Origin of the sequence: Acinetobacter sp. YZS-X1-1, from assembly GCF_000804305.1 — a bacterium.
Taxonomy (GTDB): Bacteria; Pseudomonadota; Gammaproteobacteria; order Pseudomonadales; family Moraxellaceae; genus Acinetobacter; species Acinetobacter variabilis.
In genome coordinates, this window is the sequence record NZ_JWHB01000021.1 from 1 (window position 1) to 55,765 (window position 55,765).

72 protein-coding genes and 1 pseudogene (1 of these 73 cut by a window edge) are annotated in these 55,765 nt (G+C 40.6%); 26 read left to right on the forward strand and 47 right to left on the reverse strand.

Annotated features, from left to right (window positions below; all coding sequences use genetic code 11):
- Window positions 1–212 precede the first annotated feature (212 nt).
- From RJ01_RS11245 to RJ01_RS11260, 3 genes are all read left to right on the forward strand, one after another.
- Window positions 213–617 (forward strand): hypothetical protein, encoded by a 405-nt coding sequence (locus RJ01_RS11245; RefSeq protein ID WP_034171134.1) that lies wholly within the window; start codon window positions 213–215, stop codon window positions 615–617.
- A gap of 574 nt (window positions 618–1,191) precedes the next feature.
- A complete protein-coding gene (locus RJ01_RS11255; protein WP_052209088.1) occupies window positions 1,192–1,845 on the forward strand; it encodes a hypothetical protein in 654 nt (217 codons plus the stop codon).
- Complete coding sequence (locus RJ01_RS11260; RefSeq protein WP_052209089.1) at window positions 1,814–2,299, forward strand: hypothetical protein; 486 nt, start codon at window positions 1,814–1,816, stop codon at window positions 2,297–2,299. The genes RJ01_RS11255 and RJ01_RS11260 overlap by 32 nt, the downstream gene beginning before the upstream one ends.
- 71 nt (window positions 2,300–2,370) lie before the next feature.
- Here the strand turns inward: RJ01_RS11260 and RJ01_RS11265 are convergent, their stop codons facing one another.
- The 13 genes from RJ01_RS11265 to RJ01_RS11320 form a co-directional block, all read right to left on the reverse strand.
- Window positions 2,371–3,117 (reverse strand): N-acetylmuramoyl-L-alanine amidase, encoded by a 747-nt coding sequence (locus RJ01_RS11265; RefSeq protein ID WP_034171136.1) that lies wholly within the window; start codon window positions 3,115–3,117, stop codon window positions 2,371–2,373.
- Window positions 3,118–3,128: 11 nt separating this feature from the next.
- Window positions 3,129–3,524 (reverse strand): hypothetical protein, encoded by a 396-nt coding sequence (locus RJ01_RS11270; protein WP_034171137.1) that lies wholly within the window; start codon window positions 3,522–3,524, stop codon window positions 3,129–3,131.
- A gap of 58 nt (window positions 3,525–3,582) precedes the next feature.
- A complete protein-coding gene (locus RJ01_RS16590; RefSeq protein WP_064095939.1) occupies window positions 3,583–3,816 on the reverse strand; it encodes a hypothetical protein in 234 nt (77 codons plus the stop codon).
- Window positions 3,809–5,896 carry a hypothetical protein gene (locus tag RJ01_RS11275; RefSeq protein ID WP_034171138.1) on the reverse strand — a complete coding sequence of 696 codons (2,088 nt, stop codon included), beginning with the start codon at window positions 5,894–5,896 and terminating at the stop codon, window positions 3,809–3,811. Before RJ01_RS11275 ends, RJ01_RS16590 begins: the two co-directional genes overlap by 8 nt.
- 17 nt (window positions 5,897–5,913) lie before the next feature.
- Window positions 5,914–6,300 carry a hypothetical protein gene (locus tag RJ01_RS11280; RefSeq protein WP_034171139.1) on the reverse strand — a complete coding sequence of 129 codons (387 nt, stop codon included), beginning with the start codon at window positions 6,298–6,300 and terminating at the stop codon, window positions 5,914–5,916.
- Window positions 6,297–6,578 (reverse strand): hypothetical protein, encoded by a 282-nt coding sequence (locus RJ01_RS11285; RefSeq protein WP_034171140.1) that lies wholly within the window; start codon window positions 6,576–6,578, stop codon window positions 6,297–6,299. Before RJ01_RS11285 ends, RJ01_RS11280 begins: the two co-directional genes overlap by 4 nt.
- Window positions 6,575–7,831, reverse strand: coding sequence for a hypothetical protein (locus tag RJ01_RS11290; RefSeq protein WP_034171141.1), 1,257 nt, complete (start codon window positions 7,829–7,831; stop codon window positions 6,575–6,577). The genes RJ01_RS11285 and RJ01_RS11290 overlap by 4 nt, the downstream gene beginning before the upstream one ends.
- A gap of 52 nt (window positions 7,832–7,883) precedes the next feature.
- Window positions 7,884–9,497, reverse strand: a complete 1,614-nt coding sequence (locus RJ01_RS11295) for a hypothetical protein (protein WP_034171142.1) — start codon at window positions 9,495–9,497, stop codon at window positions 7,884–7,886.
- 9 nt (window positions 9,498–9,506) lie between these two features.
- Window positions 9,507–11,468 carry a hypothetical protein gene (locus tag RJ01_RS11300; RefSeq protein WP_034171143.1) on the reverse strand — a complete coding sequence of 654 codons (1,962 nt, stop codon included), beginning with the start codon at window positions 11,466–11,468 and terminating at the stop codon, window positions 9,507–9,509.
- Entirely contained in the window at window positions 11,458–11,877 is a 420-nt protein-coding gene (locus RJ01_RS11305) for a hypothetical protein (RefSeq protein ID WP_034171144.1), read from the reverse strand. Before RJ01_RS11305 ends, RJ01_RS11300 begins: the two co-directional genes overlap by 11 nt.
- On the reverse strand, window positions 11,874–15,395 hold the full coding sequence (locus RJ01_RS11310; RefSeq protein WP_034171145.1) for a tape measure protein: 3,522 nt from the start codon (window positions 15,393–15,395) through the stop codon (window positions 11,874–11,876). The genes RJ01_RS11305 and RJ01_RS11310 overlap by 4 nt, the downstream gene beginning before the upstream one ends.
- 71 nt (window positions 15,396–15,466) lie before the next feature.
- Complete coding sequence (locus RJ01_RS11315; protein WP_034171146.1) at window positions 15,467–15,886, reverse strand: hypothetical protein; 420 nt, start codon at window positions 15,884–15,886, stop codon at window positions 15,467–15,469.
- Between the two features lie 55 nt (window positions 15,887–15,941).
- The gene (locus tag RJ01_RS11320) at window positions 15,942–16,502 is read right to left on the reverse strand and encodes a hypothetical protein (RefSeq protein ID WP_034171147.1); all 561 of its coding nucleotides are present in this window, start codon (window positions 16,500–16,502) and stop codon (window positions 15,942–15,944) included.
- 500 nt (window positions 16,503–17,002) lie between these two features.
- Between RJ01_RS11320 and RJ01_RS16400 the strand changes: the two genes are divergently transcribed.
- Entirely contained in the window at window positions 17,003–17,173 is a 171-nt protein-coding gene (locus RJ01_RS16400) for a hypothetical protein (protein WP_005262212.1), read from the forward strand.
- Between the two features lie 30 nt (window positions 17,174–17,203).
- Here RJ01_RS16400 and RJ01_RS11325 read toward each other — a convergent pair whose 3' ends face one another.
- The 29 genes from RJ01_RS11325 to RJ01_RS11455 all read right to left on the reverse strand — a co-directional run bounded on the left by RJ01_RS11325 (window position 17,204) and on the right by RJ01_RS11455 (window position 35,552).
- Complete coding sequence (locus RJ01_RS11325; protein WP_034171148.1) at window positions 17,204–17,542, reverse strand: hypothetical protein; 339 nt, start codon at window positions 17,540–17,542, stop codon at window positions 17,204–17,206.
- A 377-nt stretch (window positions 17,543–17,919) separates the two neighbouring features.
- The gene (locus RJ01_RS11330; protein ID WP_034171149.1) at window positions 17,920–18,471 is read right to left on the reverse strand and encodes a GNAT family N-acetyltransferase; all 552 of its coding nucleotides are present in this window, start codon (window positions 18,469–18,471) and stop codon (window positions 17,920–17,922) included.
- Window positions 18,472–18,482: 11 nt separating this feature from the next.
- A complete protein-coding gene (locus RJ01_RS16405; protein ID WP_162835336.1) occupies window positions 18,483–18,632 on the reverse strand; it encodes a hypothetical protein in 150 nt (49 codons plus the stop codon).
- A 374-nt stretch (window positions 18,633–19,006) separates the two neighbouring features.
- Complete coding sequence (locus RJ01_RS11335; RefSeq protein ID WP_034171150.1) at window positions 19,007–19,750, reverse strand: hypothetical protein; 744 nt, start codon at window positions 19,748–19,750, stop codon at window positions 19,007–19,009.
- Window positions 19,750–19,920, reverse strand: a complete 171-nt coding sequence (locus RJ01_RS16410; protein ID WP_162835337.1) for a hypothetical protein — start codon at window positions 19,918–19,920, stop codon at window positions 19,750–19,752. Before RJ01_RS16410 ends, RJ01_RS11335 begins: the two co-directional genes overlap by 1 nt.
- 9 nt (window positions 19,921–19,929) lie before the next feature.
- Window positions 19,930–20,352, reverse strand: a complete 423-nt coding sequence (locus tag RJ01_RS11340) for a hypothetical protein (RefSeq protein ID WP_034171151.1) — start codon at window positions 20,350–20,352, stop codon at window positions 19,930–19,932.
- Window positions 20,327–20,824: a phage virion morphogenesis protein gene (locus RJ01_RS11345; protein ID WP_034171152.1), complete on the reverse strand. Its 498-nt coding sequence runs from the start codon at window positions 20,822–20,824 to the stop codon at window positions 20,327–20,329. The genes RJ01_RS11340 and RJ01_RS11345 overlap by 26 nt, the downstream gene beginning before the upstream one ends.
- Window positions 20,825–20,831: 7 nt before the next feature.
- Entirely contained in the window at window positions 20,832–21,284 is a 453-nt protein-coding gene (locus RJ01_RS11350; RefSeq protein WP_034171153.1) for a gp436 family protein, read from the reverse strand.
- 7 nt (window positions 21,285–21,291) lie between these two features.
- Complete coding sequence (locus RJ01_RS11355; protein WP_034171154.1) at window positions 21,292–21,651, reverse strand: hypothetical protein; 360 nt, start codon at window positions 21,649–21,651, stop codon at window positions 21,292–21,294.
- A 10-nt stretch (window positions 21,652–21,661) separates the two neighbouring features.
- A complete protein-coding gene (locus RJ01_RS11360) occupies window positions 21,662–22,741 on the reverse strand; it encodes a major capsid protein (protein ID WP_010117674.1) in 1,080 nt (359 codons plus the stop codon).
- Between the two features lie 5 nt (window positions 22,742–22,746).
- Window positions 22,747–23,118 (reverse strand): hypothetical protein, encoded by a 372-nt coding sequence (locus tag RJ01_RS11365; RefSeq protein ID WP_034171155.1) that lies wholly within the window; start codon window positions 23,116–23,118, stop codon window positions 22,747–22,749.
- A gap of 3 nt (window positions 23,119–23,121) precedes the next feature.
- The gene (locus RJ01_RS11370) at window positions 23,122–24,093 is read right to left on the reverse strand and encodes a hypothetical protein (RefSeq protein WP_034171156.1); all 972 of its coding nucleotides are present in this window, start codon (window positions 24,091–24,093) and stop codon (window positions 23,122–23,124) included.
- A gap of 502 nt (window positions 24,094–24,595) precedes the next feature.
- Complete coding sequence (locus RJ01_RS11380) at window positions 24,596–25,801, reverse strand: phage minor head protein (RefSeq protein WP_034171158.1); 1,206 nt, start codon at window positions 25,799–25,801, stop codon at window positions 24,596–24,598.
- Window positions 25,802–25,804: 3 nt separating this feature from the next.
- On the reverse strand, window positions 25,805–27,262 hold the full coding sequence (locus RJ01_RS11385; protein ID WP_034171159.1) for a DUF935 family protein: 1,458 nt from the start codon (window positions 27,260–27,262) through the stop codon (window positions 25,805–25,807).
- Window positions 27,263–27,271: 9 nt separating this feature from the next.
- Window positions 27,272–28,678, reverse strand: a complete 1,407-nt coding sequence (gene terL / locus RJ01_RS11390; protein ID WP_034171160.1) for a phage terminase large subunit — start codon at window positions 28,676–28,678, stop codon at window positions 27,272–27,274.
- Window positions 28,668–29,132, reverse strand: a complete 465-nt coding sequence (locus tag RJ01_RS11395) for a DUF2280 domain-containing protein (RefSeq protein WP_034171161.1) — start codon at window positions 29,130–29,132, stop codon at window positions 28,668–28,670. Before RJ01_RS11395 ends, terL begins: the two co-directional genes overlap by 11 nt.
- A gap of 47 nt (window positions 29,133–29,179) precedes the next feature.
- Window positions 29,180–29,821, reverse strand: a complete 642-nt coding sequence (locus RJ01_RS11400; protein WP_034171162.1) for a putative metallopeptidase — start codon at window positions 29,819–29,821, stop codon at window positions 29,180–29,182.
- Complete coding sequence (locus RJ01_RS11405; protein WP_034171195.1) at window positions 29,781–30,221, reverse strand: hypothetical protein; 441 nt, start codon at window positions 30,219–30,221, stop codon at window positions 29,781–29,783. Before RJ01_RS11405 ends, RJ01_RS11400 begins: the two co-directional genes overlap by 41 nt.
- 37 nt (window positions 30,222–30,258) lie before the next feature.
- A complete protein-coding gene (locus tag RJ01_RS15635) occupies window positions 30,259–30,936 on the reverse strand; it encodes a hypothetical protein (RefSeq protein WP_052209090.1) in 678 nt (225 codons plus the stop codon).
- Between the two features lie 53 nt (window positions 30,937–30,989).
- A complete protein-coding gene (locus tag RJ01_RS16415; RefSeq protein WP_162835338.1) occupies window positions 30,990–31,163 on the reverse strand; it encodes a hypothetical protein in 174 nt (57 codons plus the stop codon).
- Window positions 31,164–31,725: 562 nt separating this feature from the next.
- Window positions 31,726–31,962: a hypothetical protein gene (locus RJ01_RS11415; RefSeq protein ID WP_005262234.1), complete on the reverse strand. Its 237-nt coding sequence runs from the start codon at window positions 31,960–31,962 to the stop codon at window positions 31,726–31,728.
- A gap of 165 nt (window positions 31,963–32,127) precedes the next feature.
- Window positions 32,128–32,568, reverse strand: a complete 441-nt coding sequence (locus RJ01_RS11420) for a hypothetical protein (protein WP_034171163.1) — start codon at window positions 32,566–32,568, stop codon at window positions 32,128–32,130.
- The gene (locus tag RJ01_RS11425) at window positions 32,565–32,975 is read right to left on the reverse strand and encodes a DUF559 domain-containing protein (protein WP_034171164.1); all 411 of its coding nucleotides are present in this window, start codon (window positions 32,973–32,975) and stop codon (window positions 32,565–32,567) included. The genes RJ01_RS11420 and RJ01_RS11425 overlap by 4 nt, the downstream gene beginning before the upstream one ends.
- Window positions 32,972–33,232, reverse strand: coding sequence for a hypothetical protein (locus RJ01_RS11430; protein ID WP_034171165.1), 261 nt, complete (start codon window positions 33,230–33,232; stop codon window positions 32,972–32,974). Before RJ01_RS11430 ends, RJ01_RS11425 begins: the two co-directional genes overlap by 4 nt.
- The gene (locus RJ01_RS11435; RefSeq protein WP_034171166.1) at window positions 33,229–34,176 is read right to left on the reverse strand and encodes a helix-turn-helix domain-containing protein; all 948 of its coding nucleotides are present in this window, start codon (window positions 34,174–34,176) and stop codon (window positions 33,229–33,231) included. Before RJ01_RS11435 ends, RJ01_RS11430 begins: the two co-directional genes overlap by 4 nt.
- A gap of 1 nt (window position 34,177) precedes the next feature.
- Window positions 34,178–34,492, reverse strand: a complete 315-nt coding sequence (locus RJ01_RS11440; RefSeq protein ID WP_034171167.1) for a hypothetical protein — start codon at window positions 34,490–34,492, stop codon at window positions 34,178–34,180.
- Window positions 34,485–34,697, reverse strand: a complete 213-nt coding sequence (locus RJ01_RS11445) for a hypothetical protein (RefSeq protein ID WP_052209091.1) — start codon at window positions 34,695–34,697, stop codon at window positions 34,485–34,487. Before RJ01_RS11445 ends, RJ01_RS11440 begins: the two co-directional genes overlap by 8 nt.
- 51 nt (window positions 34,698–34,748) lie before the next feature.
- A complete protein-coding gene (locus tag RJ01_RS11450; RefSeq protein ID WP_034171169.1) occupies window positions 34,749–35,240 on the reverse strand; it encodes a phage regulatory CII family protein in 492 nt (163 codons plus the stop codon).
- Between the two features lie 57 nt (window positions 35,241–35,297).
- Window positions 35,298–35,552 carry a YdaS family helix-turn-helix protein gene (locus RJ01_RS11455; protein WP_034171170.1) on the reverse strand — a complete coding sequence of 85 codons (255 nt, stop codon included), beginning with the start codon at window positions 35,550–35,552 and terminating at the stop codon, window positions 35,298–35,300.
- 116 nt (window positions 35,553–35,668) lie between these two features.
- Here RJ01_RS11455 and RJ01_RS11460 point away from each other — a divergent pair, with 116 nt between their 5' ends.
- From RJ01_RS11460 to RJ01_RS11515, 14 genes are all read left to right on the forward strand, one after another.
- Window positions 35,669–36,367, forward strand: coding sequence for a LexA family transcriptional regulator (locus RJ01_RS11460; RefSeq protein WP_034171171.1), 699 nt, complete (start codon window positions 35,669–35,671; stop codon window positions 36,365–36,367).
- Window positions 36,368–36,461: 94 nt separating this feature from the next.
- The gene (locus tag RJ01_RS11465) at window positions 36,462–38,168 is read left to right on the forward strand and encodes an AAA family ATPase (RefSeq protein ID WP_034171172.1); all 1,707 of its coding nucleotides are present in this window, start codon (window positions 36,462–36,464) and stop codon (window positions 38,166–38,168) included.
- A gap of 17 nt (window positions 38,169–38,185) precedes the next feature.
- Window positions 38,186–39,046, forward strand: coding sequence for a DNA adenine methylase (locus tag RJ01_RS11470; protein ID WP_034171173.1), 861 nt, complete (start codon window positions 38,186–38,188; stop codon window positions 39,044–39,046).
- 608 nt (window positions 39,047–39,654) lie between these two features.
- Entirely contained in the window at window positions 39,655–40,008 is a 354-nt protein-coding gene (locus tag RJ01_RS11475; protein WP_034171174.1) for an NADH-ubiquinone oxidoreductase subunit 6, read from the forward strand.
- 222 nt (window positions 40,009–40,230) lie between these two features.
- Entirely contained in the window at window positions 40,231–41,178 is a 948-nt protein-coding gene (locus RJ01_RS11480; protein ID WP_034171175.1) for a sensor domain-containing diguanylate cyclase, read from the forward strand.
- A gap of 46 nt (window positions 41,179–41,224) precedes the next feature.
- On the forward strand, window positions 41,225–41,464 hold the full coding sequence (locus tag RJ01_RS11485) for a hypothetical protein (RefSeq protein ID WP_034171176.1): 240 nt from the start codon (window positions 41,225–41,227) through the stop codon (window positions 41,462–41,464).
- 381 nt (window positions 41,465–41,845) lie between these two features.
- Complete coding sequence (locus RJ01_RS11490; protein ID WP_227504425.1) at window positions 41,846–42,244, forward strand: hypothetical protein; 399 nt, start codon at window positions 41,846–41,848, stop codon at window positions 42,242–42,244.
- Window positions 42,241–42,777, forward strand: a complete 537-nt coding sequence (locus RJ01_RS11495) for a hypothetical protein (RefSeq protein WP_034171178.1) — start codon at window positions 42,241–42,243, stop codon at window positions 42,775–42,777. The genes RJ01_RS11490 and RJ01_RS11495 overlap by 4 nt, the downstream gene beginning before the upstream one ends.
- Window positions 42,777–43,853, forward strand: coding sequence for an ATP-binding protein (locus tag RJ01_RS11500; RefSeq protein WP_034171179.1), 1,077 nt, complete (start codon window positions 42,777–42,779; stop codon window positions 43,851–43,853). The genes RJ01_RS11495 and RJ01_RS11500 overlap by 1 nt, the downstream gene beginning before the upstream one ends.
- Window positions 43,850–44,995 (forward strand): hypothetical protein, encoded by a 1,146-nt coding sequence (locus tag RJ01_RS11505; protein WP_034171180.1) that lies wholly within the window; start codon window positions 43,850–43,852, stop codon window positions 44,993–44,995. Before RJ01_RS11500 ends, RJ01_RS11505 begins: the two co-directional genes overlap by 4 nt.
- A gap of 76 nt (window positions 44,996–45,071) precedes the next feature.
- Window positions 45,072–45,356, forward strand: a complete 285-nt coding sequence (locus RJ01_RS11510) for a hypothetical protein (RefSeq protein ID WP_227504426.1) — start codon at window positions 45,072–45,074, stop codon at window positions 45,354–45,356.
- The gene (locus RJ01_RS16420; RefSeq protein WP_162835339.1) at window positions 45,356–45,520 is read left to right on the forward strand and encodes a hypothetical protein; all 165 of its coding nucleotides are present in this window, start codon (window positions 45,356–45,358) and stop codon (window positions 45,518–45,520) included. The genes RJ01_RS11510 and RJ01_RS16420 overlap by 1 nt, the downstream gene beginning before the upstream one ends.
- Window positions 45,513–45,665: a hypothetical protein gene (locus tag RJ01_RS16425; RefSeq protein ID WP_162835340.1), complete on the forward strand. Its 153-nt coding sequence runs from the start codon at window positions 45,513–45,515 to the stop codon at window positions 45,663–45,665. Before RJ01_RS16420 ends, RJ01_RS16425 begins: the two co-directional genes overlap by 8 nt.
- Window positions 45,665–45,943, forward strand: coding sequence for a hypothetical protein (locus tag RJ01_RS11515; protein WP_034171181.1), 279 nt, complete (start codon window positions 45,665–45,667; stop codon window positions 45,941–45,943). The genes RJ01_RS16425 and RJ01_RS11515 overlap by 1 nt, the downstream gene beginning before the upstream one ends.
- Here RJ01_RS11515 and RJ01_RS11520 read toward each other — a convergent pair.
- Window positions 45,940–46,959, reverse strand: a complete 1,020-nt coding sequence (locus RJ01_RS11520; RefSeq protein ID WP_034171182.1) for a site-specific integrase — start codon at window positions 46,957–46,959, stop codon at window positions 45,940–45,942. The two genes, RJ01_RS11515 and RJ01_RS11520, sit on opposite strands and share 4 nt — an antisense overlap.
- Before the next feature lie 280 nt (window positions 46,960–47,239).
- Here RJ01_RS11520 and tusD point away from each other — a divergent pair, with 280 nt between their 5' ends.
- The 4 genes from tusD to RJ01_RS11540 are packed head-to-tail and all read left to right on the forward strand — an operon-like array spanning window position 47,240 to window position 48,631.
- Entirely contained in the window at window positions 47,240–47,608 is a 369-nt protein-coding gene (gene tusD, locus RJ01_RS11525; protein ID WP_034171183.1) for a sulfurtransferase complex subunit TusD, read from the forward strand.
- 44 nt (window positions 47,609–47,652) lie between these two features.
- Complete coding sequence (locus RJ01_RS11530; RefSeq protein ID WP_034171184.1) at window positions 47,653–48,003, forward strand: hypothetical protein; 351 nt, start codon at window positions 47,653–47,655, stop codon at window positions 48,001–48,003.
- Between the two features lie 17 nt (window positions 48,004–48,020).
- Window positions 48,021–48,305, forward strand: a complete 285-nt coding sequence (locus RJ01_RS11535) for a sulfurtransferase TusB (RefSeq protein ID WP_034171185.1) — start codon at window positions 48,021–48,023, stop codon at window positions 48,303–48,305.
- 14 nt (window positions 48,306–48,319) lie between these two features.
- Entirely contained in the window at window positions 48,320–48,631 is a 312-nt protein-coding gene (locus RJ01_RS11540) for a TusE/DsrC/DsvC family sulfur relay protein (RefSeq protein WP_004785942.1), read from the forward strand.
- A gap of 109 nt (window positions 48,632–48,740) precedes the next feature.
- On the opposite strand, the gene RJ01_RS11545 is transcribed toward RJ01_RS11540, so the two are convergent.
- The 3 genes and pseudogenes from RJ01_RS11545 to ybaK form a co-directional block, all read right to left on the reverse strand.
- A complete protein-coding gene (locus RJ01_RS11545; RefSeq protein ID WP_034171186.1) occupies window positions 48,741–49,223 on the reverse strand; it encodes a hypothetical protein in 483 nt (160 codons plus the stop codon).
- A gap of 64 nt (window positions 49,224–49,287) precedes the next feature.
- Window positions 49,288–50,542 (reverse strand): annotated as a pseudogene (locus tag RJ01_RS11550) (YncE family protein).
- 207 nt (window positions 50,543–50,749) lie between these two features.
- Complete coding sequence (ybaK, locus tag RJ01_RS11555) at window positions 50,750–51,217, reverse strand: Cys-tRNA(Pro) deacylase (protein WP_034171187.1); 468 nt, start codon at window positions 51,215–51,217, stop codon at window positions 50,750–50,752.
- Between the two features lie 1,033 nt (window positions 51,218–52,250).
- Here ybaK and aroQ point away from each other — a divergent pair.
- From aroQ to accC, 3 genes are read left to right on the forward strand one after another with little or no spacing between them, the layout of a single operon-like run.
- The gene (gene aroQ / locus RJ01_RS11560; RefSeq protein ID WP_034171188.1) at window positions 52,251–52,706 is read left to right on the forward strand and encodes a type II 3-dehydroquinate dehydratase; all 456 of its coding nucleotides are present in this window, start codon (window positions 52,251–52,253) and stop codon (window positions 52,704–52,706) included.
- A 16-nt stretch (window positions 52,707–52,722) separates the two neighbouring features.
- The gene (accB, locus tag RJ01_RS11565; RefSeq protein WP_004785952.1) at window positions 52,723–53,139 is read left to right on the forward strand and encodes an acetyl-CoA carboxylase biotin carboxyl carrier protein; all 417 of its coding nucleotides are present in this window, start codon (window positions 52,723–52,725) and stop codon (window positions 53,137–53,139) included.
- An 18-nt stretch (window positions 53,140–53,157) separates the two neighbouring features.
- Window positions 53,158–54,528, forward strand: coding sequence for an acetyl-CoA carboxylase biotin carboxylase subunit (accC, locus tag RJ01_RS11570; protein WP_034171189.1), 1,371 nt, complete (start codon window positions 53,158–53,160; stop codon window positions 54,526–54,528).
- Between the two features lie 62 nt (window positions 54,529–54,590).
- Here the strand turns inward: accC and RJ01_RS11575 are convergent, their stop codons facing one another.
- On the reverse strand, window positions 54,591–55,037 hold the full coding sequence (locus RJ01_RS11575) for a hypothetical protein (RefSeq protein WP_034171190.1): 447 nt from the start codon (window positions 55,035–55,037) through the stop codon (window positions 54,591–54,593).
- Window positions 55,038–55,362: 325 nt separating this feature from the next.
- Between RJ01_RS11575 and RJ01_RS11580 the strand changes: the two genes are divergently transcribed.
- Window positions 55,363–55,765: the start of a diguanylate cyclase gene (locus RJ01_RS11580; RefSeq protein WP_034171191.1), read on the forward strand. The gene runs 1,028 nt beyond the window's last position; 403 of the gene's 1,431 nt are visible here — the first part of the coding sequence; the start codon lies at window positions 55,363–55,365; the stop codon falls past the right edge of the window.

Sequence of the window (55,765 nt, forward strand, 5' to 3'; positions counted from 1 at the left end):
GATCGTTTTTTGATTTATGAAAGAGATCTAAATACTTCAAACTAAAAATTGCAGTTTGGTCGTCATTAATTTTTATTTTTGGTGTTATTGCCTACTATCTTTGTACTGCATATATTCAAAATCTATCAACATCATTTTGTAAAGAACGAATTTGCTTACCTTGGCTAGGTCTTGAGGGTTATCTTGCGCTTCTTGTTTCAGTTATTGGAATCGTGGTTGTTGTTTACTCAATTGATGCGTGGAGGTTACAACAAGGTTATTTAGATAAAAAAGCTCTTCTTATTGAAGGTGAAAGCGCTCTTATTGAGCTGAAAGAACAAATAATTTTTAATTATTTAGGCTTAGGTTGTCGTCCTAATGTCCACCACAACACTACCTTTTTTAGACTAAATCTAGTAGCTGGTAAAAGTTTGAAAAAGCTAAATTATAATTTTGATGAACTAAATAATGCTTTAGATGACTTTATTAAAGCATCAAACACCTATGCGAGTGAAAGTTCACATATTAACAAGGAAGCATTAATCAATTTCGCCAAAACCCTCTTGGCTAAAAATGAATCACTATTGGTGAAAGTTAGGGCTGATCTAAAAGAACTATCAAATTTGACTCTCGCTTGAGGGCTTTTACAATCACGCCATGCTGTTCCTTATAATCACTCTATTTAGGCCACAACTTGAACCCAGTTAATCTGCAACTGACGCAATCTGGAAATATATGGTTGCCAAGACCAGTATTTCCATTCAGTCTAGGATAATTCTTATTCAATGATGTGTCATCAAATGCAAAATTTCCTAGTCCGCTTCTATACTGACCACAAGAACCCCACTAGAGCTACACATGAGGTTCTGGTTAAATCAGAAAACAGTAATGGGGTATTTGAGAAAGCTCGTAAATATTTTGGATTAGACATAGATTCAAATTGCACACGAATGGAATACGGTCAAAGTCGAAAACGAGGCATTCAGTTAATTTAAACCACCCCAATACATATCTCCACGTTCACATTCATTGTAATTAAATGCGCTGTGCAGCCTGATAGCATGCACAGCGTTAAAAAACTTAAATAAAGCTACTTTTACTTAAATTACAGCCAGTTAGTTTAAAAAAATATGGAATATACAGTAAATTTATTTGAATATTAATATTTTATGAGTATATTGCATTTACGAAATTATCATCAGATTTGAATATATGGCAATGAATATAAAAAATTTTTTACTATTAGGGATATTGGGATTTTTAACTGGATGTCAGGTTGTAGAAACTGCAGATGATAAAAAATCTGTTTCTATGCTACCACTGTATATTCCTAAAGAAGCGCGTTATTTAAATACTCCATCGAATGCACCCACCTCTGAAAAGTTGACGGCATATACAAATCAACTCGTTAGCCAAGAGCAAAAATATGCAACGATAAAAACTATTCCTTATACATTTTTTCAGGGTTCTGGCTCCCTTAGTGCGTACCCATATACCGTTTATACCTTTGATGGAAAACGCGTAAGATTTGTTGAGAATTCAATCATCAGCCCTTCTACTACAATGACTCGATTTGATTACTCGCAAGCAAAATTAAAACTACCGGTTGGTCAACATGACATTGTTTTTGTTAGCGGAATAGGTAACCATAGTTATTTCACTGAAATTAAAAATATAACCTTGGAAGAAAATAAAGATTATGTGATTGGTGTTGATCGTATTCCAGGCAGCACGCCAAGAGTATTTATTGCTGAATATGAAGTGGATTCAAGATTTAAATCAAACGATCCAGACTCTATTGTAATTAAAAAACGAATTGTTGAAGATGTTGAGCATGCAAATCTCAAAAGTGTCAAAGTATATTAAAGAAACAGCTACTTTCGGATTATTGGCATCCTTAGTCCTATTACAGGGCTGTGTAAAAATGATCTTGCCGACTTCTGAAAGTGAATTAATCTCTAAGTCAATTGGCAAAGGTGGGTCAATAGATGTTCCATTGGGATATGTAGATGCTTATGCGAATTTAAAGCAAGCGTATTTAAGATGTGAGCAGGTAAAAACTGCGAATTCATATGTATTAGTTGATGCAAATTTAGATCGGGAAAAAAATCTTGCCATTTTTTTTGGTAAAGCACCTTATGGCACCTATCTGTTTAAAACAACTATCACGCCGTCTGATGCTAACAATTCTAAGCTTACTCTTCATTTGATGAAAGCTCAGCTATTAACAGAAAAAGCCAATCAAAATTTACTTCAAAAGCGTTTGGAGCGAGATAGACTACGTGCTTTAGGCCAAGACACTAAATGCAATAAAGATTAATTTTTCAAGCCAAGCATTATATTAAAGTTTTAAAAAAGCTGTGAACCCCAGGGTTGCACAGCAGTAAAATCTTAATTGCACTTTTCATAATCAATCAGCACTTTGGCCACAGCTTTTGCTGCAATCCAATAACGTGCCTGGTATGCTGCAAGCTCAGCTTCATTCGAAATAAAACCAAGCTCCACAATCAAACCGCCAGCATTCACGTATGCCAAGCGGCCACGTGCTGACTTAGATTGGTCAATCCAGCCATTATCGCCACGTAATCGGCTGCCCAATGCAGTTGCTACAGCTGCAGATAGATCCTGTGCCAATTTCTTATCTTTTGGCAAGGCAATTGTTTCTACTCCATTCGCTTGTCTCGAAGTCGCAGCATTCATATGGAATTCAACCGCAACACTAGATCCTTTGATCAATTTGATGGCCGATGAAAGCGGATCATTCTGTGATCCGGTACCATCATTTTTGACCTGAATGCCTGCCTCACGTAAATAAAAAGAAACCGCATTCCTGAAATTAGTCACCAAATCAGCTTCTTTAATTTTGCCATTCACTGCACTAGGATCAGAATTGCTATGTCCTGCTGTGATAGTGGCAAAACCTAAAGATTGCGATAGATTTGGCTGAGCCTTTTTACGTCCAATCAGCACCGCCAAGAACATCAAGCCCAATGAAGCAATCGTTTGATACGGTTCAGGCAAGACATTGGCGTTATACACTTCCTGCAAAACTAAATGTACGCAGGATAAAAAAAGCGCCATATAGGCGCCGTATTTTACTGAGTCAAACTTCCAAACACTTTCATTAATTAATTTCATCTTATCTCTCTTCACTGTTTGTTTTTTTGTTGATCAATCTGGTTCCGCATTGCTGCCAGGTCTGTATCCATGCGGATCTGCTTTGATTCGATAATGGCTAATTTTTGATTTAGTCCTGCATTTTCTTTAGCAAGTGCTGTGCTCCCTTGAACTATCCATGAACCAAAGGCAATGAGTAGCCCAATAGCAGTTCCACCTAGGGCTTTCGCAAAGGTGAGCCCTCCTTTAGCCTGGTTCATATCCGCCTGAAGCAAATCAATATCCCGTCGGTTTGCCACAGCTTGTGACTGGTAATATTCATTCCTTTCAGTTAAGCGAATGACGTTGTTATTTAATTCACCCATTTCTAAGCGCAGTTGATCTAATTTTTTCTCAACTCGCACCCCATACGTTTCGCTGTCAGGCATACGCCCCCCTATTTTTGGTAATAAAAAAGCACCCGAAGGTGCTGTCATTTGGTTAAGTTTAGACTTCTATTTCTGAATGCTGTCCAGTAGGTGCCGGCCTTAGGATCACTTGGTTTGAGATGAATACTCTGGCACCTAAGTTATAAGCTGTACCGGATGTGCAAAGCACTGGACCAGATCCACCATCGATCTGTACCCGGTATTCTGGATGCTTCACTGATGTGATGGTGCCGATGTACTCGGCATGGGTCGGATTCAAGAGCTTTCGCAATTCAAATAATGGATTACTCACGGCTGATACGCTCCACGGTAATAGTTTCATTCACCTTTTCATGTGAGAAGCTGCCTGAAACTGAATCAATCACACCCCACCACTGACCATTAAAAGCAATGGTTTTACCAGGTAGCATTTCGCCAATTTCCTGACTGACCGGAATATCAGAGAAAGTGTGCAGTTCCTGAATATTGGCTTTTATCAGTGCATTTTTTCCATAACTGGCACCTGACACTACGTTAAATAATGGACCCGTCACTGACTCAAGCGGCACGTCACCCGAAGTACCACGTTGCTGTACTTTCAAGCTTTCACCACTACGACTATTCACTACAGTAATCGAATTAAAGTCTGCAATGTATTCATCGTTCTTTTTGATGTTCTGCTGCATGACCAGGCTTTCAGACAATAGAATATCGTAATCATCCGCGGTCATCGTATCCCAATAGCCTTTCTGGTACCGGGGTAAAATAGTCAGGGTGTTGCCTGCTTTCTGGCTATAGATAAAGCCACCGCCTGAATCAACGACCTGTTTGATTGCATCGATGGGTGCCAGTTCTGCATAGCTCAGGCTTTCAACCGGTACGATCCAGCCCAATTCATCAATCAGTTTCCAGTCTAAACTGGTACCGCTATTTACTCGATCAAGTTCAGCTTGCACCAGTTGAACAGAAGTACGTTCGTTATCCTGGATAAAAGAACGCAAAGGCCCGTATTTATCAGAGTTTAGAGCTGTGACACTTCGCCCTGGGTAAGTATATAAAACACTGGCAAAGCGTCGGGTTTCTTCCGGATCCTCAAGCAGAATATGATGCTCATAACCATTGATCATGATTTTGAGAATCACTAGCTGACCATCAATCGGCTGTAACTTTTCTTTTTCGGTATGAGCCACAGTAATGGAATAGGTCCAGCACCATTGCGACCGACTGGTACTGTAGGTGCCATCCATGACCTTGATCTTCTCGCCGGTATCTAATCGCTCGGCTGTTAATGTATTCACGATATACCACCAGTTCCTTTTTGGCAGTGCTGGGATACAGTCATCTGCACCAAAATTTAAAACAACATTGTGTGAATCAACGTCATGACATAAGCAGATAAAATTTAGATCTGTGCTGCCTTCATATTTGGGTAACTCAGGCTTTGGCCAAGGCAAAACCGGATGCTTGCGATAATGAATCGCTTTGGCTTTATCCCATGGCAAATCTGACTTGGTGACAATCTCAAGACCCTTATCCCATTCAAATGAAAAACGGTGCTCAAAGACCTGAGCTACTTCATGCGAATAAGTAAAAGTCTTACGCCTGCGGATCATTTCCTGCCAGACTGTTTCTCGGTTATGACGCAGCTTGACGGTTTCTTCATGCATATATCGCTGATGAATAAAGCGTTTATCACCTTCTTCCCAGATCACATAGGCATCAGAACATAATCCGGTTGTCTGCTCATGTAGCGATCTAATCGCCCGGGTTAATGACCCTGCCTGCTCATACTGAATATTTACCTGATTCGAAACTACCAAGCCTTGATCATAAAAAAGAGCCTCATTTGAGACTCTTAATACCGGTTTGGCCCAAGGGATTTCTGTGGTGCTTAGGGCTGCTATCGCTTTCTGATATCGCATGTCAAAACCATAAGACACACCAACCAGATGATTGATATCGAATAGTGCTTTAACCTCAAATTGAAACTCAGTATCTAAAACCGTATCAATCGTACACAGGTTTTCACTAAATACTGCTTCGACTTCAAAACTAAAGCTCGTATCTAAAACCGTATCGATCTGGCCAATAACATCAGTATTCTCACTAAATACAACAACCACTTCAAAGCTAAATTCAGTGTCGAGCACCGTATCTATGACAGCAGTATTTGCACCACTGTCAGCATAAATTGCAGTGACTTCAAAGCTAAAGTCAGTCTCTAAAACAGTATCAATAACTGCAGATACATCATCGCCAAAATTGAGATTAGTCGAACCATCAGCCAGATGCTCGAAATTAAGAATAATGTTATGGCTATCAGTATTATCAGGCTTAAAGTTTAAGTTTAGGTTGTGAGCATCAACGGTGCCGAGCTTATTTTTAAAATCCACAAGAGCACCCTTTTAAATTAAGGTCTGAGTTTTATTGATGTGACTGCAAGTGTGCCGCCAAGCGCTAAATTAGTATTAGCCAGCGCAATATCCATACCTACTGTCAGATCGGCAGCCACTTCACCAGCACCGTTATAAATACGTGCCCATGTTGCTGTACCTGACTTAATCACGGTTGCAGTATCAGTTGGGTGAAACTCCACATAAGTAGCAGTGGTTTCTTTAATACATGGCTCAGAAAATACCAATGTCACCAAAGCATTGTTTGAATCTGCTGCAATTGCAGGACTGGCAGGCTGCACGCCTTCATAAAAAATAACGGTAGCACTTTGGCTACCGCTATCCATAAAATTTGCAAAGGCTTGAATCATGGCAAGCCGGGCATTGACTGAAGTTTTACTCATTTCGGCACCACATTATCCTGAATGACTGCGTTGAATCGACTTGAAGGGTGATGAGTGATAAGGAAGAACTTTATATTTGCTGCTAGTCCTTTGAATTCGTAATTCCCTTGACTATCTGAAATCGTGGTTGCAACAAGCTTTTTCCCAGATTTGCTATAAAGGTCAACACGGCACTGATGGGGCTGCCCCAGCTCATTCGTATGCCCTGTGATTTTTAATGCCCCAGTAACTGCTGCAAGGCTATCTGTTGGTCCTGCGACAAGATATTTTAATATCATATTTCACCCAACTTCATCATTACCTGGCCTTGGAAAGAGTTATATACTGTTGCTGAAACCGCAATAAAAACTGACCCTTTTCGCTGGATTAACTGGCGGTTAGAAAATGGAAACGCTCGGCGCAACCAGAACAGGTTTTTCAACGAACCTCGAATGACTGTACCCTCTAGCAAATAGACTGGAAAAAACATGATTGGAGTGTTGATGTTGTATCCTATGTCATTTGAGTTACCAGATCTGACTGCGCTTTCATTAAGTCCTGTAGACGAAAGGGAAATGGCCTTGTTGCTCAGACTATAATTTAAATCATACATTGCATAATTTGTTTGCTGGTTTGATCCAAGACCACCATAATCAGTAGTATAGATATACTCATCGGCTCTTTTATATGCATAACTAGCCGATAGAATCCAGTTTCCAAAATCCACTGTTTCAGCATATGTATCAAAACAGCCAAACCCATGCAGATGTGCTGCATTATCATTGCTTGAGGTGATATTACTGATATAGAAATAATCTCCATCCCCCACAATAATCCAGGTTTTGTTTCCATTAGGTGGGGTGGTTTGATCTGCAGTTCCCCCTTCCAATTGATAACGCGAATAGTACCATTTTGCCCAGCCGTTATATGCGGAAGAGCCAGACCCGGTACCTTGCCAGTTTTTATTGGGGTTTGCGGTATCATAAGGTACCTGTGCACCAATCAAAGTATCAATATCAGACATATCTTCAACAATACCCACCTTGGCATATTTTGCATAATTCGAATTCCAGACTGGATCAAGTTCATCAACTACACGTAAGAATGGGCGACTTGGTAAAAGCAAATTGGTCGAACGATATGCGGCTTTACCACCGCCATTCGGATTACTGCTTGAGAACGGTTTCTCCCAACCTAGCGGGGGTAATGACGCACTAATTGCACCTGTGGCAGTTGTTACACTGGGCGCAGTTGCTAACTCAAATGTGAGTGAACTTGAGTTTGGTATCGTTAAAATACGATGCTCACCATTGAACTCTGCTTGTGCCGCACCTGCAATCTTAATAACTTGGTACTGCATTAAATTATGTGCAGAGCTGAATAGCGCAGTGACCGTTGATCCCGATGCTGTGAGTGATGAAATTGTGCCAATATTGATCCCATTTACCAGGCAGGCATCTAGCACATTAATCATCGAACCATAGGCATTTTGCAGTTGCGGTGCATTGTTATTGGTATGCACATAAAATTTGATATCTGTACTTGCGACCATTTTTTACATCCATAAAAAAGACCGCATTACGCGGCCATATTTGATTGATTTATTAAACAACACGGTCAATATCGCCACGCAACATGATCTGAAATTGATCTGACATTACACTTGGCTCAGACTGCTTTACTGTACGAATCACCCAGACCGGAAAGTTTGCAGCTACGGTATTGAAGCGCAAGACATTACCATTGGCCCAACCCGCACCCCAGCCTTCTTTTTTGATCGTGAAGTATGGAACACCAGTGACCGGATTAATTGGTGCATAGTCTGAATTGGTGGTACCGGTGCCAATCTGGCCGGAATACTCACCAACGCAGCGGAATGACTGTGCATCGGTGAAGATCAATGCCCAGCGCTCTTGAATCGCACCCTTATTTGTCACTTGGAGTGGATAGAGCGAGTCATTGTAATTCGCTAAAATTCCTGAACTTGGTTCATCTGCCCAGACATTACTCCACGCCCCTTGTACAAACTTGCGTGTGTAACGTGCCTGCATATCGCCAATTACCAGCGCCGATCCGACAATGGTATCCACTGCATCATAGTTATGCGTTAAAGGCTTGGTGAATGTTAGCTGGCCATTGATCTGCACATCACGAATCAGACCCATGTCCTGATAACGATATTTGACTGTCAGTGGTGCAACCAGATTACCCAGTACAAAGTCACCACCGAGCGTCACACGACCATAATCATAATTAACCGTGTACAAATCAAAAGGCACTTTGGTTCCATTGGCATCTTCAAGCTCTGCCCATGAGATCCGCTGATCATTTAGATTGTATGTGGTACCCGCAATCGCACTTGGTAATTCCTGAGACTTACTTGAGCTAACAATCCCAATGCCACCCACACGAAAGATCGGCACACGGCCATCAATCGGTAATCGAGTAGCAGACAGACCTAGGATTTCCGAATCTAGCGGAATGTAGGTGTAGGCCACTGCGTTATAACGCACTGATGAAGCATCGACCCAGACTGGTACATTGATATAATTATCGGCTCCCTCCTGGTATTCTAGCAGCGGGTCATACCAGTCACTTGCCTCAATCTCCGCACGGTTGGCTTCTGTGATTTTGGTTTTGGTGTAGAAGTAGATCGTCACAAAGCCATTATCCCAGTTCACCTGCCCATGCGCCCGACTGGTTTCAATCACGCCATTTTCATCAGCGGTTAATGTCAGCTGGCCATATGCAATTGTTCCCACCACCACAGTTAATGATTGTGGCCGGATCGGCATGATTGGCGTTCTAAAGCTGATCTTATTGACTGGCAACAAGTCGGTTGTGGTAGTTAAGGATTCCAGGGTAATCGTGTTATCTGTATTCGGTGTCCAGGAATCGATTTCAACGATCCCGGTACCGTATTGAATAACACCCGACTGAATCCCACTATTATTGGCTGGATTCACATTGCGATACAGCAAGCCGGTACGATCCAGAAAAGTATCAGTACCCACTTTGAAGCGAGCTGAACCTGTCAGGATCTGCTCATCAAAGCCAGAAGATAAATCCAGTTTGAGCTTATTGGCCGTCACCATATGGGTTGCCGAGTTCGATCCTGATGTATCACGATATTTAATCTGAACATCTACAGCACCAAAGGCTTTCAGTTCAACCTGTTCACCAGAAATACTGGATGTTTGTGGAGAATAAAAAGACATATTTCCTCTCTATGCTGCGGCATAAGTGGCCATAGGTGTAAAGGTTTGCACAAATCTGCTCGCTGTACTTTTTGGTGTGACTTCAACTGCGCCAGTGGCATAGATAATGGTGCCTTGCACTTGACCACGGCTATTCACTAAATTCCCCATGGTTGCATTCACCGGCACATCTGTCAGGGTTACAGATCCTGTAATCCCCTCATTGCTTTGAAGTGGAATTTTTAACTCAACACTATTTGGCTGAATCGCTGGTCCTGTCCCGATTGTGAACGTCATCTTTTGGTTTATAGGGGTTACATCCATTTTGGTCTGCTCAAGTGAAGTGCCGTAGTTATAGATCACTGAAAAGACTGTGCCTTTCTGTGGCAGCTTGTTTGGAATGATCTTCCCGGTACCCGTGGCATAGTTGATTTCACCGGTAGCATCACCGGTAAATTTGCCCTGGGCATTGGAGGTTGCTGTTTTCTCTTCACCTTCTAGGGCCCAGTTAATCGTGATACCCGGCAAAACACCTGGTCGACCTAAATCAAAATCAAATGCAGCTTTTTCCACGGTTAAATTTGATCTTACGAAGGTGACAATCGGTGTACCCCAGTTCAGCAGGATTGGCGTATCTACATCCGGCAGTGCGCCAGTGGTCAATAACCACGAACCGGTCTCATAATTGATCATGCCCGAACCAAAAGATGGACTGGCAGCTTTTAACTGGCCTGATCCATCATCTTTTAGTTCATAGAACTTGCCCTGACTCATATAAGAAATCGAAAGTGCGCCTGGTGCGGGAATCGGAATTAAGACACCGGTCCAGTTGGTGCTCTGGTTATTCTGGGTTACTGGAATCGCATGACTCTGATAATACTGATTCGGTGCAGCTGCCGGCTTAAACGTAATATTCAAACTTGAGGTGCCGGCTGGCGCTGCTGCGGTCCATTGAATCAAGCCACGCTGATAATCAATCGTTCCGATCTGGGTGCCTTGGGTATTTTTAAGCAGGCCGCCCTGATCATTGATCTGCTGGCCTTGTAAAGTAAAAGATATACTGGAAGGAATCACGGCTGAGCCGATATACAGGTTCTGACTGACTCCAATGACCATATTAGGGTAATTGACCGTAATGGTGCCTTCGTTACCTGCCACTAGCACCACACTTTCACCTGCAGCATTGACATCAATAATTGGAGTTTCTGTCTGAGCGGAGGGAATCAGCTGGGCAAAGATACTTTTGGCATTGACCGTAAATTCACCCACATTGGCATCAGATGCCAGCGCTGTAGATGAATAGTACAGGCCGGTATCCGCCACAATAGTATCGCGGATAATGGTTTTTGATTTCTCACCGTTGTACCACTGGCGTGCTGAAAGGCCCACAAAATCAACTTCAAGAGCATCATTCAAGGAATACGTGGCAACCTTGTATTCAACATTTTTACCATCGATGACCATGATTGCAGTACGGGTTTCAACCTTGGTAATACGCACATACTGCTCACGCTCTAAGGCCTTACCTTCATCACTAATCAGAACAATCGTGTCACCTACTGATGACTCAGTTTCTTGCGGAAACATGGCTACTTGCAGTGATGACATGCCCTGCCAATGGGTATCGAGTGGTGTGCCGGCAATCTGACCACCTTTGGCCAAGTAGTTTTCCACCCGGTTCTGGGCAGACTGGCGTTCATCAGTCCAGTTTTTGGTACTGAAAAGCAATGCCGATACGTTTGGATCTTCTGGTAGCTCAGATACAAAAACAGTGGCACCCATTAATAGATCAGTGTCTTCAGTGGTGACAGCAGGAAAGATCTTGAGCATGGATACATCGCCCATGGTTCGATCCATCTCAGACACATCATTGAACAGGTTGTTACTGATACCATCCTGAACTACTACGCCAGAGTATTTACCACCGCCATCCGAGTTATCAGTCAAGCGTTCAGACTTGTAAATTACTAAATCCTTAGTTTCAATCGCCATCGTCTAACTCCGTAAAGCGTAAGGTCACGTTGTAATAATCATCCAGTGATACCGCTGGAATCCCTTTCACCGGTGCAGCCTCTAAAGCCCCATCCTGGTGGTTAAATTTGACGGTGAATTGCCGGCTATCATGTGGCTGTTCAAACTGCAGTTTAAAATTTTCACCTTGCAGCTTGGACCATTCCAAAACAGTCCGCAGTTCACGTAGCTTGATCCATCCCATTTGCGGATCCGCCGGCTGTAAAGTGATTGGTCGACCAGACTTCTTTTTACCTTCCTGAATGATCAGAGAGCCATCCATCGTATAGGCTTGATTCTGCTCAATGGCCTTCCATGAGAATTCATCAGACCACAAAAAACCGTCCTCTAATGGGACGGTCTCTGATGTTGCTAAGCGAATGAGTTTCATGTTGATTTCGCTATACCTTTTAATTGATTTACCAGATTGGTCATTACATCCTTTTGGCTTGCATCACCTGTAAGGGATAGGGTTTGACCTCCGAATTGGATGTTGTAATTCACACTTTCCTTAATGCTTTGTGTAGCAGCATTTGATGACACAGAAGGAATTGACGGCGCATAGTCACTCAAACTACTGGAACCAGTTGAAGCGACATTGATACTGCGGAGCAATTCATTAATCTTATTGGTACCATGCTGAGTGGTTATTCCATTGGCTGCAGCTCGATCAAATTCAGCATTGATCAATGCTTTCATTGCCACGCTGCTTTCCTTTCCAAGACCTTCAGCTTTAGCATCACGATCAGCGGCCATAGCCTTGGACCAGATGGTAGAAGCCAATTTCTCAGCCTCTTTATCGTCATAGCCTTTGCTTTTCAGCTGCGAAATCACATCAGACTTGGTGTAAGAATCATATTCGTAGATTCCTTTACTCAATGCCTCGCCTTGGCGCTTCATTTCCTTATTAAAATCACTCTTGGCTTTAGAAACTGCATCTGCCCAGGCTTCGGTAGAAGATTTGGCTTCTTCACGTGCAATTTGCCCTGCATGGCGGTAACCATCACCAATCCCGCGTGCGGAATTCTTAACACGGTCATTGGATTTGGTCCAATCATCCATGGTTTTGACAACTGCTTTGCCAGTATCATCAATCTGCACTTCAAGATTACGCCCGGCATTCATTGCATTTACTGCAGCAATTCTTCCGGCATCCCCTGAAGCTGCCGCAGACTGAGCAGCTTTTTCATAGGCTTTTTGAACACCTTCAGCAGTAGCCTTACCGCTATCCCGAATTGTGATGTAGTCCATCAAAGCTTGCTGGGCGGCCAGCTTTAATTGCTCTTTGGTTTGGATGCCTAATCTCTTAAATGCTTCAGTAACCGGATCAATATCATCTGGTAATCCTTGAGCCTGCATTTTGATAGCAATTAAGCCCTGCTCAGCCTGAGATGTTGAAATTTGTCCTTGAGTACCGAACTCCTGAAGCTTGGCTTTGGCCATATCAATTTCAGCTTGGCTTTTGGCCGTTTGTAGCCACGTCAACCAGGCTTCATAGGTAACATTACCAGCTTGCTTGCCCTTAACCCCAAGATCCTCAAGGCCAGCTGCAAAGGTGGTAACATTTTTGCCATTTTCAGCAAACTTTTCAGAGACACGATTTAAAGAAACGTCCAGATCCATGCCTAAGGCTGTTGCAGCTTTTCGCGCTTTATCAGCTGCGTTTGCTGTGCCCTCAGTAGCCTTAGCACCGTCGCCCATGGCTTTGACAATTGCTTTGCCAGCACCATCAAACTCAAGTTTTAAACCTTGAGCTGCAAGGGTTGTTTGTAGTGTTTTCTGAGTGGCTGCATCGGCTGCTTTCTGTGTACCATCTGCTGCTGCAAGTTGAGCATTTACCCAGTCCTGAGCGGCTTTAATCTTAGCCTCAGTGATTTTCTGACTTTCAGTCTGATAAGCCTTTTCCTTGGTATCCAGTTCAGCAAGACCTTTTACAGCCTGATCAGTCGCAGCCTGATTACCAGTTTTACGCGCTTCATATAGCTGTTGTTCCAGTTGAATGCGCTCATCACTGATAGCCTTGTAATCGGTTTTGTGCTTTTCCTCCTGAGCTTTTAATTCAGCAAGAGTTTTTTGTGCTTCGGCAATACGTTCTTTATTGGCCTCTTCTTCAGTCTGCCGTATATCATTGATTGCTTCTTGTGTAGCTGATTTGCTCTCAAGTGCCAGTCTATTGGCTTCTCGTCCATTTTTTTCCGCCTGTCTAAAAAGCGCATCTGAGGCATTTTGAGCTTGAGCAGCTAGGTCATCAAAACCCAGAAAATCGAGCACTGCAGCACTTAAAGAGTAAATACCACCAGCGATAAATTGAATACCTGCAAGTAGTAATTTAAGCCCAATATTTAATCCCGTGGCAGCATCAGAAACTACACCAAGTGCAATTTTAAAAACGTTAAATAAGGTTGTTAAGCCGCTAACCTCTTCCTTACCGCCCATAATTGCGTTAAATAATGGGGCAACCGCGTCTAAGGCAGATGTAAAAGCGCTCCATGCGGTTTCAGCTATTCCCGCCATACTGGATATGACATTTTTAATTGTGTCGTATACAGCAGATAGTGTGCTTCTAATAGCCTCAATTGTAGATGGATCTATTTCTGAAAGCTTGTCTTGAAACCATCCTACTCCAGCTGCTACATCATCGAAGAATAATTTTAGTATTCCAAGATTATCAGCAATAATTGATAGAGCATTTGCTACCGTCGCGCTTGATCCATTGGCTCGATCCATCTCACCAATCAGGATTTGCCACTGCGTAGATATCTTCTGCAAGGCATTGCTGATAGTAGTGGGAAATTGGTTGTAAGTTTCTTGGATCTGTGTGGCTTGGCTTTGAACAGCTTTAACAACTCTTTCAGAGGTAAGCTCCCCATTTTCAGCCATCTTGCGAAGTTCGCCGGTAGTGACTCCCAACCCTTTAGCTAATGCTTCAGCAAGACCATAGCCATTTTCCATAATGGAGTTGAATTCTTCACCGCGAAGAACACCGCCTTGCATTGCTTGAATAAACTGAGTGATTGCTGCTTCACTTGCTTGTGCTGATCCACCACCAATCTGAATCGCTTGGGTCACTGTTTTAGTAAGGTCTAACGCTTGTTGCTGCGTCATCCCCATTTCTTTACCGACTGTATTCAATCGGGTAAATAAGCCTGCTGTAGCATCCAAACTTGAGTTTGTTGCTAATGCGACCTGATGAACGCCAGCCATGGCCGATGTAAAATCACCGCCTTCACGAGTGGCAATCTGAATACGAACAGAGAGGTTAGTGTATGAGTCGGCGGCTTCCGCAAGCTCACGAATACCCAAACCTATACCAAGAGCAGTTAATGCGCCCACAAGTGTGTTAACAGCAAATTTAGCGCCATCAATACCTTTTTGCGCTGTCTGAGCTGCTATGTCTGTTTCTCTTAAGCTGTTGTTGGCTTTACCTACTTCAGCTTGAAAATTATTAAATGCCTGATCAGTCTGCTGTACTTCTTTTTCTAACTGATCGACTTGAACCTGTGCTTTTTCAATATCTGCAGGTGAAGCACTGGTTTTGGAAAATGCTTCAAGATTCTGCTTAGCTTGGGCTAAATCCCCTTTAAGCTGATCTAGAGCCTTTTCAGCCTTATTTCCAAAATCAGTAAAATTACCTGCTGTAGATTTTGCATTATCACCAGCATCCTTAATGATTCCTGTAGCAGCATTTAAGGATTGTGAAAGCTTGTCCGCTAACTCACTGGTTCCTTTTGGGATAATATTTCCCATCTCTTTAGAAGCATCAGTAGTCGCTTGTTTTAAAAGTTCTGATTCTTGTTTTATTGCATTGAATACTGACTTAGCCGCATCTTCAGACTGCTTGATATTGCCAACAAAACTTTTAGTGTCGGCATCCATGATTAATTTGAATGTTAAATTTTTACCAGACATGCTGACCTCTAAATTTTAGGCAATAAAAAACCCGCCGAAGCGGGTATAACACTGGGTATAAATATAAGTGTTTAAGATGTTTCCTCTAAGATTGAGCCGCAGTGCTTACATTTTCTCGCATCAAATCTAATTAGTTCGCGACAATCAGGGCAATTCTTTTGTTCGACTCCATTTTCGTCCAATTTTACAAAATTACCTGCATTATTTGAAAATATATCATTTGCGACTAATTTGGTTTTGCTTGGTATTTTAAAAACTTCTGGCTGTGCTTCTTGTTGGATTGATTGCTGTATTTGTTTAGGCAAAGGTGAATAAAGTCTTATATTTTGACTGCCGCAAGAACCACAGACCTTACCGCCTGATCTACGCCAGATTTCATATATTATCCCTGGAAGCAAGCCAATAAAAAGCAAAACGATAGTTATAACAAAACTACCTTTAGTTTTTGCAGAGCCTACACGTCCACAAACAAGACATTCCACTTTAGCCATTTTCCCTATTCCCTAAATTATTATTTTCCTATCATAACTTTAGGGTAATGCATGATCAATCAGAAACCATTTCTTTCTTGAACGACTCAAAGCCTTTTTTATCTGATTGAGCCACACGTCCGGCAACAGCGTTATTGAAGATTCCCTGCTTGTACAGCTTGTTTGCCGCTTTGACATAGCCCTGGAATGCGCCGTAGGTCATCTGCATGATTTCACTATGCTGATGGCCCATTGATACCAGAAACTGGAATGAATCAAACCAGGTGGAGTCATCTTTCTTTTTAATACCACGTTTTGGTTTTTCGTATTTGAAGTAAGCCTGGTTGATCAGAAGTACCGCTTTTAGCAACTCCTTAAAACTCTTCTCATCAGCAGCCAGTTCTACCAGTGATTCATTGTCCAGATCAGTAACACAGGCAATAGTCGAAATGACCTGTACACCATGAGCCTTGAATAGCCCTGTCAAAATTTCATCTGAATGATTCTGGTCTTTGATGAAGTTTTTCAAAACTTCAGCATGTTTTAACCATTGATCAAAGTCTTTAATCTGGATCTGGCGAACTTCGATGTCATTAACTTTAATACTTCGATTTGTTGCTAGGAAAAAATCATTCATGATGGGTCTCTGAGATAAATTTTAGACATTAAAAAAGCACCCGAAGGTGCTTTTCTTTTAACTTTGATAAAGGCTGAATTCTATAAAGTCCAACTACCACCTTGTCCCATCTCATACACGATGAAAATTAAGGCTACTACCATTAGAATGACAACAATGATTTCTGTTTTTGTTAGCATTTTCGGTGCTCCACTTTTCATTATTCATATGATAAGCAAAGCAAACAATTTATAACATAAAGATTACAAAAAAATTATTGGATGTTACAAAGATTTAGAAGTTAGGGAAGTTTCTTTAGAGTGTAGCTACCTACTGAAGCATTCAAACATTTCGTTAAGCAACTCAACAAAAAGTTTCAACCGAAAAGCATTCTTACGCAAACCTAGAAACCTATAACTTTAGACCTGAATATCTTACATATCCCGACATAGCTGATACATCCGTGATTTAAATCATTCTCTACACTGAAATTAAGTCTTAGAAACGTAGAGGAAATTCAATTGAAAAAGTATTCGAAAATTCTAATCTTAGCTTTAATGGGATTTACTGGTACCGTGGCTATCGCAGCTGACTCGATTCCAATAGAAGCCACTGCCGCAGCTGAAGCACAACAGGTTGCTTTAGAGTATGGAAATGAAAAAGATCAAAAATCTGAATCATCTGGTGAATAAAAGAAAGCCCTTAATTAAAGGGCTTTTTAATTACTTCCAGCTTGGCGTACAACCATTCTTCCATGACAACTCAAATTGCTTTTGATCCGTCTGATTTTCTACAAGTACTATATCCTTTGAAAGCACAATAAAACGCTGGAAGGGAACATAATCACTATCTGCTTCTTTATAGCTTACCTCTCCACACTCTCCTATTTGATTACGGAACTTTGCCGAATCAAGGTTGGGAATGAATTTTTTTGTAGCTTCTTTTGCAAATTCAAGCTGTTCCTTTTTGCTTGTTTCTAAATCAAGATGCTGACCGTTAGATTCCTTGTGTCCACACCCAGCTAAAATCACAATAAAAAAGAATAAGCTTAAATTTTTCATAATATCCCCATGTATTAAGGGCAGCACTTTACATTAATTTTCAATCTTATTTAAAGCCTAGGGAGAGTGGATTTGTAAAGTTATGTTTTACTATTTTAAGTCTTTTTAAAATTGACCCTATATAGCCAAGTGGAACTTCCACTTATCAAAAAACCGCCCTAAAGGCGGTTCTTAGCTTACTAACTTACTGACATACAAGATAAATAAAAGTAGAAATAATTATTACGACTAGGATGGAGACAAATATTTCTATTTTAGTCATAGCAGTTTTATTCTCAACGTGAGCTGAATATCTTTTATAGCCCTATTAAACAACAATTGTAATAACAGAATGTTACATAATCATCAAGTATTAAAAAAACCACTCTGAGGAGTGGTTATTCTTTAAATATATCTTTATGCATCAAAATAGTTGGTCTAGCCCTATTTTGTTTCTGCTGTCGATACTCATGAAGGCTTTCTTCAAATCCATTTTTTTGATAGAACTCTAAAACTTTTGGTTCATTTACAGCATCTAAAGTTAAAAATCTTACAGCCATATGATGGCCATATACGATCCCTTCTATCAACTCTAGTATTCTTCTTCCGTAACCTTTTCCTGCATAGGCCTTATCAACTGCAAGCTTTGTAATTTTAACTGCGGGAAAATAAGTAATTGGGTATTCACCATTTAAAGCTAGTTCATCTATTTCTGTTCGGGTAAGTACAATTTTATCCGCGGATAGACTGAAGAAACCAATAAGGTTATCACTCTCAAAAACCAAAGTAGTTTTAGTCAATCCGTAGTTATGATAGTCGATAGCGTCATCTATCAAAAAAGAGTTTAACTCTCCACGTTCACATTCAAACGATTGATAAGCTTCTTTCTCAATTGAATCGATATAAAAAAATTGTAACTCGCCCTCAGAATTTACATTTTCTTCAGACAAATTAGTAACTCTTAATTGTTATAAGCTTTTGAGGCCATTGCAGCAAGTTTTTCAAGACGGCTTTTACGTGAAGGAGTAATTTTTCTTTGAGCTTCATTTACGATTTTTCGAGTCGCTTCTTCACCAAATTTTGGAGTTAACAACATAGCAGGTGTTTTCATAAGATACCACTCAAAAAATAATACATATGGAATTAAGTATTTAAACCAAATCAACACCTAGATTTAGATGTGAATTATTCATACCGCGTTGCGGCTATGTCAATATAGTATTATATGTACATATCGTCGTCAACAAACTGTTTACGTCGTCTTGTCAAGATTCGTTAAGCTTTAAAGCATCGTTTTATGACTAATACCTTCGTCAAACATAGTTATAATGTCACATTCAGTAAGAAACCAACTCACATCAATTTCTTACTCATCTTCTTGTAGGCCTTATCAATAAACCGGTTATTCGACCTAAATATAATTACTTTAAACAGGCACAAAAAAAGACGCTAATGCGCCGTGGATTTCTTTGTGCCTGTATGGGTTTAAGCAGCTACTTTGAAGCGCTCAATATGGCCAAAGACACTTAGTTCAGCATCATTGGCTTTTGAGATATCTGCGAGAGCTTCACCTTCAATTGAATAAGACCCAAAGTCTTCATGAATCAGATCAAATTCAGTATCTGGTGAGAATTTCACACGCCATAATGTCATGACAACCTTATCACCAGTGAGGGTATCAATACCTTTGAAAAGGATTCGATATTCATTCCCAATGTTATTGGCAATTGTCGTACGTGTCTTAGCACCAGCTTTAGCAGAAAATTTAACTGGACCAGTTACAGCTTCGTTAAAAATTACGGTGCCATAAACTGAATCAAGCAAATATTTGTCTGCCTCAATAGCAGCGTCCGAACTATCCTTAAAAGCCACTTCGCTTAAATTGCGATGACCCAGATCGATCATGGCACCAATCTGTACTGTACCTAAATCGATATCAGTCAGCTGAGTTTCAGGAATTTCAATTGATTTACCGCTAAGGATTAACTCTAAATTTTCCTTAGTAACCTCTTCAATTGTCCCTGAGATAGCAACACCAGTTTGCTTGTATAAGACAGCATCTTTCGAACGTAGACCAGTTTTACTTTCATAGTGGTCAGTAGACTCAGTTGAAATAGCAATCTGTAATTCTGGAGTACTACCAACCGGCAGTAATGCAGCTGGTACACCACTAACCATTTTCGCTAGATGAAGTTCACCCTGAAGTGAAATCACATTTGAATTAGCCATTACTTTTCATCCCCTGTAGTTTTCTTGGCTGGAGCAGCTTTAGGTTCAGGTAGTTCCTGAATGACACCATCTGCCAGTAACTTTTTGATTTGTGCATCACTCAGCCCACCGACCACATCGCCCTTTTGAAAGCGACCTACAGGCTGTAATGCTTTGTATTGTTTTGCCATGACTGGCTCCTAAATGAATTTTTGTGATTCAAAAATAATCGTGATGTATGCAAATCCTGGGCTATAACCATCCCGAACCGAAATCATTTCTAGTGCCGTTCGTGATGCCTGAGGCTGCCAGCCGGAAAGTAATTGAATGACCTTCTCGGTTAACAACCCAGCTTCATCACTCACCGCTCGGCCATCAGTCATCTGAGATTGAGCATTACGACATGCCACCGTGACCGCCCATTGCTGACCGATCTGATTAATACTTCCACGACCTGCACTGGCTTTCTTGTCGATACGGACAAAATTGACGTGTGCTGACGGCGTAACCTGCGACATCTCGGTTACGCTGACTGAGTTTAACGGCGTATAGATCTTTAGAAGTTCTGGAATTTCTTTCAGCTTTTCTGCAATCTCATCACGCACCGCGAAGAAGGTGCTCATCTATAAAACTCCCGACAATGTCTAAAACCATGACTTCATCTTCAGCATCAATACCAAGCTGAGTCCGAGGTGGAATAATGGATTGCTTAACCTTTCGATACTGGCCACCAACTGCAAAGGTGATGTATTGGCCATTCTTAGGTAAGATTGTTGCGCCGTAATGCAGATGGGGTGCATACGCAACATCTGTACCCACCTCCACACCATTTGAAAGAACATTGTGTGTGTAGGAATTCATCAGGCGGCCAGTATCTCGAAGCGTTTCACCACCCTGCATACGTGCACGCCATGAAATCTTCCACGGGTTCCCATCTACATCAGTACCCGTTAAGAATCGATGCTGCACACTATCCACAAGTCCAGCACCAATCTCATCAAACAGCTGGTTCTTTAATGATTCAAAGTTACCTAATTGATTAAGTATTGCTTCAATCGGTGAACTATCAGCTTGAATGGTTATTGCAAAAGCCATAAGCACCTCACTTCAAGCTGGGCATCTGGTCCAGGATAGAATCTCCAAATACACCACCGGTATATGAAGTACCGACTGGTGCTGTTGAAGGTCGTCCTTTAGGTTGGTCATCCACGATTTGGTTTGTTTCAGGTAACTGAATCTGCAAATGTGCTTTGTTATCAGCCACACGCTTTAAGAATGCAATTGCATCTTCATAGCGTTTTCGCACCTCATCGGTTGGCTGCTCAAAATGAAGGCGGTAGCGTGCAATATCACACGCCATACGCTTTAAATTACTCGGCACATTGGGAAGCGGCAAAGGATAACGACCACCGATATGACCGTTAATCTCCTCCATTGCATCCTGGATTGCATCATTAATTGCTTGAGAACCTTTTGCTGCATCTTCATACATCAATTTCAGGTTCTCAATTGAAGCCCCAAATCGTGCGACCAAATCTGCTTCAGTCGCATACATAGATCACCTACTTGGTTTCGTCAGCAGGTTTTGAGTCTGCTTTAGGTTTTGCAGCAGACTTCACCTTTTCCAGTTCAGCCACCTTGGCTTTGAGCTCAGCAATTTCTTGCTCGGCTTTAGCCTTGTCGGCAGTCACTGTCTGATTGGCTTTAGTTAAGGCTTCATTGGCTGCTGTTAGTTCAGCATTAGCCTTTTCCAGTTCAGCCAAGCGTGCACCTGTGCCATCCGCTTTGGGCTCTTCTTTGGCTTTCGCCTCTTCAATAGCCCCAGATGCTAAAAGGGCCTGAAGTTGTTTAGCTTCAAGCCCTTTGATTTCATCACCTGGCATAAAATGCCCGATGGATTGTTTTGCTGTGTACTTCGGCATGTCTTGCTCCTTATAGAGTGATAAAGCCAGTACCACCAACGACACCGTTCTTATTAGACGGCACAACCAGTGGAGCAGATTCGGTCATCAGCATGATGCCGCTTGGATCTTCACAGTACCATTGACGGTCAAAGTACTGCTGAGCAACGCCGTTGGCCAGCATGTTCTTGATCTTACAGTGAGCTACCGAACCATTGGTATCAGAGATTAGTGAGAAGTAATCTTTAGGAATAAAGCGCTTCACTTGACCTTTGTTACGGTAAGTTGCGTCATATACCCAGAATTCGATTCCATCAAAGGTTCCTTTGAAGGTTGCTGATTCTTTTACACCAAAGCTTGGATTCACTGGAACAGAAATACCCGCATATGGCGTGATGAATTCTTTTTTGAATTCTTCATTGTTCCAGAGAGCCGCCCAAACCAAGCCAGACATAACAGACAGCTTAGCTTCACCACCATCAGCAGCCAATTGACGTTCAAGCATGGTGCGAATATCCGTTACTGGCTTGGCACCCGCTTCATTCCATTTGACCAACGGCGTATATGTCAAAGACGCATCACGACGGTAATCCACCAGGTTGAGCTCATAATCATCTGAGTGAAGCGTGTATTTACCATTTTTCAGTAAATCGATAGCCATCATCATGACTGAGTTATCAATCGCATCATGGTTGCGCTTCATCACTGAGATTTGAGCAATGATCATTTGCTCTTGCTCAGATAGTCGCTGGTTACCAGTTGAGATGATACCTGCAGTACGTAAACGCTCAAGCAAGGCAATCTCAAAAGTTTCTGCCGGAGTGACCTGATTCTTTGGCTTGTAGTAAGCCGGTTTAACGTGGCGTACTTCACCAGATTGAGTAGTATCAAATGGCTTGCCAGGCTGTTGCGGAGATACCAACGGCGCCAGATCATGTTCAGCTGAAAGCTCAGCCAGAGGCACATCATCACGTGTGAATAACGGGCGGTTTGGGAAAAGCTTATCTAAAAGCCATGTGTCCATTGGACGGTAATTCGAGTGGATCAGTGCCAGCTCACCCACATCAAGAAGTTCAAGTGGAGCACCTTCAATATTAAAAGACTGTGGCATGTTGTTTACACCTTAGAAAGTTCGATTTTGTTTTTAGTTGCCTGTGCACGCGCTGCATCATATTCTTCAGCAGCAAGCAAAGTCCCATTAAGCGATACAGCTTCAATACTGAAAACCCCACCGTAGTAGACCGGAATTTCGATTCCATCAGCGGCCTTGATTGTGGCTTCTGCAGCCGTAACGTCTTGGCCACAAATCACATCCCATGTTTTTTCATCAGTAGCGTGTGTGAGTACATTCGCATCTGAAAGTGTAAGTAAGTCACCTTTTTTATAGGCTGTAGCGGTAGTTACTTTGGCATTGGCACGTCGTAACTTTTCATTGTCTAGGACCAGCTTTTTAGACTGGACCGTAATTTTTGGAATAACCTGGCTCATGAATTATTTCCCCTTGTTTTGTTCTGCGAATGCTTGTGCACCAGAAGTGAATTTGTGAGTGTCGGTATTATTCGACTGACCACCTTGCCCCGGATTAGCTTGATGGCTAAACAGGTGAGCAAATGCCGGATTTACACTTGATGTTTGTTGTGTTTGTGGTGTAGCTGGTGGTTGCTGGCTACCTGCAGAAAATTGACGAAGTTGCTTAGCTGAGAATGCAAATGCACCATCATCAAGCTTTTTCATTTCTTCAATATCTTCAGCGCTGAATTCTTTGCCCAGGTCTTTACCTAATGCAGTGATTTCAGCTTCACGTTTTGCTGCTGCGAATTGTTTGTTTTGTTCAGTCAGAGTATTCACCTGACCTTCCAATTCGGTAATTTTGGCCTGAGCCTTTTCTAATTCGGTCACGTCTGTGTCCTCTGGTTGATTAAATTGTTTTGGAGAGTGACTTGCTGCCACTGCGTTTGTATTGTCATCCGCACCCAAAGCACAGAAAGACACCTCACGAATACGACCACCACGGAAAACCGTGATAGGCCCTTGATGCACTTTTCCATTTACAGTGACTGATGCACCCGCTTGGATTTCTTCGACTGCAGAGGGTTCAATTCGCACTGACATCTGCCATGGAAAGCCATCGTCAGAGTCCTGAGCAACCTGAGTACCAAATTCATTACTCATTAGATCGCCTGAAACTGTTAGGCCGTTCTGGTGATCAATGCTGTGGCTATTGATGGCTCCAGCACGTTGCCGGGTTGAGTGATCCAGTAACGCAGGGATTCGGCCTTTAATTTGCATAGAATCAAGATCAAAGATGATTCGATCCCAATACCAATGATCGGTAATAACTTCACCACTGTATGCAACACCGGAGAAAGTCCGCTTCTTCTTGCCATCTTCAGCTTGATCGACATTTAAGTTACCGACCTGGAAGCAATACTGATTCGGCTTATGTTCCTCTTCTTTTGGCATTTCTCATGCTCCATAAAAAAACCGCCCTTTCGGACGGCGTAAAATAGCTACAAATAAACCCACCGAGGTGGGTAAATAGTTCAAGTATTCTTTATAGGTATCAGCTTAAGTTTCCATTCACTATCAAACCTCTTATTTAGAAAGTTTGTTATCTGGTTCTCACGATCTTTGAACTCATATGGAGTTAAGACTATTGCATTCCTTCCGCTAGATACCCCATACCTTGTAAATCCCGTAAGCGCTCTCCTTGTAGAAGTATTATTTGACAAAAGAACCCTTGCCTTTCCTTCTCTTATTAAACGCTTTCGGCCTCTTATTTTAGGGCACTTATCTGCAGGTATTTCGATCTCAATTGCAAAACAAACCATATCCCAACCAAGTGACTAAGCTGTACAGATTTTATAAGTCTACTTTGCCCCTAATCCAATATTTAAATATTCCATTCGTTGTATAAAAAATGTAGCTTAAACATTGTCCTATAGCAGATTAGTTAATTAAAAGATTAATTAACTAGTGGTCTGATCGTATAAACCATCTGCCCTTCAACCGCTTCAATCGAAACAACCTCAAATGACAATCCCATCGGTATTAAAACGCCGTTACCAGCATTCAACATATCCAGATCAACACCCAAGCCTTTAGCATTCTCAATCTTAATCACGATATCTGAAGCTGTATCAGCCATCAGCAACGGCGCATTAAGCTGAGCTGTCTGCCCAACCTGATAAGCCGCTACTTGATTAAGTGTCGCAGCACCCACCACGGTTGAAGCCGCATTGCTCGCCACAGCTTGAATAGCTGCCAGATCAGTACTCAGCCAGCGCTTAAGTACATCATCAGCTAGTGAGCCTGTAGCAGAGTTTAAATAGCCAGTCAGTGCGGCATCATTTCCCTGCACATAGTCCAAGAAGGTGCGAATCGCACTTGGTCGAATGCTTGGATCAAGTGGTATTACTGTATTGGCCACAGTATCGAATAAGTCCCGAGTCTTATCATCCATCGGAGTAAATAGGCTGGTGAGCTTTTTACTCGCCGTCCATTCAGCCTTAATAACTTCTTTCTGCTCCAGGAGATATTCCTTATCTAAACTCGAAGCACTGATCTTTTTATCCACCAGCGATTCAAGTTCACCAAACTGTAATGGATGAGAACTCCAGTCCAAAGCCTCGGCAATTTCAGGCAACTGATCATCAGGTGTAATGCCGTATTTCAGTGCCTGCTTCTCGGTTAAAGCAATCACGGTGCACCGGCAACGAAAACCCAACGGCGGGTAATGTGTCAGCCAGAATGGATGATCAATCGGCAATACAATCCGATTCAAGGCCAAATGACTTGGACGCACTCGACTATCATTGATCGCCGAGTACATCAGGTAAGGTCGTTTAACCTTATTCCGTTGCTGTTGCTGCCAACGGCCATGACCATAAGCACTTTGAATATTGGTACGAAATACATTATCCAGGTAGTGCCTTGGCAGAATGATTTCAGATTCTTCAATTAGCTTCTGAAAATCCTTAAAGGTACCGCCGTCGGCAATGGATTTATTCACTGCCTTGATGACGGTTTCAACCTGCTCAAGACTCGATAGAAAGCTAACCGTGGTTGCCATCTGTCGGGTCTTAAGGTCCATTGAATAGAACTCATCTGGCAGTACAATCTTTTTACTGTGAGCGTACCGAAGCGCCTCAAGAAACGTGATTGGTTGCATAGCTTACTTCCCGTTTTGAGCCGTCACATACCCCAATACATCTGCAGCATACAAAGCCTGATCCAGATTAGCTTTGAACTGGGTCTGAGTTGCACCAGGTATTAATTGCATCAGGTTATAAGCCAGACTTTCAGGGCTATCAGACTTGAATACCAATTCCTTGACCTGATCTGGTTTCAGTAGCTGCAATTCATCCTGACCATCAGTCAGTTCTTCAACTTCCTGCTGTTCTGGTGAGAGCTTGTTGGCTGTTGCCTTAAAGTTGAATGCCTGGCGAGGTAATGCAGTGAATTGATTGAAACCAGTTTGGACTTGATCAACCAGATCTTCTTCTTGCAGCCCATACTCACGAATGAAGTAATCTTTAGAAAGATTGGCACCTGCATTTTTTAAGTGTACGTCTCGCTCTGCCTGGTCCTTATTCAGTGGTTTTGGCTTTTCACCCAACATAACTGTATATTTAGACCACCCATTCAAGACACATAATGAGTCGACTACAGCTTGCAGGGTTGGAGTCACCAATCGAATATCTGACTTCAACTTGTCCAATCTTACATTTTCATGCACTTGGCCAAGGCTATAACTTCCCTTTCCATCTGTTCCACTGGTAAGCGTCTGCCCTAATACAACCTTTTGGATCTGGCGAATCAGTTGGTTATTGAATGATTCAAACGCAGCACCAGCAGTACCACTTGTCCCTGATGTAGACAAAATCTGAACATCATCATCTGCATCAATCGATAAGACGCTCTGTGCATGTGCATTTAACAATGCTCTGCTCATGTCCTCGGTTTCAGTATCTTTACATTTACCCAGTAAGATCGGCGTCCCAAAACGCTCCAGAAATTTAGCCCAGAACTTGAATCCATTCTGTTTAAAGAAGAACAACCAATACAGGGTAGCCAATAGCGCTTTGCCATAGGGCTGTTCATATGTAGCCTTACGGCGTGTTAAAAAGAATTTGAATACCTGATCCACTTCATGCTCGGTACCAATGCCTTCTGGTCGGTAAATTAAGCGGCCATCATTTTTAGGTTCAAACCACTGCATAGGTTTTTCACCGATCCACTGAATACCCAAATAGCCTTCTGGTTTTAACTCATAGACAGCTTCTTGTACTGAATAACCAAAGAACAGTGCACTCATGGCACCAGTAGCAATTTCATGAAACCATTCTTTCAATATCAGATTAAGCTTTTGTGCTTCATCAGTATCATTGGGTTCAACACGCAACGGCGTAGCTAGCAATGCATCAATTCGCGTTTCCACTACTTGAGCAATCTCATCATCATCAAGCAGTACACGTAATCTATGACGTGTAATGCCTGCTTTGCGTAGTACTTCATCCGTATCAGGCTGTTTGCCAAAGTTCACCAGAAACTGAGTGACCGCTTCTTGAGTGTATAAATTGCCATAAGACAAAGCCTTCTTTGACGCTTTGTCCTTTTTAGACTTTGCCATGTAAACACCTTAATAAGTTCGAGATCCTGCCCCTGCAGGTTTTTTTGGAGTTCTAGCTTCATTTAGCTCGTTAAATGCATCACTACCAGCATCCACTTGGTCATCATATTTACCATTGGGAAAGTTTCGCAACTCATCAATGAATGCCTTATTCCAATCACCACGAAGCATTTTTACATTCCCCACGTTGACCTGAGCTGCAAAAGGCTGAGCCCGGGTAATCTTGTCACCCGATACTGTCTCTGCCTTTACATTGAAACCAGACAACTTGGTGATAAAGTTCTTCGCTTGAGCTTTACCTGCCTGACCTGGATCCTGAGGTAATCGAATGGCAACTGATTTACCATCCATCTCTGCAGTTTGTTTGATACGTTTTTCAACGCCGTCGGGACCTAGCTGTGCATGCTGTACATCGACGATATAGATATAACCATCTCGGCTTTTGGCCTCACGTACACCTGCTGTGAAGTCACCTTCATTTTCAGAAGATGCTAAATCCCAAGCGCGTACCTGATGAGTAATATCTGCAGGTAACGCATCCACAATTTCAATATTGTCAGGTTTAAAAAAACCACCGGCTGGTGGTGAGGGTTGTTGACGATATTGGCCGGCAAAAACATACGGCGCTGCCAGCTCCATTCTTTCAAGCGTCTCAATACTATGTTTAGCTGGCCAGAGTGCTGAGCCATCATCCTGGATTGCAGAAAGGCATAAGTGTTCCCATTCTTCACCATTACCGCCGTCAAGCAGCCAGCCTGCCAAATCTTCCTCATGCAAACGCTGCATGATGACAATAATGGGGGTATCTGGTGAGTTGGTACGAGATTCAAGTGTATTTTGGAACCACTCGATTACACCCTTACGGATCGTATCAGAGCGGGCTTCACTGGCTTTATGCGGGTCATCAATAATGATTGCCCCGCCAAATGAATCTCGAAATTTACCAGCACCAAAACCTGTAATAGTACCGCCGGTTCCTTGTGAATAGCAGACACCACCTTCAGCGGTACGCCAATCATCCTTAGCCTTACTATCATCACGCAATTCAAAATCAGGAAAAACACGCTTATAGGCTGCTTCCTGCACCAAGTTACGAGTCTGGAATGCGTTATTTGCTGCGAGTGTTGCTGAGTAGCTGACATGAATAAACTCACTGTCAGGCGCTTTGCCAAAACACCAAGCCATGAAATTAATCACTGCGAGCTCAGTTTTAGAATATCGGGGTGGAATATTGATAATCAGTCTTTTGGTTTCACCCCGATACACCTTCATTAGTGCATCACATACCACACGGTGGTGCCAGTTATGTAGCCATTTGTACTTACGCCGTTCCTTAAACATAAAACGCGAAAAAAAATATAGATCTTCTTGAGCTTCAAGCTGAATCGCTAATTCCCGTGCTGGGTCAGTATTCATTTAGAACTCGCTCCCGTGCTTTCAGGTAGCTATCCGTAGGTACATTCTGATTGATGGTTTCTATTGGCTTACCATCTTTACCGGTAATTTCCTGCTTAGTCACACGGCCATCTGTTTCTTGAAAGGCTTGCTTGAGCAGGTTTTGTTTTGCTCGCTTATTTTTTCCAGAATCTTCATACATCTTTTGGAGTTCACGCAAACGAAAGGCTTTATTGGCAATTGCAATATCTTCAATATTCTCTCGGAAGTCCTTACGAGTGCGCTCAAACAATTCCTTTAGTTTTTTACTTAAGTTACGCCCAGCCACTTTGGTTGGATCGTAAAGTGCAACCTGCTGTCTGGTAATTTCAATCTCATATTCTTGCTTTACTGCTTCCACTACTTGTTGAGGTGTTTCAAAGCAAGCAAGAGACTGAACTATAAACATTTTTACAGGCTCTTTAAGTGCTGCCATAAACACCCCTTTTGTATAGCTACGTATAGCAAGATAGGCAAAAAAATTTAACCGATGACACAATTGCCACAACATGCAGCCATACTTGTTTCAGAAACAAACGGCGCATTCTTGGCAATTTCAACGAGACGTTTCACTGACTCATCAGCTCCCCATCGTTTAGTTTCACCAAAGAACACTTCCACATCATGACCAGCTAAGTAATGCTTAGGCAGGCCAGTCATATCGCTATAAATTATTTCACCATCGTCATCACGCTCTACACCAATGTGATATAGCTCATGCTCAATCAACCGGCAGAAATCCCGATCTGTTGCCTGTTCGCAATAAGTGGCATCTACAGTAATCAGATATTGAGGTACCAAACCAAACCAGTCTCGCATCTGTTGTTCCTGGCGTGCTTTCTTCCAGCCACCCACGTTAAACATGACCTTTTCACATTGGCCAAGCACCATACGTTTTTTCGCTATGGCGGCAGATGAAGCCCAGGCGAATGCAAGGAACTCTTCATTGTCATGAAGTAACTCTGCAATATGGTCATGATCCGGGTTATGTAGTTCACCACCTAAAGTAAGCCAGTTATTTACGACCCATTCTTTAAGTTCGGGTGCAGGTGCCAAGCGAATGGCTTCCTCTTCTTCGGCCTGATCAATCAGATCTGTCGGGGGGAATGGTCTGAACTGTTCCATGTGATGCCTTTAAATTTCTAAGCCATTGTATAGCCCTGCTGGATGATGAAATATCCGAGACTTCGAAGCGTATATACCGATATCCCATTTCTTCAGCATGATCATAACGATCAATGCTCCATGCCTTAGTAGCCAGCTTACCCTTACGTCCACCAGACCAAGGACCACCCGCTATTTCAATCAAAGTAAGGTAGCCAACCAGGTGTAGATCAAAACGCCAGTGTTTAGTGGTTTTAAAATGAAAATATTCTTCGTATTTGATTTCCATTCGATCAAGGATTTCTTTTAGTCGATCGAATGCTTCTAAATACTTACCAGATGCTTTTGGTAATGGTCTTGTACGTGATTTCTTTTTTGGCGGGATTTTTTGGGTGAAAAGTTTGTAGGTCTTTTGATCCATATCTAATAACCACATCACTCCTTGATAGGACCCTTAACTACAATTCATCTTTTATAATTTTAGTTTGATCAATCATATTATTAATTAAATTTTCTATCTTCGGTGCGAGCAATATAAGCTCTTGACGATTTGATTCATATTTATCTTTATGAGGAATTGGATAAATCTGATCATCAATATCCTTTGTCTTATTTAACTCTTCGAATTTTTTCACTATCTCTAAATTCTCATTCATTTCGATTGAGAGCCTATTAAAATATCGAATTTCTGTATGTAAGCTACTAACTAAATATAAAAATTTTTCAATATTTTTTTCAGTTCTTATTTCCCTATAAAGTAAACTTAATTGGTTCAATGGTTTTGTAAAAATTATTTCAATGTGATCTATTTTTTCATCTTTTAAAATGAATTCCAAACAATCAAATACTAACTCCTCTATTTCAATAGCTTTACTATTAATCAAGTCTAAACTTAATGATAGTGATTTAACTCTATGCTCTTCACGCCAATCATTAAAAAGCACAATCGCTGCTACTGGTGCAAGGAAAGATGCTGAAATAGTTAGGGCATCTTTAATTAAATCATAAGCTTTATTTGGGTCGAAGTTTGTTCCGAGCCTCAATAAAAATGCCCCAACAATTAAATAAACCCCCATGAAAACCAATGTCCATTTACAAATTTTATTTATCTTTTCTTTAAATTTTTGATTTTTCATATATCCCCCTTTCATTAAGGGAATAATACTAAATATAAGCGGATTTTTATAACTTAAGAGTAAAGCGCCACACGCAAATTCTTAATACGCTCTTTCAGCTTAATCATGATGCCGTCAATCGCATGCAACTCACTAAGCGTTAATCCGGATCGACTGAGATTCTGATATTTAGACAGCTCAGCACTACAAAATTCTAAGTCTTGTTTAGCTTGTACTTTGTCTGTCATAGGTACCACCAATAAGAAAAGAAAAACCCCTCAACATCTAGAATGCGAGGGGCTTTGTTTGCCGTAATACGTTCGGCGATTTTGAAATAAAAAAGCCCGCTTAACTCTCTCCAATTAAACGGGCTTGACTTGCGTTACAACGTCTTTCTTCTTTTGCAGAGCAACTATATTGCTTAAGTATTACAGCTTTATGAAACAGCTCTTTGCTTGAGTGATTGTTATTTAACTTCTTTCAAACAATCACGACACACCTTGATTTCTTCATCATCAATTGTGTAGTCAACCTTAGTCGCACCGTGGAAGCCGAATAAACACATCAGTAATCTAAGCATAATTTTACTCCTGGACAATCAAGCAATCATGTCGCAAGAAATGTCAGTTATTTTCACTTATAAAACATGAATTTATAATATTAATTGCTGAAATAATGTCATTAACTTTGTCGAACTAAGCAAGATTCCTTCCTGGTTAATCAAGCATTTTAATTTGGTATGATTACACTAATATTTCTCAGGGCAATAAAAAAGCCCACCATTTGGCGAGCTTTCCTTGATGCTTAAACCTATTTTTGACATTTCACGTTAAACTGGTATTCGTCTTGAGTGACCTTAATTTTAATATTTTTATATTTTCGTTTGTTTGGATCCATTGCCGAGCCAGCCACTTCCTCAAAAAAGCTACGATCATTCATTAGCTCGCCATACGCTTTATAGCCTAATAAAATCTTTTCAGGCTTTTTACCTTCAGCCACTAATTTACCGAGAGTATCTTCTAGTTTTTTAACAGTTAAAATCGCCATTTCAATTAGAGCTCAAAAACAAAAAGACATTATCACTTAATTTTATGAATAAATAATGTCAAAAAAGCCCACCATTTGGCGAGCTTTTAAATCAATCTAGTGCTTTAACGTACACTTCGATCACTATAACAGAAATATGCCATATCTTGGCATGCCAGTCAAATACTATTCGATTCTCAATCGTTTATCGTGCCCAGCTAGATAAAACTTACCTGCATAGATCATATTTCGCAGAACGTTTCGACCCAATTTGAATTCTTCTTCCATCTTGCGATCTGATAGCCCACGTACATTACGCTCTACAAATAACTGAACCGCACGCTTACCAGACTCACAAACCGAACTAGACTTATTAAAATCTACAATCAACTTCCGCACCTGCTCAGCTTCAAAATCATTAATCTGGCAAATGACCTGATCCTTACGTGGTGCCACCCCTTTGTTGTTTTCAAGAATCAGCCAGTAAATCTGATTTACCCCAAGTGAGTCCGGCTCATGTCCTGACTTCATGCGTGAAATCTGGATGTATGCCCCATACTGCTTAAGCCAATCTTCAATAGTGAACTTACCCCAATCCATTATTTCCGCTTTAATTGCTGCATTCATCGTATTTCCCCTACCATCTTCTCTAACTGCTGGATCGCGTGACCTGACTTCACTTGATCTGTACTAAACCGTATTACTTGAAAACCCATCATTGTTGCGGCGTTATATTTTTCCATGTCCCCGATATACCCCTTGCCTCTGGTATGCCTTCCTCCGCTCCATATCCCGCCTTCAATCTCTACAAGAATCTTTTTATCAATTAAGTGAAAATCTGCTCTCCACTTGCGATCAGGATGAAAATAAAACTCCTGCTCAAACTTAATTTTTAATGTCTTTAATTCTCTAGCCAGCTTCGCTTCAAACTCATTCGGTACTTTTTCGCCTTTGACATTAGGGCGTGTGGAGCGCCCTTTCGGTCTGGTGGCTTTAACCATTTTTTTGTATTCAGCGAGTGAATAAGCTCTCAATGCTCAATTCCCTTGGCCAAATCCAAAAACAGTAATTTGGCTGTTTCCGTTAATGTGAATCCCTGTGGTGTTTCCCCATCTTTGGCAACCAAGCCCCACGTCACCAGCCCATTCAAATAACGTTGCAAACTCCGGATGGAAATTCCCATATTAGGTTCAATCGCCTTATGGATCTGCTTGACCGATACTCGTCCTTTGGTGGATGACATGATTTTAAAGATCATCAAATGCATGTAGGTTCGATCTGCTTCAGTCAAGCTGTGTCTCCTCTTAGCACACCGTTAAATCCAACTTGCTTCAGGTAGCTCTCCCATTTCTTGGCCTGTTCAGGTTTCTCAAGTTTTACTGCAATGCGAGCAGCAAGTTTTTCATAGGATTCTCCTGGCTCAGCATACTTACCTGCAAACTCTGGGTGGTTTGCAAGTTTCTGGGCAAAGGTTTGAATCTGTTTTTCAGTCAGGTGTTTTGGTTCTGCAGGAGCGTTTGATTTCTGATGGCCATTCGAATTTGAGTACTTGGTTCGGTAGGCATTGATCAACCAGTCTGCAAAATGAAAGTTCATAAGCTCATCACAGAGATTCTTTTCAGCGTTGTAGATTTCGAATGCTCGTTTCTCTCGTTCTGCCCAGGTTGAATTCATGAGCATCTCAAAATCCAAATCGGGATCAGCCAGAAAAATCTCTTGACGAAGTTTTTTAAAGCAAAGCCACGTTTTTTTATTTTTAGATTCTAATGGGAGATTCATTGGGAGATTCTGTGTCCCGTTAACGGCACTATTCAAAGTCCCGTTATTGGCACTATTCAAAGTCCCGTTAACGGAATCATTCCGTTTTTGGTACTGTTCCGTTTCCGGTACAATTTCAGATAAATTTTTTTCCTGTAATTGTTCCGTTTTTGGCATTGTTTCCCGGCCATTTACACCATTTAGTCGATAGACTTTTACACGTTTCGTAGAACCTTTGCGCTCACCTGTATCTGCAATCAACTCGTCTTCCAATAGTTCAGCAATAATCTTCAGTACGGTTTTACGCTCAAGACCGGTATCCTTCTCAAGGCGTTGCATACTTGGGTAGCAACAATGGTCTTCACCGGCACGATCGGCCAATGAGAGCAAAATGAGGCGTTTCAGAGGCATACGGCAGCCTCCTTTCTTCTCATTCAATTCCACTCTCCAAGCCCAGTTTGTAGCATCTAAGCTCATATTAATTCCCGTCCCGGTTGGTGTTACTATCCTTTAGTGGTTTTACATATCCACCAAAGTTCTCAATCGAATTTGATTTGATCAGACTTGTAATAATCTGGTTAGCGTAATAGATGGTGATTCGAAAGCGTCTGGCCATAAGCTGTGAAAGTTCTACCTTGGTCACAGCAGCATTGTTTTCGTCATACCCTTTCTTACGCAGGCTGAGTTTCTTTTGTTCATAGAGCTCATGCACAATACGGAGTGCAGGTTCATAAAATGACTGAATGTATTGTTGCTCCCTGTACCCAGCCTGGTTTGAGAAAAGACTATTCATTGTGAGTATCCTCCCCGTATAACTCATCTACGAGCCCATCAACTGCTAGGAAGAAGTCCACTCCTTTCACATATGCATCATCTGGTGCCAAGCCTAGTTCAAACTCACGTTTTTCAATTTCCTGGATTAGTGTGTTTTCAGCATGTTGTTCTGAAAGAACCTTACATTTGTCAATGCATTGATACTGTGCTAAATTTAATTCCATGTTCATTTTTCCTTCATGACTTGTGAACTACCAAAAGCCTGACCTCGCACATCAGGCTTTTTCTGTTTGTAGAGCTGATAAATACTTTGCACACTCACCTTTCATGGCTTTACGTAAAGACTGAATTTTGTGTTCGATTCCTTCCAGGATGCGATCTGTCTCATCCATTTCAGCAGGTGTCACCACACCATCTTCCAGAGCAGATAAAACCTGTTTATTCGCTGCGCCATTACCAACATTCATGCCAAGCAGTGATTCAAGAACACCTAGTTGATGATCTTTTCCTTCCGCTTGATCCACTGGAACTAATGCAAAACCCAATTTATGCGCCCATACTTTTAAAGAAGCTGGGTTTTGCGTATAAGTCAGCATTGCTTCAAATGCCTTTAGGCTCGGCAAATGGTTTTCCATGTTTGGATTGGCATAGTTCAAAATCGTGTTGTGAGACACGCCTACTACATCAGCCAACTCCTTTGGTGTAATGCCATTTGATTGGTGAATCATCTTATGTAGTGCGGTTTTGCTTTCCTTGGATATATCCATGTGAACACCTTGTTTACTTTCACGTTTATTAAAAATGCTAAGTTGTTGATAATTGGTTTAAGCGATTAGCGATAAGGCTTGATTCCGGATGTAGTTAAAATCCACATCAGGACACAACAGATCACAACTCACTTGACCGTTACTCTCCTTATCAATCTTGATTGCTAAGGAGACACCACATTTGCTATTGCCATACATGATTTGATTTAAGTAACCAATCGATGTTTGGCAGCGTTTAGCAAATGCTTTTCGCTCACTAGCGGTTAATTGGCTGAGGTAACTTTTAAGTTCGACTGTTTGGGAAGAAGACATTTTAATCTCCCTTACTAATTTAATTTAGTAAATACTAATTTTTATCACTTAACAAGTCAATAAAGATTTAGTGTTTGCGAATTTACTTTTTACTAAAAAGTCTGTGAAATACCGAAATGGACATAATTTCTTTAAGACGCGCTAATTTGCGCCAGGCTATTGATGCCAAAATAAAATCTGAGGGGTTTTCTTCGGATGCTGCCTTTTGTGAGCATTATGACCTGAATCCAAGTCACATATCTCAGCTTGTGAAAGGTCATGGGAGTTTTGGTGAGCGTGCCGCACGCAATCTTGAGAGAAAGGTCGGGTGGGAAGTGGGCCTGCTTGATAGAGAGCCGACAAAAAATATTTTCGGTGAAGAGACTTTAGCCAATGTTCCGCGAGTTAAGGCGCGCATGGCTCCTGTGTTATCTTGGGTACAGGCTGGTAATTTTACCAATGTCGCAGCAGTTGATATGAGTCAAGTTTCACAGTGGTTGCCACTACCAGAAGATGAATGTTCAAACTGCTTTTTTCTTAGAGTTCAAGGGATAAGTAATTTCCCAGATTTTATTGAGGGTGACTACATTGTTGTGAATCCAGATGTTTATTATGGAGACATGCAATCTGGAGACATCATTGTAGTTCGTCGAGGTGATGATGCTACTTTTAAGAAATTGGTTATTGAGACAAATGGAAAGAGATACCTTCAAGCATTAAATCCAGACTTCAAGCCAAATACTATTGAATTTGATGAAGAATGCCAATTTGTTGGCCAGGTTGTGGACTGTGTACGCTACGTTTATCATGCAAAACCACGATTAAGAAAAAATTAAAAATAAAAGGCTTTTATTGAATGGGTAAGGCTGTTGGGTTGTATAGGGTTATTTAAAAAAACAACTTAATTTAGATTTAAGAATTACTAATTAAATGAATTTTTATGGCGGGGTTATCGTGAAGTATATAAAGTTATCAAGAGTCTGTTTTGATGAATTAGGTATAAGAAAACTTAAAAATTTTAGTATACCTATCACAGATAGGATCACCTTGATAGCTGGGCATAATGCTATTGGAAAATCAACTATACTTGGAATCATTGCAAATAGCTCCGGTGTTAAGTCTGCAGATTACAAATCCTATTTTGAAAAAACTTATCAATCTAAATTTGAAGAACTTTTTTATTTAGATGATTCTGAAATATTGCCTCCTGGACAACGAGGGCATGCAATTCTTACTTATCACATTGAAACAACTAATCATGAAGGGTTAGAGTTCTGCGCTATACATAAAAAGAAATGTAATATAAGTAAAAATACAACCTCCTCAACAATTCGTCCCCGATTAATCCCTCGAAGTGAAGATCGTACACAAAGTGAAGAAATTGGTATTGGAGGGGGTGATGGAAAGATACCTCTACCAACTATTTATTTAGGTATGAGCCGTATGACCCCAATTGGGGAATTTGAAGACGCTGATATTAGTAAAAGAATTCTCAAAAACATGGATGATGAGGATAAAAAATTTATACATGAAACATTTAATAAAATTATTCGAATTAATAATAATCCTACCCCTGAAATTGTTGATCATGATTTCAAAGGAAGTAAAAAGAGATCTAAAGTCCCTAATATGGAATTTAATACATTATCGATATCTTTAGGGCAAGACTCAGTTAGCGCTATAGTTACAGCTTTAGCTTCATTTAATAAACTAAAAAGAAAGCTAAAAGATTCTTATATTGGCGGAGTTCTAATCATTGATGAAATAGAGTCAGGGCTTCACCCTAAAGCTCAAATGAACTTGATACAAGTTTTGAAAAAACATGGTAGAGATCTCAAGCTTCAGATTATGGCAACAACTCATTCTCTTACCATAATTAAATCTGTACTGAAGGATCAAGAAGATCAGAGTAAGTTCGAAGAACCTAAAGACTCTGTGATTTATTTACAAGATACTCGTATGCCAAAACCTATGCAATTTCCTACATATGAAAAAATTAAAAATGATATGTTACTTAATATAGAGGAAATACAAGAACTTAAGCCCATTAAAGTTTACTTTGAAGATAAAGAAGCTTGTTTTTTCTTTGAAAAAATAATGGCCTATTTAAATCTTAAAGATGAATTGCTTGAATTCGGACGTCCCTTAAAATTAACGTCAGCATCTCTTGGCTGTGATGTTTTAATAAAACTAAATAAAGCAGATGAATACTTTTCAAATGTTATTATTATTTTAGATAATGATATCGTTACTAAATCGACATATTTTGAATTTGTACAATCACAAAAAAATATGCTCACTTTACCGGGAGACAAGTCTTTTACTCCTTCCACCGCTCCATATTTAAGGAATCCAGAAAATATTGTTTACAGTTACCTAAATAATAAACTTATAAATTATCATCAAGAATCTGATTTTTGGGATAGCTGTAAATACTCATCTGATTATGTTGAACAAAATATTCTTGATTTAAACCTGACAGATATGTCCAATAACGAAATTATGAAAAAATGGTTTAACAAAAATCTTTTTCATTTTGATAAGATGGGAATTATTGAAAAATGGTGTTTCGAAAACGATTCTTCTATTCAAAAATTCAAAAAAGAGTTTTTTGAAGTTCTTGCACACTTAAACTAAAGGCTACTTAAATCCTTATGCGCTTCTCAACCCCCTTGCGTTATCCTGGTGGAAAAGCCAAATTTGCACCCTTCGTTAAAGATTTAATGCGAGCCAACACGCTTCAAGGAGACTATCTTGAACCTTATGCTGGTGGTGCTGGTGTTGCTTTAGATCTACTTTACAGTGATTACTGTCAAAATATTCATATTAATGATTTAGATATAGCTGTTTATAATTTTTGGATTTCAGTGACTGAAAATACAGAATACTTTTTAAAACTTTTACATGATACTCCAGTAACTATTGAAGAGTGGTTCAAGCAAAAAGAAATTTTAGATACTCCTGAAAATCATAGTCAAATTTCTCATGGATTTGCTACTTTCTTTTTAAATAGAACTAACCGATCAGGAATTCTAAAAGGAGGTGTCATCGGGGGGAAAAATCAGACTGGGAATTATCAATTAGATGCACGCTATAACAAAAAAGATTTAACTAAACGTATTGAAAAAATTGGGGAATATCGTAATCGAATTAAAGTTTATAATCTTGATGCTTTAGAACTTATAGGGAAGGTTGATGAGTTGTTACCATCTGATTCATTGATTTATCTTGATCCTCCTTATTATGTTAAAGGCCAAGGTCTTTACCGCAATTTTTATGTTCATGATGATCATGTAAGAATCCGAGAAGCTTTGGATAAGATCAATTCTAAATGGATAGTTTCTTATGATAATTGCCCTGAAATCAAAGAAATTTACGCAGGTTATCATCAGGAAGACTATGAATTGAATTATAGTGCATACTATAAAACTAAAGGTTCAGAGGTTATGATTTATTCAGACCAAGTGAATCCTGTAAAAATACTTAATAAGCAACTAGATCTCTCAATAGCTTAATTGATACCCACCCCTGCGGTGGGTTTTCTTTTATATAATTCAAAGTCTAATAACAATAAAATCAAACTATGAAAATAACAACTTTAACCGCCCTACTCTTATCCTTGGCTTTCACTGGTTGTGAGAAGAAAATTGGGGAAGACATAGGTCCAATCCTCTCCACAGCAGCTCTTGAGAACTCAGATAATATTTAGTAAATACATAGAAAAGTTAGACTCAGAGTTCACCACACAAGATGGGCGAATTAAAATTTTATGCAGAAACTACCCCTGCGAGTTTGAAAAAAACTATATACCTAACTTGTTGAAGCTATCACCCGGTGAATACTCTGAAGTTGCACTTTTGGCTGATATGGATTTGGTTTTGGATCACTACAAAGAGAAAGATGCTATTCAGTGCTAAAGCTTTCTTACTTCTGAAATATTAAATCTTTATATTGGACTTAAGACCTCTCATGACCAGGTCTGTAATAACTAAGTAAAGCATCACTAACCCGCTATCCGCGGGTTTTTCTTTATGTAAGGTAAGTGTAACCTTGTCTTTAAATGTTACATTATAATAATTAGTATAAAGATACCTATGATTCAAAAATAGAAAGGTAAATATTAATGAAATATTTGTTAGGTGCAGCATTGTTAGGATTAGCAATTACTGGCTGTACTTCAAATCCAAAAAACGAAGTGGTTCAAGAAAAAGTTGTGAGCAATACTCCAGCTGAAACTCAGGTAATTAACTTTACTGGCCCAATGGATCTTACAGTTGAATTGAAATCTTCGGATAATTTTGAAACAGCTTTAATGACTGATAACTCTGGCAAGGTCTATCACCTTAAACGAGCTATTTCAGGAAGTGGTGTGCGTTTAGCCAATAATGATGGTGTTTCAATTCACTTCAAAGCTGGTGAAGGTATTGTAGAGTTTATGAAAGACAAACCTATCAGTATTACTGAATACAAAAAATAAGATTATTGCTCTAGGACAACCCACCCCATTGGTGGGTTGTCTTTTTATTATATGAAGTAATATTCCTATTTATTAACCGATGGAATTTCTAGAAAATTTAAGTAAAGTGAATTAAGTTTTTGAATAATTAGTGAGCTAATCAGTTTAAAATTATAATATATGACGCTGTAGTCTAAAAATTGTTTTTCCATATCTCTCTTAGTACAAATACGGACTAACTTAATGAATAATATTAACTTTAAGAATTTCGAAGAAGCTGGCCAAGCCATTTTAAAATTCTTATCTCAACGATTTGGATTTAAGCTATGGATGATTACCCGTACTGAAGGTGATGACTGGATCGTGTTACTAAGTGAAGATAATGGCTATAACGTTAAGCCAGGACAAGTATTTCGATGGGCAGATTCGTTCTGCTCACACATGGTACAAAATAATGCGCCCCGCATTGCCCCTTACTCGCCCGATGTTCAAGTTTACGTAGACGCACCTATAAATCACTTAGTCCCAATTAAAGCCTATATCGGCCAACCTCTGTATAAAGAAGATGGGTCCCTTTTTGGCACTCTCTGTGCAATCGATCCTGAACCTCAATCTAAAAATCTGGTCGAGGAAGCTCCATTATTTGAGCTGCTAGCACAAGTGCTTAGCTATAATATTCAAGCTGAATTAAAAGCCGCTGAGTACATACGTAAAGCTGAACGGTTTGAAATGGAGGCATTGTCCGATCCCATGACTGGCCTTTTTAACCGTCGTGCTTGGGACCAGTTAATTGTATTAGAAGAAAAGCGCTGTAAGCGATATGGTCACCCTGTTGCTATTCTCATGATTGATCTTAATGACCTCAAAATCACCAATGATACTTTGGGGCATGCTGCAGGTGATGAACTCATTCAAAAAATGGCTTTAACCCTCAAAAACACTGTACGCAATAATGATATTGTCGCTCGTCTAGGTGGTGATGAGTTTGCTGTACTCAGTATTGAAACCAACCGAGAAAATGCGGATAAACTTGCAACCAGAATTCAAACTGCTATTGCAAAAGCTGGCATTAGTGCTGCAATTGGTTTTGCAATGCGAAATCCCACATACGGTCTATCAGCAGCTATCATAGAGGCAGATGAAAAAATGTATCAGGATAAAGCCCTAAGCAAATCACCTGAGACTAATTAATAAAAAACGCGAACCCGACGCGGCTCTTGGAGCGGGTGGAGAACTTATGCTTGAATTAATTGTTATTGATATATCTGAAACTAAACCAAAATCACTCTATGCTAGACAATTCAAAACCCATCCTCGCGTAGGTGAATGGATTGAAATAGATGAAAATGACGAAGGGGTTTTATATGAAGTTGTTAAGGTTGCTCACTCGACAAATGGTGGTGATTCAGATTTATACGTAAAGCCTCTAGGACTAACTTATGAAGTTGTTGGGAATCTTTGTGGTAAAAGTGATTAGCGATATTTAAATGGTTTTCGCTTAAATCATTAGGATTAGTAATTAAAACACCGATAAGTTTCACCCCAGTTAGTGGAGATGAATCCATTACCTCTATTAACTGACCTTCTTTTGTAATACCAATCATTCTAATGACTCCAAACAACCCATCCCTGTGATGGGTTTTCTTTTGCCTATTAAAGCATAAAAATTAGTAAAAACTTAATATTCACTAAATTTATTTAGTAATTACTATTGACAGTTTATTTAGTAAATACTAAATTACATTCACAGACAACAAAAAGCTCCAGCGTTGCGCTAACAACCTGGAGCGTGACCCACTCTCTCTCAGTGAGTAAGTAAATTATGATTACAAAATTAACTCCACACAATAGTTTCAAGGTGACTCTTGTTGCTACTGCCTTAACTGTAAGCGCATTGGCGTTTGGTTGGCATGCTGACTTTGGCACTAGCCAAGTAGCTCCAGCTCAAAACATTCAATCTGAATACGGCATTGTGTCTTTAAAAATGCTGGACGACGTACGCGGTGAAGCAACCCTTAATCTAGATGGCTTCCGTTTGGAAATCACTTCGTTTGAAGTTGCAGCACATCCAGATGGCTACGGTGTACCAGGTTCCGAGTTCACTAATGTAGAAGTTATAGAACTTGGTGAAATCAAGGTATTTGATGCTAATGGGACTCCATATAACGACTTCACTGATTATCAGGATCACCGCGAAATCAACGCAATGATCGCTGGTTATATCATGAAACACCGTCTGGTGGAGGTGCAGTCATGATTCTTAAATCTGCCGACCAAATCTTTGAAGCACTTTTGAATGGCCAGCTGGTTTACTGGTGTGAATATGGCTCTGATGATTGGTCCCCGCTTAATGACCAAGCACAAGTTAATTTTGCTGATCTTTACACTGGTTTCCTGCAATTCAAAGCAGATGAACTACCTGTCATTCCAATGCCAGTAGAGTTTGGCTCAACTCATCGTTACTTCTCTGAATACATCAAGACGTTTGAAGGACTTGAGATTTACAGGGTTGGTAAAAACCGGGTGAGCTACTTCGCTTTACGTGTCAAAAGCTCAGGAACTATTGCTGACTATTTCTGCAATACGCTGATTTACTCCATCCAACCTGACGGCTCTCTGAAGAAAATGGATAAGTCTACAGCTCCACAGTGGATTCTAGATGGTTTGGAAAATGCGCGAGTCGCCATGCGCAAAAATAAACGTCATCAAGTTTTAGAAAGTACCGGCTTCTTTGGGTCTGAGGACTATAAGAACTTTAAACGTAAAAATCGTCATCCAGGAGCTGTGTAATGTCAACTGTATTTTTTAAGAAAGCGGAACGTAAAAACGCGAAATTACGCCTCGCTCTGGCTGGCCCTACTGGCTCAGGTAAAACCTTAGGCGCACTTCTTTTGGCTAAGGGAATTGGTGGAAAAATTGCTGTCGCTGATACCGAGAACAGTAGCGCTGAGCTATATGAAGATGTTGTTGAGTTTGAACATGCAAATATTCAACCTCCCTACACTCCTGAAAAATTTATTGATGCTATCCAGGCTGCAGAGAAAGCTGGTTTTGACACCTTAATTCTGGACAGTATTACTCATGAGTGGTCCGGTGTTGGTGGCTGTTTGGAAATTGTCGACAAGCTCGCCAGTACAACTTTCAAAGGTAATAGCTGGGGTGCATGGAGCCAAGTTACCCCAAGACACCGCAAGTTTATCGATGCAATGCTTCAATCCAGCATCAATATTATTGTGACCATGCGCAGTAAGATGGATACCGTTCAGGTTGATGCAGGTAACGGTAAAAAGAAAGTTGAAAAGGTTGGAATGAAAGCTGAACAGCGTGACGGTATTGAATATGAGTTCACCACTGTTCTAGATCTAACTCACGACAACTATGCAGTTAGAACAAAAGACCGTACCCGAATTTTCAATGAACCCATGCTTCTTTCTGAACAAGCTGGAGTATTGCTTAAACAGTGGTTGAACTCTGGATCTGCTAACGCATGCATCAACGGCAATCAGTTCTTAGAACTTGAAGCACTTATGCAACAAGCTGGAATTGATATTGAAAAGTACTGTGCTAAGCGAGGATTAAACAGTCTTCATGATGTTCAACAGCAGAAGTTTGATGAAACATGCGCCGGTATTCATTCCATCATTCAACGCAATCAACAAGCACAACAGGCTAATGAACAGCAATTACATGCTGAAAATGAAGCACGTCTAGAAAATGATTATCAAGCTGCATTGAAGGATATCCAGAATGCTAGTCACGTTAATGATCTAAATCGGCCTGCGGATTACTTCAAAGGCACAAAGTACGAACAACAAATTTTAAATGCCTGTCAGGCGAAATCAGATATGGAAGGATGGTCAGCATGAAGATTTTAAATAGCAAAGAAGCTTTTGAAGCAATGATGGCTGGCCGAAATATCATATGCCGCACTGTTGGTGAATCAATGGATTTTGATGATCTATCTCAATTCCCTGCCACTATTTTCGCTATGCCAGGCTATGAGTTCTGCATCAAGGTTGAGACCATGGAGCTGGCTGGCATTACATTTGCTAAGCCTTTGACTCTTGATGACGTGGTGGAAGGTCAGGAAATTTTCTTGGTTTATCCCAATCACATTGCACATACTCAATTCACTTCACTATCTGGAAAGTATGTTGAATGTATAAAAAATGGTTTTGCCCAGATGGATCAGGAGAATGCTGAATTACAGCTACAAGCAATTGGTAAACTTCTTGGGCGAACTATTGCTTACCCTTTGACGATAGAAAGTCATTACAAGCCTGAAAAGAAACGTCGTAGTCGAAAAGCCAAGGAAGATACTGAACAGCCTGGTATTCCAACTGGTCCAGATAATGCTGCACCAAATATTGAGAAACGGCCTGAGCTAGAAGTAGTTCAATCTGTTGAAGCCATAGAGCAAGAAGCCACTGTTAATACTGAAGCACCTACAGAAACTGAAGAAGATTCGGTTGAAACTGACCCGGTAAAGCTGGTTGAAAAGTTTACAGCGCAAATTGACCAGTTTACTAAGGTTGATGACGTTCTTTCATTCCGCCACGTATTTCTGGCTAATGGATACTTAGATCAAAAAGATCAACAGCATTTGTGCAAGCAGACTGAAGATAAATTGCTTGAACTGAATCCTGAGCAATACACGCCTAAGGTTGAACCTGAGTCAGTCATCAAAGAACTAGTTGAACCCGATCAACTAAACATAATTGAAGAAATCGAACATCAAGCCACTAAAGACGTTCAACAAGCTATTTGCAAGGATGCGATGTCAGGCAATGGAAAATCAAGCTATCCAATCGATATGCTTTATACCAAAAAGAAACAGGTACTGATCAATCGGATCTATGACATGAATTCAGTAGAAGCTTTGGAGCGATTAGCACCAGCAATTCCTGCGGCTAAATTACTTCCCGCTGATCATCAAGAATTACTCGGCATATATGCACAGCGCAAAGAGATTTTGATCCAAGCTAGTGAAACTGGTGAAGCTTCATGATCTATCAATATTCCTCTAAAACCCGAGTCGTGCAAATTCAGCACGGCTCCAGAATCAAAAAATGTTGGGGATTGAGATGATTTTCAAAATTAAAAAGAAACATGAAGTCGGTTTCAAACTTTGGCTGGAAAAGCTGGGTTACACGAAGAAAGAACTAGCAGATGGTAGCTCTACTTTCTCAGGCAAAGGTACACGCAAATCACTGAGCTATGTGTTTTTAAAGAATGATTTAACAGGTAATGCAGCATGTCAGGTGCTATTTGATGAATATGAAATGCATCTGCGCTGCCCGAATGTTTCGAATGAAACCAGCGAAAACTTAGCAAAGATTGTGGCTAATCAGATTATGAAGGTGGCGTGATGGATGGTACTAATCAAGTAGTTAAGCCCACCCCATATGACGATGCTCAATTTCTCTGGTGCACCAAATGGTGTGAAGAAAAAGGTTTAAGCCCATACGATGCAAAAAATTGGGCTGATGCGAAATTTGAATATTTAAAACTGCAGGAGAAAAACAGTGACTGAAATTCAAGAAAACATTGATGTATCCGAAGGTCAAGAAGAAAACGTTATTGATAGCTTTATTGCTGACGGTGGTTTTGATCAGGCTTTTAAGGATGTGTTTGGTTTACCGGAATCAGTACAACAAAGTTTAAAAGAGGTAACTTAATGGCTCGATACACCATCACCGTTGAAGCCGAAAGACCGCCTCAAATTATGCTGGGTCAGACTATCGGGGGTGCAACGGTGAAGGAGCTTAAAGAGGTTGAAGTCGAACTGGTTTCAGCTTCTTATCTGGCTCAAAAATACAATCTGTCAGTGACCACGATTCGAGAAAAATTAGTTTCGATTAATCAAGGCACACAAGGCAAGGCGCTATACAATCCAAAGTTGGCCCATGACCTGCTGACAACCAAAGTTAAAGTAGGCAGACCGAGAGCTAATTAGCTCTCACTGTCGTTAAACATCTCTACCAAATCCTGAGCATCTGGATTGTAATAAGTATTCACCAGCATTGAGATAGTTTTGTGGCCTGTAATTTTGGCTAGCACTTCAACCGGTAATTTTCTCACCTTCACCATTCTAGTGATGGCTTCATGTCGTGAATCATGGAAGTTAATATGTGTAAGCCCTGCTCTTTTTTTTGCTCTCATCCATGTAGCACAACATATCTGTTTATCAATGGGCAGAAGTTTATCTGTTCCTTTAGGTAATAAAGAAAGCAGTCTTTTGGCTTCACCAGATAAAGGCACGTTTCTGGATTCACCATTTTTTGTCATCGGTAAATGCACAAAGCCTTCTTTAATATCCTTCCTACGCATTGCCAGTATTTCACCCTGACGCATGGCGGTCTCCAGAGCAAATCGAAATGCCCATGCTACATAGTGGCGTGATGTTTCTGGTGTTGTGGATCCATCCCAACTTAACGCCTTTAGCAACAATTCTTGATCTTCTTCTGTAATACGCTGGCTTCTGGATTTTTCCTTGCTCGGCATGGTGACCGCATGCCAGACGTTAGAATCAATCAAAAACAGTTCTTTCATGGCATAGGTAAACACGGCTGAATAAATGGCGTGTTCATTCCTGAGTGTTGCTATCTTCACTTCTTTTTTACGGTTATTTCGCCATTCTGCAATGTCAGCAGGCTTGAAATCATAAATAGACTTGTCAGCTAAATTTGGTGCAATCCGGTCAAGGTTTTTAATTTTAAAATTGATAGTCCGTGCAGATCGCATGTGACGACCATGCTCTTGATAGTATCTAGCACAAAGTTCCCTAAATGGATAATTCGGCTTTTCACCTTGTTCTATTGCCTTTTTACCAGATCGAAGTTCAAGCAATTTATTATAGGCCCACTGTTCACATTCCTTCGCTGTGTCTCGGGTGGCTGAATATCTTTGCTTGTCGAAAGTGACAATGATGCGCCAGCTGGATCCTCGCTGGATGGGTTTGGGTATTTTCATTTTATTGGTGCAGATTTGGTGCAGATTACTTTGCATTTTATCGGTAAAGTAAAAAAATGAAAGGATATAGAAGGGATTTTGTGCAGTTTTGGGTATGGTTTAGTGACGGGATAGGATTAACATACTGTTTTAAATTATTGTTTTTATTAGAATTAAATCTGATTATATTTTATTTTTTGTCTTTTTATCAGAAAAGATCATCTAAAATCATTGTATACTACCTACTTTCTTTGTAGCCAAGATCATCATCCCGCGTTGATCAAGCCTGTAGTGAATTTCGATGAGCACCTTAATTCTTGTTACCTCCGCACCGACTTCTATTTATGCCTGGCATGCGCTTGGACTCGCCCAAGCTTTACAACATAAACAGGAAGCTTTCCGTGTATTTTTCTATCAAGATGGCGTGTCGGTCGCAAATGCATTGCAATGGGTGCCCGACGACCAGCGTCATCTCACACGTTCCTGGCAGGATCTGAATATCTGCCTACCCGTTTGTGTCAGTGCAGCCTTAGCGCGTGGGATTACAGATCAGGAAAATGCTCAACGTCACAATATTCAGCAACATAATCTTGCTGATGGTTTTGAATTGGTCGGTCTAGGCGAGCTTGCTGATGCTGTTCAGTCCTCACAACGTCTAATTCAATTCTAGATGCTTCATTTTTCAGGATGTGTTGCTTTTAAAAGGAATCTTGTGTGAAATCTGTACTTGTTATATTAACCCAAGCCAACTTAAACAGCTTGCAGGTGCATGAAAGCCTGTCTGCCACGATGGTACTGGCGACCTTCGGTGCTGAAGTTAAAGTATTACTCCAAGGCGCAGCCTTGAGTCTTTTACGTTCTGAGCTTCAGTTTGACCAGCTGAAACATGCCTTTAAACTGGCCTCAAATCTGGTGGATAGTTTCGAATTTTATGACCTAACCCCAATTCTGGTTGAACAGAAAAATCAGGACTCTCCTTTTGTAAAGCAAAGCGAACAGGAGATTGAGTTGATTGAATTCAATTCAGAATTCGTTCAAAAATTTGATCACGTATTGTATTGGTAAGGACGAAGGATAAATAAATGTCAGATCAAACCCTTTACCTGATCCAGTCAGATTATGCAGCGACGGTGTCAGTCCTTGATCAGTTAGCACAGCTCCATGCTTCAGATGATCAAGTGGTCCTGATGGGAGAATCAGTGCTGTATCTGGACCATGCCTTCGTACAGCAACTGCCGCAAGTTTATATCCTGAAAAATGATGCAGAAATTCTGATCTCACCTTTATCGGAAAATGTTGTTTTACTCGACTACTCCGAATTTGCAGATCTATGTCTGAAATTTAGTCGCTGCATCTCAATGAAATAATCCATGAGTCACATATGAATCTAGAACTGGACCAAGATGGTCATTTAGTCGATTACACCATCTGGAATGAAGACGTTGCCCAAGTACTGGCAGATACACTAGAACTTCAACTTACTCCTTGGCATTTTGAAGTGCTACAGGCTGTTCGTCAGTTTTATCATCAGTTTGGGCATTCTCCTGCAACCCGTCCGTTGATTAAGTTTTTGATGAAGACAGTGAGTCCGGAAATTAACAATGCCTTATTACAGGAAAAGTTTAATACGGGTCTGGTGGCACGTCATTTAAGCCGACTGGCTGGCATCCCGAAACCTGCGAACTGCTTATAAGTTTTAATCTAAAAAATGGATGAAGAAAAAGCCCGTTTCTACGGGCTTTTTCTTATTAAGCTTATCTATGATCTGTATTCACAACTAAATAAAGCTTTAAACCGGAAGATTAAAAACTATTCTGATCCAATGCATTTAAGGCTTGATCCAGCTGTGGAGAGATTTCAGGCAGAACTTTCTGTAAAAATTCTATTTGAGCTCTCGCTTCTTCTGGAGCAACGACCTGAGCATTCACCAGATTCTGCTGCTGTACCAGCAAACGATCTAGCTGGCGTTCGTCTGGCTTTTCACCTTGACTTAAGCCATTCATCATTTGGGTAAAATCCAGATAAAGCTGGTTTCTCTGTTGTAATAAGACTTGCTGTTCAGAATCCATTTCCGGGTGCCCAGCCGTTCTTGTCGGTACAGCTGCTTTAGGATTTAAACTGGAAATAATCAGTGACTTTGCTGGAAAAGTCATCTGATCATCAGGTTTCAGTATATTGAATTCTGCCTTATAGATATCCCTATGAACCTGATAAGCAATCCCAACCAGAATACCGGTTAATAACATCCCCGCCAGCAGATATAAAGTAAGTGTTTTGTTCCTCATATATGCCACCTACAATGCTTAGAGCAACGTCCATAACACATTGCTCTTTTTAAGCCATTATTTGCTATGGCGTAGACCAGTCTGCTGGGGCATAACCGATCCGGACACGCTGTGGATGATTTCCTACAGGCACACTGGTCACTTTATTTCCTGTCGCGAAATTAATTACGGTCACCACATCCGTTTCACTTTCTGAAATGATACAGCTACGGCCATCCGGACTTCGGGTGGCCCAGTATGGTTTACCTGCAGGAATTAATTTTCCGGCAGTCAGGCTCTTACGATCGACAATGGTGGCATAATTATCCATCGTGCCCGCAACACAGAGTTTTTCACCGTCTGCGCTGATGGATAAACCATGATGCCGGGAATCATTCACCCATTTGGTACGATCTTTGGAAATGCTATCGCTACCTGGCAACTGACCAATACGGGTCACTTTATTCTGGTTTAAGTCATACTCAATCAAACCATTAAAAAATGATACCTGAGCATAGAGTTTGCTTTCATCTTTACTAAAAACCATCGGCCGCACTGAATTAGATAAATCTTTTCGACCAAAAGCATCCAATGCCGGTCTAAAGTCAATTTTTTTAAGTACCTGATGGGTATTGGCATCTGCAATGGTGATATAACGTTTACCTTTAGTGAAATCCTGCCACTGGGCATCCAGAGAGGTTCCTACATTACCAATGGCCGAGTTCAGAATTTTTTTGCCATTATCAAAGTAAATATTTTCATGCGGTTTATCACCTGTCGCAAAACGACCAAGCTCCTTACCCGTATGAATATCTAGTACATGCACCACATTTCCGGATGATGCAGAAACCGCGACACGCTGGCCATCTGGTGAAACTGCCATGTGATCCGCACTGAAGCCTTCAACTGGAGTACGCCAGTTCATCTTGCCGGTCTTGATGTTAATCGAGACCACATCGGCAAAAAACTTGGACGGGATGCGACCACTGACTGTCCATCTGGCATGGAATACATATCGTCGACCAGCTGATCATTACCTTCACCCGCAGTAGCTTAAATATAGGTTTAGGCAATTAGTTTAAGGGATTGAGGTGAATCTCCTTCAGATGCTCCTTACGATCAGGAATCATATTGATCACACCAACCTTGCCAAAGTCACCTGAAGACCGAATCACTGTAACTGTTCCATCCCAGTTATTCCCCACAAAGAAAACTTGCTGGGAATTGGGTGGCTGAGGCAAGGTAGACGAGTCTGCCTGTGCAGTTGAAAAGACTGAGAGCATGACCATCGCGGACAAGCTCATACAGAACCGTGATAATCGTTTTTTCTGGATTTCCATACGGTATTCTCCATATTTTCTATTTTATTATTTTTATTTTTGTTCAATCCACAGTCAGGTCGTGGATCAATCATCCACTATACAATGAAGAAAAAACCATGCTGAATTTTCCGACAGAATAGAAATATGGGAACCCAGAAAAGTTGAAGCATCCATTGATATGAACGCTTCTCAGTAAGATAGTTTTATTGAAGAATACTGAAAATTTTAGATATCTAATACATCCACAAATTTTGCATCTAGAACCTTAACCAGATCCGCAGGTCTTAAACCAATATCTAGCCCGCGTTTACCCCCACTGACATAAATTTTATTCAGCTGTTCCGCTGATGCATCAATGACAGTTTTCAGGCGTTTTTTCTGCCCGACCGGACTAATACCACCGACGAGATAACCCGTTAGACGTTCTGCCTGTTTCGGATCAGCCATTTGTAACTTTTTACAACCAAAGACTGATGCTACTTTTTTCAGGTTTAACTGATGGTTGACTGGAAGAACTGCCACAAAATACTGCTTTTCATCCGTGACCAATAATGTTTTAAATACTTCTTCGACTGCTAGCCCTAACTTTTCTGCTGCTTCCAAACCAAAGCTTTTGGCATTGGCATCATGTTCATATTCGTGAATGCTATATTCAATTTTTTGAGATTTTAATAATTTGCATGCAGGTGTCATAACAGCTTCGATAGTATTTTGACGGGATCTTTATTATAGCTTATCAATTCTGCTTGGGTTTTATTCTGTGATTCTGCATAGCCAATATAATCAATATATGTTCAAAATACAATCAGATACCATTAGCTTTTAATCCAGAATATCTATTCATACTGCACTTTAACTGAACTTAGCTATCCCATTTATCATTGTAATTCCGCATACCAGCTCGTTCTTAAGTTTAAAAATTCATCATTTAAAAACTTAGGCAACATTCAGATGAATAACAACGCCTATACATGAAGTGCCATTTTGCCAATGTTATTGAGCCAACATAAGGAATTACAAATAAAGGTAAGACTTAGAAAATTGAGCACATTCGTCAATATCAGATGAGACCAGTAAAAGATTAATGAAGAATTATAAGTTTTTAATTTTACGTTTGCGATCAGCATTATTTAGCCATTGTTCAGTAGCAATGAGCTTATTTCTTTTTGCAGAAAGATAATGTGTTACTTGCTTTACTAGCGAAATAAAATCCATTTAATACTAAACTTCACTTCATACCATTTATCAAATAACTTTTTGATTTTTATTCCAAGTTTGATATTTTAGTTTGCAGAATAATGAATAGAATGAAATTTTGATTCACCCAAAAATATAATGAAAACTCGGTCTTTTACCGAGCACCATAATTTTTGATATGAGCAGAGACTTCGACTAATAATTTTTATTTTTGACTAGCCATTGCCGAATAAACATTCAATTTAAAAGAATTATGAATAAACATTGAGGTCTAACTTACACAGCATAAATGTAACAATTCAGCCAATTCATCTAAAATCTAAAAATGATGTAAAAGACGAAGATTTGGTAGTTTTGAACATTGCTAAATGCTTGCAAAGTTTTCATTATATGGCCACTGCGTGGTACATGCTTTTCTATGTCAATTCAAAGAAATTATAAAAATAATGTAGGAATTCATGCCATAATAGGCGAAGTTTGTAGACATCTTGCAAACCTATCCTGAAACTTTTTAACTGGAGCACCATAGATGACTTCGACCATTTTGGTTATTCATGGACCGAATTTAAATTTGCTAGGAAAGCGCGAACCCGAAGTTTATGGTTATTTAACTCTAGAAGATATTAATCAGCAGCTTACTGCTCAGGCTGAAAAAGCTACTTTACAACTTGACACTTTCCAGAGCAACTGGGAAGGCGCAATTGTTGACCGAATTCATCAAGCCCAACAAGACGGCGTGCAATATATCATTATTAATCCTGCTGCCCTGACGCATACCTCAGTTGCAGTTCGTGATGCACTTCTTGGCGTGGCAATCCCGTTTATTGAAGTCCACCTGTCTAACGTCCATGCACGTGAGGCATTCCGACATCACTCATATCTATCCGATAAAGCTATTGGCGTGATCTGTGGTCTAGGTGCGAAAAGCTATGCTGCCGCACTCGACTATGTCATTGAAAAAATACAATCTTCTAAACAATCTTAATTAGGAATACTGTCTCATGGATATCCGTAAAATCAAGAAGCTCATCGATTTGATGATTGAATCTGACTTACAGGCGATTGAAGTTAAGGAAGGTGATCAGTCGATCGCTCTGACTCGTCGTAATCCAGTAGTTGCAGCAGCTGTTCCTGCAATGCCTGCACCTGCAGCTGACGTCCCTGCAGCTAAATCTCCTCGTGGTGCAGTTGAAAAATCTCCAATGGTTGGCGTGTTCTATGCGGCTCCAAGTCCAGGCGAAGCACCTTTTGTGAAAATTGGTCAAACTGTTTCTGCTGGTGAAACACTGGGTATCATTGAAGCAATGAAAATCATGAACCCGATTGAAGCAACTCAGAGCGGCGTAATTGAAGAAATTCTGGTGAAAAATGGTGAAGTGATTCAGTTTGGTCAGCCACTTTTCCGTTACCGCGCCTAATCACTTCGGGGATTCATAATGTTGCAAAAAGTTTTAATTGCAAACCGAGGTGAGATTGCCCTGCGCATCGCCCGAGCTTGCAAAACTTTAGGAATTAAAACCGTCGGTGTCTATTCAGACGCTGACAAAGACCTGATGCACTTACGCTTCTGTGATGAAGCCGTGTGTATTGGTCCTGGCGCGAGCAGTGACAGTTACTTAAATATTCCAGCTCTGATTACAGCCGCTGAAATCACCAGCGCAGATGCCATCCACCCTGGTTATGGCTTCCTGTCTGAAAATGCTGAATTTGCTGAAATCGTAGAAAGTTCTGGTTTTATCTTCATTGGCCCGCGTCCAGAACATATTCGCCTGATGGGGAATAAGGTTTCTGCAATTATTGCCATGAAAAAAGCGGGGGTACCAACTGTACCTGGTTGCGATCATGCCGTGACAATTCACAATGCGCTTGCTGAAGCCAAAGAAATTGGTTTCCCCCTCATCGTGAAAGCGGCTTCCGGTGGTGGTGGTCGTGGTATGCGTATTGTAGAACGTGTAGATACCCTGCTTGAATCAGTACAAGCTGCGCAGCGTGATGCTGAAATGTGGTTTGGTGATGACACGGTTTATATGGAACGTTTCCTGCAAAAACCGCGTCACGTCGAAGTACAGGTTCTAGGCGACGGTAATGGTCATGCGATCCATTTATATGACCGTGACTGTTCTTTACAGCGTCGTCACCAGAAAGTACTTGAAGAAGCGCCAGCGCCTTACCTGCCAGAACAGGCTCGAGCTGACATTCTTGAAGCCTGTGTCAATGCTTGTAAATTGATGCAATATCGTGGTGCTGGTACATTCGAGTTCCTGTTTGAAGAAGGCGAATTCTTCTTTATTGAAATGAACACCCGTGTCCAGGTGGAACACCCTGTGACTGAAATGGTCACCGGTATCGACATCATTGAGCAGCAGTTACGTATTGCGGCTGGCTTAGGTCTGAATATCCAGCAAGAAGATGTACGTGTTCAAGGTCATGCGATCGAATGTCGTATCAACGCAGAAGATCCATCGAACTTTATGCCATCTCCTGGCAAAATCGAGACTTTCTATGCGCCAGGTGGTGCTGGTATCCGTTTAGACTCTCATATCTATCCAGGCTATAGCATCCCGCCGTATTATGATTCTATGATTGCCAAGCTAATTGCCCATGGTAAAGACCGTAAAACTGCAATTGCACGCATGAAGCAAGCCTTGGATGAAATGATTCTGACAGGCGTGAAAACCAATATTCCATTACACAAAGATCTGATTCTTCAGGATGAAAATTTCTGTGAACATGCAATGGATATTCACTATCTGGAAAAACATTTGTTAAAGCAGCTTGAAGGTGCTGAAGACAAAGAAAAAGCTTGATTTGAGACATGATCTAATAAAAAACCGCTGAAGTCAGCGGTTTTTTTATATCTAGCCTTCAATCAAGGCAAAATGCGTCGAAGCACAGCAAAACATTGTTCTGCTTTTTCATTGGCACAGAAATTAATGGTATTGGAATTCTGCCACTTCACAAAATACTGCGAAATCTCACCTGACTGATCTACCTGATTACCAGAACAGTCTTTTTCATTATTGTCGTATTTAACCTGCATAATCAGCGCTGGAATCTGTGCAGCCGGATCTTGTGAAGGCTGATAGTCATACAGCCCTGTGGTCCATTCTGAACCACTTTTAATCACGACGTTGTTATTGCCTTTAAAATTATAGTATTCAACACACTTCTTATTATCTGGAATTTCCATTCCCCATAGCCCGACAATTTCAGGACGGGTATTAATGGTAAAAGTATTCGGAACTTCGATAGGTTTCGCAATACTATTTGCAGTTTGATTATTATTTTCTGTTGCCATTAGCCAAGATGAGCTCATGAGCAAGACAAGGCTAAGACAGGTTTTTTTCGTATTCACAGGCTTCGTTTCAATCCTAATAATTAATTTTAACTTATCATATTTTTCGGGATCATATTCTGCTCTGCATCAGTTTAAATACCGAAATAAAACAAATTTTTATCATTATAGTTTAAAAACATGGATTTCCTTTTTTAATTTTTTTGTATATATTTCGTATACAAACGTATATTGATAACATAAGTAAAAACAGATTATTCCAAGAATAAAGTTGTACTTTTGGGTAAAAAGCATTTCCCAAACAAAGTGATATTTCACAAATAAAAATTAGATACAGGACTTAGATTTGCGAATACCTCGAATCACAGACCAGAACTTGAATCCTGAAACATATACCTACTTGGTCATTCTTTTCATTATTTTAGTGACTTGTTTGATTAGCATTATGACCAGGACACAGGATTACTTAGCCATACTCTGGCCTGCCAATGCTGCCTTACTGGCCATGTTTTTACGCTTCCCCCATTTAAACAATATGGGCGGGTGGCTAGGTGCTTTCTGTGCGTTCATGCTTGCTGATCTGGCGACAGGTAATAATCTTTTACAGAGTCTGTTTCTAACGCTTGCCAACTTGATTAGTACTATTGTATCGCTGTTTTTTATCCGATATTTCCAGATCAATTATAAGTACTACAATACTGGCTTCACTTTCGTGCATATGTTCGGCATCTGTGCATTCGCAGGATGCC

Coding starts and splice junctions, on each gene's coding strand:
- RJ01_RS11255 (WP_052209088.1), top strand. CDS start 1,192: ATGGCAATGAATATAAAAAATTTTTTACTATTAGGGATATTGGGATTT.
- RJ01_RS11260 (WP_052209089.1), top strand. CDS start 1,814: ATGCAAATCTCAAAAGTGTCAAAGTATATTAAAGAAACAGCTACTTTC.
- RJ01_RS11265 (WP_034171136.1), bottom strand. CDS start 3,117: ATGAAATTAATTAATGAAAGTGTTTGGAAGTTTGACTCAGTAAAATAC.
- RJ01_RS11270 (WP_034171137.1), bottom strand. CDS start 3,524: ATGCCTGACAGCGAAACGTATGGGGTGCGAGTTGAGAAAAAATTAGAT.
- RJ01_RS11280 (WP_034171139.1), bottom strand. CDS start 6,300: ATGAGTAAAACTTCAGTCAATGCCCGGCTTGCCATGATTCAAGCCTTT.
- RJ01_RS11285 (WP_034171140.1), bottom strand. CDS start 6,578: ATGATATTAAAATATCTTGTCGCAGGACCAACAGATAGCCTTGCAGCA.
- RJ01_RS11290 (WP_034171141.1), bottom strand. CDS start 7,831: ATGGTCGCAAGTACAGATATCAAATTTTATGTGCATACCAATAACAAT.
- RJ01_RS11295 (WP_034171142.1), bottom strand. CDS start 9,497: ATGTCTTTTTATTCTCCACAAACATCCAGTATTTCTGGTGAACAGGTT.
- RJ01_RS11300 (WP_034171143.1), bottom strand. CDS start 11,468: ATGGCGATTGAAACTAAGGATTTAGTAATTTACAAGTCTGAACGCTTG.
- RJ01_RS11305 (WP_034171144.1), bottom strand. CDS start 11,877: ATGAAACTCATTCGCTTAGCAACATCAGAGACCGTCCCATTAGAGGAC.
- RJ01_RS11310 (WP_034171145.1), bottom strand. CDS start 15,395: ATGTCTGGTAAAAATTTAACATTCAAATTAATCATGGATGCCGACACT.
- RJ01_RS11315 (WP_034171146.1), bottom strand. CDS start 15,886: ATGGCTAAAGTGGAATGTCTTGTTTGTGGACGTGTAGGCTCTGCAAAA.
- RJ01_RS11320 (WP_034171147.1), bottom strand. CDS start 16,502: ATGAATGATTTTTTCCTAGCAACAAATCGAAGTATTAAAGTTAATGAC.
- RJ01_RS11325 (WP_034171148.1), bottom strand. CDS start 17,542: ATGAAAAATTTAAGCTTATTCTTTTTTATTGTGATTTTAGCTGGGTGT.
- RJ01_RS16405 (WP_162835336.1), bottom strand. CDS start 18,632: ATGAAAACACCTGCTATGTTGTTAACTCCAAAATTTGGTGAAGAAGCG.
- RJ01_RS11335 (WP_034171150.1), bottom strand. CDS start 19,750: ATGGCTAATTCAAATGTGATTTCACTTCAGGGTGAACTTCATCTAGCG.
- RJ01_RS16410 (WP_162835337.1), bottom strand. CDS start 19,920: ATGGCAAAACAATACAAAGCATTACAGCCTGTAGGTCGCTTTCAAAAG.
- RJ01_RS11340 (WP_034171151.1), bottom strand. CDS start 20,352: ATGAGCACCTTCTTCGCGGTGCGTGATGAGATTGCAGAAAAGCTGAAA.
- RJ01_RS11345 (WP_034171152.1), bottom strand. CDS start 20,824: ATGGCTTTTGCAATAACCATTCAAGCTGATAGTTCACCGATTGAAGCA.
- RJ01_RS11350 (WP_034171153.1), bottom strand. CDS start 21,284: ATGTATGCGACTGAAGCAGATTTGGTCGCACGATTTGGGGCTTCAATT.
- RJ01_RS11355 (WP_034171154.1), bottom strand. CDS start 21,651: ATGCCGAAGTACACAGCAAAACAATCCATCGGGCATTTTATGCCAGGT.
- RJ01_RS11360 (WP_010117674.1), bottom strand. CDS start 22,741: ATGCCACAGTCTTTTAATATTGAAGGTGCTCCACTTGAACTTCTTGAT.
- RJ01_RS11365 (WP_034171155.1), bottom strand. CDS start 23,118: ATGAGCCAGGTTATTCCAAAAATTACGGTCCAGTCTAAAAAGCTGGTC.
- RJ01_RS11370 (WP_034171156.1), bottom strand. CDS start 24,093: ATGCCAAAAGAAGAGGAACATAAGCCGAATCAGTATTGCTTCCAGGTC.
- RJ01_RS11380 (WP_034171158.1), bottom strand. CDS start 25,801: ATGCAACCAATCACGTTTCTTGAGGCGCTTCGGTACGCTCACAGTAAA.
- RJ01_RS11385 (WP_034171159.1), bottom strand. CDS start 27,262: ATGGCAAAGTCTAAAAAGGACAAAGCGTCAAAGAAGGCTTTGTCTTAT.
- terL (WP_034171160.1), bottom strand. CDS start 28,678: ATGAATACTGACCCAGCACGGGAATTAGCGATTCAGCTTGAAGCTCAA.
- RJ01_RS11395 (WP_034171161.1), bottom strand. CDS start 29,132: ATGGCAGCACTTAAAGAGCCTGTAAAAATGTTTATAGTTCAGTCTCTT.
- RJ01_RS11400 (WP_034171162.1), bottom strand. CDS start 29,821: ATGGAACAGTTCAGACCATTCCCCCCGACAGATCTGATTGATCAGGCC.
- RJ01_RS11405 (WP_034171195.1), bottom strand. CDS start 30,221: ATGGATCAAAAGACCTACAAACTTTTCACCCAAAAAATCCCGCCAAAA.
- RJ01_RS15635 (WP_052209090.1), bottom strand. CDS start 30,936: ATGAAAAATCAAAAATTTAAAGAAAAGATAAATAAAATTTGTAAATGG.
- RJ01_RS16415 (WP_162835338.1), bottom strand. CDS start 31,163: ATGACAGACAAAGTACAAGCTAAACAAGACTTAGAATTTTGTAGTGCT.
- RJ01_RS11415 (WP_005262234.1), bottom strand. CDS start 31,962: ATGGCGATTTTAACTGTTAAAAAACTAGAAGATACTCTCGGTAAATTA.
- RJ01_RS11420 (WP_034171163.1), bottom strand. CDS start 32,568: ATGAATGCAGCAATTAAAGCGGAAATAATGGATTGGGGTAAGTTCACT.
- RJ01_RS11435 (WP_034171166.1), bottom strand. CDS start 34,176: ATGAGCTTAGATGCTACAAACTGGGCTTGGAGAGTGGAATTGAATGAG.
- RJ01_RS11440 (WP_034171167.1), bottom strand. CDS start 34,492: ATGAATAGTCTTTTCTCAAACCAGGCTGGGTACAGGGAGCAACAATAC.
- RJ01_RS11445 (WP_052209091.1), bottom strand. CDS start 34,697: ATGGAATTAAATTTAGCACAGTATCAATGCATTGACAAATGTAAGGTT.
- RJ01_RS11450 (WP_034171169.1), bottom strand. CDS start 35,240: ATGGATATATCCAAGGAAAGCAAAACCGCACTACATAAGATGATTCAC.
- RJ01_RS11455 (WP_034171170.1), bottom strand. CDS start 35,552: ATGTCTTCTTCCCAAACAGTCGAACTTAAAAGTTACCTCAGCCAATTA.
- RJ01_RS11460 (WP_034171171.1), top strand. CDS start 35,669: ATGGACATAATTTCTTTAAGACGCGCTAATTTGCGCCAGGCTATTGAT.
- RJ01_RS11465 (WP_034171172.1), top strand. CDS start 36,462: ATGAATTTTTATGGCGGGGTTATCGTGAAGTATATAAAGTTATCAAGA.
- RJ01_RS11470 (WP_034171173.1), top strand. CDS start 38,186: ATGCGCTTCTCAACCCCCTTGCGTTATCCTGGTGGAAAAGCCAAATTT.
- RJ01_RS11475 (WP_034171174.1), top strand. CDS start 39,655: ATGAAATATTTGTTAGGTGCAGCATTGTTAGGATTAGCAATTACTGGC.
- RJ01_RS11480 (WP_034171175.1), top strand. CDS start 40,231: ATGAATAATATTAACTTTAAGAATTTCGAAGAAGCTGGCCAAGCCATT.
- RJ01_RS11485 (WP_034171176.1), top strand. CDS start 41,225: ATGCTTGAATTAATTGTTATTGATATATCTGAAACTAAACCAAAATCA.
- RJ01_RS11495 (WP_034171178.1), top strand. CDS start 42,241: ATGATTCTTAAATCTGCCGACCAAATCTTTGAAGCACTTTTGAATGGC.
- RJ01_RS11500 (WP_034171179.1), top strand. CDS start 42,777: ATGTCAACTGTATTTTTTAAGAAAGCGGAACGTAAAAACGCGAAATTA.
- RJ01_RS11505 (WP_034171180.1), top strand. CDS start 43,850: ATGAAGATTTTAAATAGCAAAGAAGCTTTTGAAGCAATGATGGCTGGC.
- RJ01_RS11510 (WP_227504426.1), top strand. CDS start 45,072: ATGATTTTCAAAATTAAAAAGAAACATGAAGTCGGTTTCAAACTTTGG.
- RJ01_RS16420 (WP_162835339.1), top strand. CDS start 45,356: ATGGATGGTACTAATCAAGTAGTTAAGCCCACCCCATATGACGATGCT.
- RJ01_RS11515 (WP_034171181.1), top strand. CDS start 45,665: ATGGCTCGATACACCATCACCGTTGAAGCCGAAAGACCGCCTCAAATT.
- RJ01_RS11520 (WP_034171182.1), bottom strand. CDS start 46,959: ATGAAAATACCCAAACCCATCCAGCGAGGATCCAGCTGGCGCATCATT.
- tusD (WP_034171183.1), top strand. CDS start 47,240: ATGAGCACCTTAATTCTTGTTACCTCCGCACCGACTTCTATTTATGCC.
- RJ01_RS11535 (WP_034171185.1), top strand. CDS start 48,021: ATGTCAGATCAAACCCTTTACCTGATCCAGTCAGATTATGCAGCGACG.
- RJ01_RS11540 (WP_004785942.1), top strand. CDS start 48,320: ATGAATCTAGAACTGGACCAAGATGGTCATTTAGTCGATTACACCATC.
- RJ01_RS11545 (WP_034171186.1), bottom strand. CDS start 49,223: ATGAGGAACAAAACACTTACTTTATATCTGCTGGCGGGGATGTTATTA.
- ybaK (WP_034171187.1), bottom strand. CDS start 51,217: ATGACACCTGCATGCAAATTATTAAAATCTCAAAAAATTGAATATAGC.
- aroQ (WP_034171188.1), top strand. CDS start 52,251: ATGACTTCGACCATTTTGGTTATTCATGGACCGAATTTAAATTTGCTA.
- accB (WP_004785952.1), top strand. CDS start 52,723: ATGGATATCCGTAAAATCAAGAAGCTCATCGATTTGATGATTGAATCT.
- accC (WP_034171189.1), top strand. CDS start 53,158: ATGTTGCAAAAAGTTTTAATTGCAAACCGAGGTGAGATTGCCCTGCGC.
- RJ01_RS11575 (WP_034171190.1), bottom strand. CDS start 55,037: ATGAGCTCATCTTGGCTAATGGCAACAGAAAATAATAATCAAACTGCA.